The organism is Nitrosomonas eutropha (genome assembly GCF_003201195.1).
GTDB lineage: Bacteria > Pseudomonadota > Gammaproteobacteria > Burkholderiales > Nitrosomonadaceae > Nitrosomonas > Nitrosomonas eutropha.
Map to the genome: position 1 here is coordinate 1 of NZ_QICQ01000023.1, position 46,743 is coordinate 46,743.

The 46,743-nt window shown below is 49.2% G+C and carries 46 protein-coding genes, 1 tRNA gene, 2 other RNA genes and 1 other annotated feature; of the genes, 24 read left to right on the top strand and 25 right to left on the bottom strand.

Annotation, left to right across the window (positions count from 1 at the left end; translation table 11 throughout):
- A partial coding sequence (locus C8R14_RS08900) for a transposase (protein ID WP_143000361.1) occupies positions 1-206 on the bottom strand: 206 nt, incomplete at its 3' end.
- 304 nt (positions 207-510) lie between these two features.
- Here C8R14_RS08900 and C8R14_RS08905 point away from each other — a divergent pair.
- A complete protein-coding gene (locus tag C8R14_RS08905; protein WP_011633152.1) occupies positions 511-2,133 on the top strand; it encodes a multicopper oxidase family protein in 1,623 nt (540 codons plus the stop codon).
- A gap of 661 nt (positions 2,134-2,794) precedes the next feature.
- Here the strand turns inward: C8R14_RS08905 and C8R14_RS08910 are convergent.
- A protein-coding gene (locus C8R14_RS08910) for an IS3 family transposase (RefSeq protein WP_373605811.1) occupies positions 2,795-4,023 on the bottom strand; the annotation gives its coding sequence in 2 pieces (ribosomal slippage) (positions 2,795-3,732 and positions 3,732-4,023; 1,230 coding nt in all).
- Positions 3,629-3,745, bottom strand: a sequence feature (AL1L pseudoknot). (Overlaps the previous gene by 117 nt.)
- Before the next feature lie 137 nt (positions 4,024-4,160).
- Between C8R14_RS08910 and C8R14_RS08915 the strand changes: the two genes are divergently transcribed.
- Together C8R14_RS08915 and C8R14_RS08920 are read left to right on the top strand one after the other, a co-directional pair.
- On the top strand, positions 4,161-5,069 hold the full coding sequence (locus C8R14_RS08915; RefSeq protein WP_011633149.1) for a LysR family transcriptional regulator: 909 nt from the start codon (positions 4,161-4,163) through the stop codon (positions 5,067-5,069).
- Between the two features lie 287 nt (positions 5,070-5,356).
- A complete protein-coding gene (locus C8R14_RS08920) occupies positions 5,357-6,190 on the top strand; it encodes a TlpA disulfide reductase family protein (protein ID WP_011633148.1) in 834 nt (277 codons plus the stop codon).
- Between the two features lie 566 nt (positions 6,191-6,756).
- Here the strand turns inward: C8R14_RS08920 and C8R14_RS08925 are convergent.
- Positions 6,757-7,059: a helix-turn-helix domain-containing protein gene (locus tag C8R14_RS08925; RefSeq protein WP_011633147.1), complete on the bottom strand. Its 303-nt coding sequence runs from the start codon at positions 7,057-7,059 to the stop codon at positions 6,757-6,759.
- Positions 7,060-7,427: 368 nt separating this feature from the next.
- Between C8R14_RS08925 and C8R14_RS08930 the strand changes: the two genes are divergently transcribed.
- On the top strand, positions 7,428-8,087 hold the full coding sequence (locus C8R14_RS08930; protein ID WP_011633146.1) for a LysR family substrate-binding domain-containing protein: 660 nt from the start codon (positions 7,428-7,430) through the stop codon (positions 8,085-8,087).
- Positions 8,088-8,580: 493 nt separating this feature from the next.
- Here C8R14_RS08930 and C8R14_RS08935 read toward each other — a convergent pair whose 3' ends face one another.
- The 8 genes from C8R14_RS08935 to dnaA form a co-directional block, all read right to left on the bottom strand.
- Entirely contained in the window at positions 8,581-8,955 is a 375-nt protein-coding gene (locus C8R14_RS08935) for a LysR substrate-binding domain-containing protein (RefSeq protein ID WP_011633145.1), read from the bottom strand.
- Positions 8,956-9,041: 86 nt separating this feature from the next.
- Positions 9,042-10,895, bottom strand: coding sequence for a tyrosine-type recombinase/integrase (locus C8R14_RS08940; protein ID WP_011633144.1), 1,854 nt, complete (start codon positions 10,893-10,895; stop codon positions 9,042-9,044).
- A gap of 225 nt (positions 10,896-11,120) precedes the next feature.
- Positions 11,121-11,196: transfer RNA gene (locus C8R14_RS08945), tRNA-Gly, on the bottom strand.
- A 134-nt stretch (positions 11,197-11,330) separates the two neighbouring features.
- The gene (locus tag C8R14_RS08950; protein ID WP_011633143.1) at positions 11,331-12,062 is read right to left on the bottom strand and encodes a pseudouridine synthase; all 732 of its coding nucleotides are present in this window, start codon (positions 12,060-12,062) and stop codon (positions 11,331-11,333) included.
- A gap of 55 nt (positions 12,063-12,117) precedes the next feature.
- The gene (locus C8R14_RS08955) at positions 12,118-12,561 is read right to left on the bottom strand and encodes a YbaN family protein (protein ID WP_011633142.1); all 444 of its coding nucleotides are present in this window, start codon (positions 12,559-12,561) and stop codon (positions 12,118-12,120) included.
- A gap of 20 nt (positions 12,562-12,581) precedes the next feature.
- Positions 12,582-15,011 carry a DNA topoisomerase (ATP-hydrolyzing) subunit B gene (gene gyrB, locus C8R14_RS08960; protein ID WP_011633141.1) on the bottom strand — a complete coding sequence of 810 codons (2,430 nt, stop codon included), beginning with the start codon at positions 15,009-15,011 and terminating at the stop codon, positions 12,582-12,584.
- A gap of 57 nt (positions 15,012-15,068) precedes the next feature.
- The gene (dnaN, locus tag C8R14_RS08965; protein WP_011633140.1) at positions 15,069-16,190 is read right to left on the bottom strand and encodes a DNA polymerase III subunit beta; all 1,122 of its coding nucleotides are present in this window, start codon (positions 16,188-16,190) and stop codon (positions 15,069-15,071) included.
- Positions 16,191-16,394: 204 nt separating this feature from the next.
- On the bottom strand, positions 16,395-17,774 hold the full coding sequence (dnaA, locus tag C8R14_RS08970) for a chromosomal replication initiator protein DnaA (RefSeq protein ID WP_011633139.1): 1,380 nt from the start codon (positions 17,772-17,774) through the stop codon (positions 16,395-16,397).
- Positions 17,775-17,959: 185 nt separating this feature from the next.
- Between dnaA and C8R14_RS14125 the strand changes: the two genes are divergently transcribed.
- From C8R14_RS14125 to mepK, 3 genes are read left to right on the top strand one after another with little or no spacing between them, the layout of a single operon-like run.
- On the top strand, positions 17,960-18,307 hold the full coding sequence (locus tag C8R14_RS14125; RefSeq protein ID WP_240142229.1) for a hypothetical protein: 348 nt from the start codon (positions 17,960-17,962) through the stop codon (positions 18,305-18,307).
- The gene (locus tag C8R14_RS08975) at positions 18,279-19,850 is read left to right on the top strand and encodes a L,D-transpeptidase family protein (protein ID WP_242500180.1); all 1,572 of its coding nucleotides are present in this window, start codon (positions 18,279-18,281) and stop codon (positions 19,848-19,850) included. The genes C8R14_RS14125 and C8R14_RS08975 overlap by 29 nt, the downstream gene beginning before the upstream one ends.
- A 58-nt stretch (positions 19,851-19,908) precedes the next feature.
- Entirely contained in the window at positions 19,909-20,493 is a 585-nt protein-coding gene (gene mepK / locus C8R14_RS08980) for a peptidoglycan L,D-endopeptidase MepK (protein ID WP_011635491.1), read from the top strand.
- A gap of 84 nt (positions 20,494-20,577) precedes the next feature.
- On the opposite strand, the gene C8R14_RS08985 is transcribed toward mepK, so the two are convergent.
- Complete coding sequence (locus tag C8R14_RS08985) at positions 20,578-21,441, bottom strand: MBL fold metallo-hydrolase (RefSeq protein WP_011635490.1); 864 nt, start codon at positions 21,439-21,441, stop codon at positions 20,578-20,580.
- A gap of 108 nt (positions 21,442-21,549) precedes the next feature.
- Here C8R14_RS08985 and C8R14_RS08990 point away from each other — a divergent pair, with 108 nt between their 5' ends.
- From C8R14_RS08990 to C8R14_RS09025, 8 genes are all read left to right on the top strand, one after another.
- On the top strand, positions 21,550-21,978 hold the full coding sequence (locus C8R14_RS08990; protein WP_011635489.1) for a YeeE/YedE family protein: 429 nt from the start codon (positions 21,550-21,552) through the stop codon (positions 21,976-21,978).
- Positions 21,979-22,007: 29 nt separating this feature from the next.
- On the top strand, positions 22,008-22,475 hold the full coding sequence (locus C8R14_RS08995) for a YeeE/YedE family protein (RefSeq protein WP_011635488.1): 468 nt from the start codon (positions 22,008-22,010) through the stop codon (positions 22,473-22,475).
- Positions 22,472-22,897, top strand: coding sequence for an ArsR/SmtB family transcription factor (locus tag C8R14_RS09000; RefSeq protein ID WP_011635487.1), 426 nt, complete (start codon positions 22,472-22,474; stop codon positions 22,895-22,897). Before C8R14_RS08995 ends, C8R14_RS09000 begins: the two co-directional genes overlap by 4 nt.
- A 110-nt stretch (positions 22,898-23,007) precedes the next feature.
- Positions 23,008-24,690 (top strand): bifunctional protein tyrosine phosphatase family protein/NAD(P)/FAD-dependent oxidoreductase, encoded by a 1,683-nt coding sequence (locus C8R14_RS09005; protein WP_011635486.1) that lies wholly within the window; start codon positions 23,008-23,010, stop codon positions 24,688-24,690.
- Between the two features lie 7 nt (positions 24,691-24,697).
- Positions 24,698-25,531 (top strand): sulfite exporter TauE/SafE family protein, encoded by an 834-nt coding sequence (locus C8R14_RS09010; RefSeq protein WP_011635485.1) that lies wholly within the window; start codon positions 24,698-24,700, stop codon positions 25,529-25,531.
- Positions 25,528-25,938, top strand: a complete 411-nt coding sequence (locus C8R14_RS09015) for an RNA-binding S4 domain-containing protein (protein ID WP_011635484.1) — start codon at positions 25,528-25,530, stop codon at positions 25,936-25,938. The genes C8R14_RS09010 and C8R14_RS09015 overlap by 4 nt, the downstream gene beginning before the upstream one ends.
- Positions 25,935-27,554 carry a DNA helicase RecQ gene (gene recQ / locus C8R14_RS09020; RefSeq protein ID WP_011635483.1) on the top strand — a complete coding sequence of 540 codons (1,620 nt, stop codon included), beginning with the start codon at positions 25,935-25,937 and terminating at the stop codon, positions 27,552-27,554. Before C8R14_RS09015 ends, recQ begins: the two co-directional genes overlap by 4 nt.
- Positions 27,555-27,877: 323 nt before the next feature.
- Positions 27,878-29,119, top strand: coding sequence for a porin (locus tag C8R14_RS09025; protein WP_011635482.1), 1,242 nt, complete (start codon positions 27,878-27,880; stop codon positions 29,117-29,119).
- A 96-nt stretch (positions 29,120-29,215) separates the two neighbouring features.
- Here the strand turns inward: C8R14_RS09025 and rnpB are convergent.
- From rnpB to C8R14_RS09065, 8 genes are all read right to left on the bottom strand, one after another.
- Positions 29,216-29,504, bottom strand: an RNA gene (rnpB, locus tag C8R14_RS09030) — RNase P RNA component class A.
- 87 nt (positions 29,505-29,591) lie between these two features.
- Positions 29,592-30,134 (bottom strand): CinA family protein, encoded by a 543-nt coding sequence (locus C8R14_RS09035; protein ID WP_011635481.1) that lies wholly within the window; start codon positions 30,132-30,134, stop codon positions 29,592-29,594.
- Positions 30,131-30,673 (bottom strand): phosphatidylglycerophosphatase A family protein, encoded by a 543-nt coding sequence (locus C8R14_RS09040; protein WP_011635480.1) that lies wholly within the window; start codon positions 30,671-30,673, stop codon positions 30,131-30,133. Before C8R14_RS09040 ends, C8R14_RS09035 begins: the two co-directional genes overlap by 4 nt.
- Positions 30,651-31,637, bottom strand: coding sequence for a thiamine-phosphate kinase (thiL, locus tag C8R14_RS09045; protein ID WP_011635479.1), 987 nt, complete (start codon positions 31,635-31,637; stop codon positions 30,651-30,653). The genes C8R14_RS09040 and thiL overlap by 23 nt, the downstream gene beginning before the upstream one ends.
- Before the next feature lie 274 nt (positions 31,638-31,911).
- On the bottom strand, positions 31,912-32,415 hold the full coding sequence (nusB, locus tag C8R14_RS09050) for a transcription antitermination factor NusB (protein ID WP_011635478.1): 504 nt from the start codon (positions 32,413-32,415) through the stop codon (positions 31,912-31,914).
- Complete coding sequence (gene ribH, locus C8R14_RS09055; RefSeq protein WP_011635477.1) at positions 32,412-32,909, bottom strand: 6,7-dimethyl-8-ribityllumazine synthase; 498 nt, start codon at positions 32,907-32,909, stop codon at positions 32,412-32,414. Before ribH ends, nusB begins: the two co-directional genes overlap by 4 nt.
- A 221-nt stretch (positions 32,910-33,130) precedes the next feature.
- On the bottom strand, positions 33,131-34,240 hold the full coding sequence (ribBA, locus tag C8R14_RS09060; RefSeq protein ID WP_011635476.1) for a bifunctional 3,4-dihydroxy-2-butanone-4-phosphate synthase/GTP cyclohydrolase II: 1,110 nt from the start codon (positions 34,238-34,240) through the stop codon (positions 33,131-33,133).
- Complete coding sequence (locus C8R14_RS09065; RefSeq protein ID WP_011635475.1) at positions 34,237-34,842, bottom strand: riboflavin synthase; 606 nt, start codon at positions 34,840-34,842, stop codon at positions 34,237-34,239. Before C8R14_RS09065 ends, ribBA begins: the two co-directional genes overlap by 4 nt.
- Positions 34,843-34,974: 132 nt before the next feature.
- On the opposite strand from C8R14_RS09065, the gene typA reads away from it, so the two are divergent.
- Positions 34,975-36,789, top strand: a complete 1,815-nt coding sequence (gene typA / locus C8R14_RS09070) for a translational GTPase TypA (protein ID WP_011635474.1) — start codon at positions 34,975-34,977, stop codon at positions 36,787-36,789.
- 53 nt (positions 36,790-36,842) lie between these two features.
- Positions 36,843-37,439, top strand: coding sequence for a DsbA family protein (locus C8R14_RS09075; RefSeq protein WP_110332603.1), 597 nt, complete (start codon positions 36,843-36,845; stop codon positions 37,437-37,439).
- Between the two features lie 34 nt (positions 37,440-37,473).
- On the opposite strand, the gene mutM is transcribed toward C8R14_RS09075, so the two are convergent.
- The 4 genes from mutM to C8R14_RS09095 are packed head-to-tail and all read right to left on the bottom strand — an operon-like array spanning position 37,474 to position 41,212.
- Positions 37,474-38,289 carry a bifunctional DNA-formamidopyrimidine glycosylase/DNA-(apurinic or apyrimidinic site) lyase gene (mutM, locus tag C8R14_RS09080; protein WP_011635472.1) on the bottom strand — a complete coding sequence of 272 codons (816 nt, stop codon included), beginning with the start codon at positions 38,287-38,289 and terminating at the stop codon, positions 37,474-37,476.
- A gap of 45 nt (positions 38,290-38,334) precedes the next feature.
- Positions 38,335-39,687, bottom strand: coding sequence for a GldG family protein (locus tag C8R14_RS09085; RefSeq protein ID WP_011635471.1), 1,353 nt, complete (start codon positions 39,685-39,687; stop codon positions 38,335-38,337).
- A gap of 23 nt (positions 39,688-39,710) precedes the next feature.
- Positions 39,711-40,457, bottom strand: coding sequence for an ABC transporter permease (locus tag C8R14_RS09090; protein ID WP_011635470.1), 747 nt, complete (start codon positions 40,455-40,457; stop codon positions 39,711-39,713).
- Complete coding sequence (locus tag C8R14_RS09095) at positions 40,454-41,212, bottom strand: ABC transporter ATP-binding protein (protein ID WP_011635469.1); 759 nt, start codon at positions 41,210-41,212, stop codon at positions 40,454-40,456. Before C8R14_RS09095 ends, C8R14_RS09090 begins: the two co-directional genes overlap by 4 nt.
- A 358-nt stretch (positions 41,213-41,570) precedes the next feature.
- Between C8R14_RS09095 and C8R14_RS09105 the strand changes: the two genes are divergently transcribed.
- The 7 genes from C8R14_RS09105 (at position 41,571) to C8R14_RS14415 (ending at position 46,573) form a co-directional block, all read left to right on the top strand.
- Positions 41,571-42,266: an OmpA family protein gene (locus tag C8R14_RS09105; protein WP_011635468.1), complete on the top strand. Its 696-nt coding sequence runs from the start codon at positions 41,571-41,573 to the stop codon at positions 42,264-42,266.
- 228 nt (positions 42,267-42,494) lie between these two features.
- Complete coding sequence (gene ubiG, locus C8R14_RS09110) at positions 42,495-43,199, top strand: bifunctional 2-polyprenyl-6-hydroxyphenol methylase/3-demethylubiquinol 3-O-methyltransferase UbiG (RefSeq protein ID WP_041353606.1); 705 nt, start codon at positions 42,495-42,497, stop codon at positions 43,197-43,199.
- 28 nt (positions 43,200-43,227) lie between these two features.
- Positions 43,228-43,878, top strand: coding sequence for an HAD family hydrolase (locus tag C8R14_RS09115; RefSeq protein ID WP_011635466.1), 651 nt, complete (start codon positions 43,228-43,230; stop codon positions 43,876-43,878).
- Positions 43,879-43,945: 67 nt separating this feature from the next.
- Positions 43,946-44,306, top strand: a transfer-messenger RNA (tmRNA) gene (gene ssrA / locus C8R14_RS09120).
- Positions 44,307-44,492: 186 nt separating this feature from the next.
- Positions 44,493-45,758, top strand: coding sequence for a tyrosine-type recombinase/integrase (locus tag C8R14_RS09125; protein WP_011635465.1), 1,266 nt, complete (start codon positions 44,493-44,495; stop codon positions 45,756-45,758).
- Complete coding sequence (locus C8R14_RS09130; protein WP_011635464.1) at positions 45,758-46,270, top strand: hypothetical protein; 513 nt, start codon at positions 45,758-45,760, stop codon at positions 46,268-46,270. The genes C8R14_RS09125 and C8R14_RS09130 overlap by 1 nt, the downstream gene beginning before the upstream one ends.
- An 84-nt stretch (positions 46,271-46,354) precedes the next feature.
- A complete protein-coding gene (locus tag C8R14_RS14415; RefSeq protein ID WP_373605812.1) occupies positions 46,355-46,573 on the top strand; it encodes a helix-turn-helix transcriptional regulator in 219 nt (72 codons plus the stop codon).
- Here the strand turns inward: C8R14_RS14415 and C8R14_RS14130 are convergent.
- On the bottom strand, positions 46,470-46,743 hold a 274-nt coding region (locus C8R14_RS14130; RefSeq protein WP_258333070.1), incomplete at its 5' end, for a hypothetical protein. The two genes, C8R14_RS14415 and C8R14_RS14130, sit on opposite strands and share 104 nt — an antisense overlap.

Below are 46,743 nucleotides of genomic sequence, written 5' to 3' on the forward strand. Positions count from 1 at the left end.
CAGTATGAGTGGACAGTGCGCCACTTGGGAAAGTCATTAGGCAGGGCTCGCCACTGGCAGCCGCTCTTGAGCAAATACAGCACCGCACAAAAAACATCGTACAGATCTATTCGTCGAGGGCTGGTCTTCCTGCGCGCGCTCTCCAGCAAAGGCTTGATAAGCTCGAATTGTTCACGACTGATGTCGCTCGGGTAACTTCTTCTCATCTTCCGAGTTTCTCATACTCCCCTAGACTTTGAACAGGTTCTAAGGCTGGTTTTTCGGGCTGGCTCAGTCTGCTGATGCTAATTCCAATGCTCAATTTGATTGTTCTTTATGTGATTGCGTTTTCAGACTGGTCTTCCCTTGGGCACGGGCATCAAAAGAGATACAGCGACCGGAGGGAGTAGGGTAGAGATGCTTTATAGCTCCTACCTCGCCGGTACCTCTTATTGTTTGCACTGAGCCCGACCGGCGAGCTCTTGAGGGTTACTTTCACATTGCGACAAAAAATGACGTCAGGAGATTACAGTGACAACCAATCATTTAATTAACCGACGCAGCTTTCTGCGTTATGCAGGTTTGGGATCGACTGCATTGCTGCTTGGACTTCCAGAGCCAAGTACTGCCACCCAGATACACAACAGCTTCGAACCGGATCTTTGGATCGAATTGACGGCCGCACCGAATAGCGCTGCGCTACGCCCTGGGTTGGCCACTAATGTGTGGTCCTATCGAGCCCGCGTACTCAAGGGAGATCCCGCAAGTGTCCAGGTGTTGCATGGCAGTTACCTTGGGCCGACCTTACACGTCCAACGCGGACAGAAACTGCGCATCGATTTCTTAAATCAACTCGACCAAGCCAGCAACGTACACTGGCACGGTTTGCATGTGCCAGACACCATGGACGGGCATCCACGCTTCGCGATTGGACCGGGCGAACGTTATCGCTACGAATTTGAAGTGCGCAATCGTGCCGGCACTTATTGGTATCACCCACATCCCCATGGTCAAACGGGTGAGCAGGTGTACTTTGGGCTCGCTGGCTTACTTCTGGTGAGTGACGATGAGGAACAGGTGCTACAGCTGCCACGCGGCGAATATGATGTTCCGATCATCATTCAGGATCGGAGCTTCGATGACAATAACCAATTCCGTTATCTGAGCGGCACCGGCCCTGCTGCCGCAGCGAGTAGCGCCTTCGGCGCGCGGCAGGCGTTGGGTGGCATGATGGGTGGTGGAGGAATGATGTCGGGCGGTATGATGACGTCAATGATGGGGTTCTTTGGTGACACCATTCTGGTGAATGGTCGCTCTGATGCATCACTGGAAGTTGCTAGGCACCCTTATCGATTGCGTATTCTTAATGGCTCTAATTCGCGGATCTATAAGCTAGCATGGCAGGACGGACGGCCGCTCATTGTAATTGGAACGGATGGTGGATTGCTTGAGCGTCCTGTGCATAAGAACTACGTGATGTTGGCTCCCGCTGAACGTATTGAGTTGTGGGCCGATTTCAGCAACGATGATGTTGGCACAAAAATCACACTCATGAGTCTTGCGTTCGAAGGGGCGATGAGAGGCATGATGGGGGGCGGCATGGGGCGGATGATGGGCACATCATCGATGGCTGCTGGAGCGCAGTTTCCGATGTTTATGATCGAAGTGACGCGCGAGTCGAATGGATCGCTTGAGCTACCCGAGCAGTTGTCCAAAATCACCTGGCTACCAGTTGAGGATGCCGTCAATCGTACAGCGCCGAGAACATTCCGAATTACGATGGGGCATATGCAATGGGGATTTAACGGACGCACCTTTGAAATGACGGCCGTGGCGCCCGATGAGCTTGTCAAGCTGAATACCACAGAAGTTTGGGAGTTCGTTAACGATAGCGGCATGATGGCGATGGCACATCCGATACATGTCCACGATCAGCAGTTTCAAGTGTTGGAGCGGCGTAATGGAAAAGGTAGCGATGATGTGCGTGATGGTTATGTCGATCAGGGCTGGAAGGACACGGTACTGGTGATGCCAGGTGAGCGCGTGAAACTTCTGATGCGTTTTAGTGACTATACGGGACTTTATCTCTATCACTGTCACATGCTGGAGCATGAGGACTTTGGGTTAATGCGTAACTACCGGATAGTGGCGTAGTGACTACATCGAAGAGGGCATCTTCAATCTAGTGTCTGCATGGTCAAAGATTCTGACCGAAGATGCATGTACGAGAAATAATGCCGAAAAATGATGTGGCCTGAGTTAGCTTCTTTAGATGTTTTATGTCTCTTTATTGATGGTATAAAAAACTCATGAAAAGCTCGTCTCAGCAGTTTAGGGATACTTCGAATGAGCTCATTACATTTTTGTAATTGATGCGTCATCAAACTGTCATCATCGTGTGGGTAGAGTCTTGAAGTTAACATTGCCCGTCTTTAATCAGGGCATTGTAACTTTGAAGAGCCGAGTAAATAGTATATGGGCGAATGCACAGTTGATGAGGTTTTGTGGATATCTCCCTCCTTCCCTTATAAGCAGATACACATTATTTGGTCTGTCTTAGTGTCAGGACCTGTTGCTTACGCTATTTCACTGCATTGACTGAGAACCTACTCCTTTCAGCAAGTGGCAAATTATTTTGATATCGAATATCACTCAGATAGTGGGTTTGTTGTTATTTCTCGAAGCTATTCAGCATAAGCGTGCTGTTATAGCCTTTGCTAGGAATTCATGGTTTTGAATCGTTTGTTTTATCCTCTATTTGTTTACTATAAAGATGGTTGGGTGAATCGCCCCGGGAATCGAGGAGGCTGTTTGGTTAAAGTACAGCGTTCATCGGCACAGTTTCAGAGTGGGTACGGTGATAGAGTTCTTCAGCCTGCGCAGGAGGAATATACCCGATGGACCCGAGCAGACGCTGATGGTTGTACCAGGCGACCCATTCCAACGTTGCCAATTCCACAGCAGCCCTGGTTTTCCAGGGCGCTCGGCGATGAATCAGTTCGGCCTTGTACAGCCCGTTAATGGTTTCAGCCAGGGCATTGTCGTAACTGTCGCCACGGCTGCCCACCGACGGTTCGATGCCTGCCTCGGCCAGGCGTTCGGTGTAGCGGATGGACACGTATTGCGATCCTCGATCGGAATGGTGAATCAGAGACTCGGCGGGACGCCGGTCATACAGAGCCTGCTCCAGAGCATCGAGCACGAAGTCTGTACTCATGGTGGTGCTCACGCGCCAGCCGACGATGCGCCGGGCAAACACGTCGATGACGAAGGCCACATACAGCCAGCCTTGCCAGGTCGACACGTAGGTGAAGTCCGAGACCCATAACTGATTGGGCCTGTCGGCATGGAAGTGGCGATTGACGCGATCCAGTGAGCATGCCTGCGAACCGTCGGCAATGGTGGTGCGCACCCGCTTGCCCCGGCGCACGCCCTGCAAACCCAGGCGACGCATCAGGCGTTCAACCGTGCAGCGAGCCACGGCAATGCCTTCGCGTTGCAACTGGTACCATACCTTGCGTACGCCGTAGACCTGCATGTTGGCTTGCCAGACACGCCGAATCTCGGCCATCAAACCCTCGTCGCGCTGGCTGCGCGCACTGCGCAGTTTCGGGCATCGTTGGCGGGCGGCATGACGCCGATACGCCGATGGGGCAACCTGCAACACCTTGCAGATCGGCTCGACCCCGTAGACGTCCCGGTGCCGGTCGATATAGGCGTTTACTTCTTCAGTTCGCGGTCGAGCGCCGCCTGGGCGAAAAAAGCACTGGCCGACTTCAGTATCTCGTTGGCCCGGCGCAGTTCTTTGTTCTCTCGTTCCAGCGCCTTCATGCGTTCGCGTTCGCTGGTAGTCATGCCGTCACGCTTGCCGCTGTCGATCTCGCTGCGCTTGACCCAGTCCAGCAGCGTGGCCGGCACGCAGCCGATCTTCGGCGCAATGGACTCGACGGCCGCCCACAGCGACGGATACTCGCCACGATGCTCCTGCACCAGGCGCACGGCGCGTTCACGGACTTCCGGCGAAAACTTGTTCTGCTTGCTCATAGTGGCTCCATTTTCTCAAAGAGTGGAGCCTCCGCAAAACCCGGGGCGATTCAGGGTGCGTGATTGGTATCGGCGTAGTGCTAGTGCGGCGTTAGATCAACGTATCATGCGGGATCAGCAGCTGGAGGCGGTCTAGAATGGAATTACGCCATTTACGTCGCTTTATCGTACTGGCTGAGGAGTTACACTTCACTCGCGCAGCTGAGCGGCTGCACATTGAGCAGTCGCCGCTGTCGCGTTCCATCAAGGAGCTGGAGGACGAGTTGGGTGTCGCGTTGTTTAAACGTGATCGAAGTGGCACGTCCTTGACTCCTGCAGGTGAGGTTTATTTGCTGAATCTGCGTCGGGTATTTGATAGTCTTGACCAAGCTGCGGTGAGTGCTAAGGCCGCAGCAGCAGGTTATCGCGGTATGCTGCGTATTGCAGTCTCTGATGGAGCAGCCGAACCCCGATTAGCAACATTGCTGGCGCACTGCCGTGAGGAAGATCCTGAAGTAGAGATCCACTTGTTTGACGTACCACTAGCCGAGCAGTTGAGGGGGCTGCGAGAAGGCGTGTTTGACGCTGGCTTTGCTCACTCGTGCGATACGGGAAACGATATCGTTGCTGGTTTTGTCTGGAGTGATCCGCTGGTAGTGGTTATGGCCGCACGTCATCCCTTGTTGGTGCGCGCACAAATCCCGCTGGATAAATTGCTGCGTTACCCGCTGGTGATGGGTCATCCTTACGAGTGTGAAGGTTACCTACAGCAGATTGTCAAATTGTTGAGTGAGGTTAATGCCGAACCTATTGTGGTCGGACAGGCTAGCTCCTTGGGGATGGCCTTGACACTGGTGGCAGCAGGCTATGGCCTGTGCTTTGTCACCGCCTCCCAGATCGGCATGTACGGACACCCGGATGTGGTTGCCCGAGAATTGCAAATGCCTCAGGGAGAAGCGAAATTGATGACTTACCTTCTATATCCTCGGACTGGCGTTTCTGAACCGTTAAGTCGATTTATTAAACGAATTCAACCTAGAGGGTCTGACAACACGCAGTTTCTGTAGCCGGTTTCGAGCGCTGCAGCATTGTCTATTGGCGGTGTCTTGGTGAAAAAACAGCCTGGGGCGTCTCAACTCAAATTGGCTTAAGAGAATGAGTGTTATTTGGCTAGTAGATCTTTGGGTGTCAGTGTATACGGATATATAGCGCTACTTAAAATATATTGAAGCATCATGGAGTTGCTTATGCTTATACAGGTGGAATCGGATGGCACGAAACGCCAAAGTCTGCACGTGGTGGGTGAGATTGGTGCGTACGGATTACTGGAGCGCTTGGACGGGAAGAGTGTGTCATGATCGGTGTAGGTCCATTTCCCATACAAGTTTTCACCATTATCGGTGCTGTGCTGCTGGGCTGGATGACAGCTCGCTTCGTGGCTCGGCGAATGCCTGAAGTGTCTTATAAGACTGCAGGATCAATGATTCTCGATGCCGTAGTTTGGGGTTTGTTGGCGGCTCGTTTGATATACATTGCTCAATGGTGGGATGAGTACTCGGCAAAGCCCATGTCCATGCTTGCAATTGGCGATCGTGGGTTCTCTTGGTGGGCTGGCATTGTAGTAGCGGTTGCTTACATTTGGTGGCGAACCCGTTTGACCCAGGCGTTGCGTGGTCCTGTGTTGGCGGGCGTCATGGTCGGGGTTGTAGCCTGGGCTGTCGCGGGTGGTGTGTTGAACCTGATGCAAAGCTCCGCACCACCTTTGCCAGACTTGCAGTTGGCCACACTGGATGAGCGTTCCATTTCACTGAGTGCGTATGCGGGGCGCCCGATTGTGCTAAATCTTTGGGCGAGCTGGTGTCCACCATGTCGCCGTGAGATGCCAGTATTCGAACAGGCTCAGACGGAGTTTCCTGGCGTTGCTTTTGTTTTGGTCAATCAGGGGGAAAACCCGAAGCAGGCGCAGGCGTTTCTTGAGAGTGAGGGTCTGAAGTTAACGGACATCTTACTTGACCCCGCTTCTGAGCTCATGCGACTAATGGGGTCGCGCGGCTTGCCAACCACATTGTTTTTTGATGCACAAGGGCGCATGGTTGACTCGCATTTAGGTGAAATTACAATGCCCAGCCTAAAGGATAAGATACTACGTCGTTTTGATCGATCATCCGTATCTGGTACAGGTAAGTGATAACCGTATTTGCACAGTCCTTACGTTTTTCCCCAATTGTTGCCGTCAGTCATCTTGCTGATGATTGGCGGCAATCAAGTGGGCAGCTTAGAGGGTCTATCAGTAGTCTACGCACCGTAAATTGACAAGATGATGCAGCGTCCCAAATTTTGACCACCGACACGCTTTTCGAATTGGAGAGTTTGCTAAAGTGGCGGGAGGTTGTGAGGTTGGCCCTGGGTACAAGTGGCTACGGATGAAGGTTTGATGGCTGTACAAGTTGTCTGACTCAGCTTGAGTGGAGAGCAGTGACAGGTCGTATTTTGCCAATGTTTCTTTATGTTTCTACTAGAATGAACGTTACTGTTCGCCAATGTGCACGGTTACGTGCCACTGCAATACTGGTGCTCGCAGGCGGCATGCATGCCTGATATTCGCTATCGTCTCGTGGAAAAGAAGCTGATTGATGACTGGATTAATCATCACACTGGAAATGAACTATATATTTAGTTGTGGAAGCGGTTCAGCCAACTGATCGGCTTTAGCTCCCAAAGGCTCTTCAGACATTGTCGCAAATTGTTCACGAACTATCCTTTGGATGTGATCGCTGCAGCCTGGAGGTTTTGCTCGGTGACCGCTATCAGTTCACTCGCGCTTTTGTTCAGTGCCCTGGCGATACGCAGAATAATCGCGAGGTTCGGCATATGCTCTCCACGTTCGATCTTCCCCATATGCGAACGTTCGATGCCTGCTAGGTGGGCGAGTGTCTCTTGCGCGATGCCCAGCTCTGTTCTTGCTGCCCGAACGGCCATGCCAAACGCAATGGCTGGTCCTGCTTCATAGGTGGTGGTGCCGGTTGGCCGGCCTCGTTGGATAGTACGTTTCTGCATTAGCAAAAGCTTCGTACGACACCACAAATCAAACCACGTTAAATTTAACTCATGATAAGATTTAAGGCTTGTTTTGGAAGTTGCGCTGCCGTTTTCAGCTAATTCTTGGGCCGTTGCCGTTAAGTGTGGGGTCGTCCGTTAAATCCCAAACTCGGGAATTGAGCGGAGAGGATACGAGCGAAGTGTTGAACCAGATTCTTGTTTTGAAGAGAAGGTATTAAGCAGTAGTTGAAGGCGTGAGCTTTGATGCAATACACGCAGTTCTATCAGCCAGGTAGCCGTTCGGCTAGTTTAGCCATAGCGAAAACTTTGGCATGATTCCGGCTTTTAGCGAAGAGCGATAGTCCTTTGCAAATAAGGAGAACAACATGCCCTCCAACGCTGATCGGCGACCTTTGCGAATCGCCGTATCATTCGGCGCGATCCACGCACAGCTGGCAACACTGCTGGCCCGCCAGCGCATAGAGGAACCTGAAACGCCCGTCGCACTGTATGAGGTTGACCCTGTAGAGCAAATCGCGGGTCTCAAAGGCAGACGCTACGAACTTGGATTTACTCTTGATGCGAGGGCCGAGCACGGCCTGAAGATGCAGCCGCTCTGGTATGACGAACTGGCGGTCATGCTGCCAGTGCGCTCGCCATTGTTGGCCTATCCAGTCATCCCTCTGTCTGCACTTGTAGACTATCCAGTGGTGATGTGGCATTCCGAGGTCTGCGCGGCCATGCATTATTACGTGCAAGCTTTGTTCGTGGAGGCTGAAATAACACCATACGTTACGGCCCAGGCGCGCAGTTTTGAGTTCATGGCAGCTGTGGTGGCGGCCGGGTATGGTGTCGGCCTGGCCGCACGCTCCCGGATTGATGAGGCGCAAGAAGCCGGGATTGTCGCGAGACCTCTTCACGCAGACGGTCACACGATTACAACGTTTCTGATTTATTGCGACGAGGTTTCGGAGAGGGTCAAGCGATTTATTGAGCGGGCGCGGCGCTGTGCTGGCACGGTCTCGCATCGTGGGGTGGTAGGTTAAAGCGGCAGTTCTCCCCGTTTGCTCCGAGATAGACTACGAGCTTATTCTCGCGCAATAAGGCTCAATAAGACTGTGCGTCGTTGTGGCATTAGTCTGCATGTTTTCGTAAGCGTTGTGTAGAGCTCGACGGCTCTCTATGGCCTTCGCCAGACATCGCGTATTATAGACGTCACGGATGGGTACATTATTGGGTACATCCGTACTACACGAATTGAATAAAGCTTTTATTAATCAAGGGAGTAGGCGGGCTTTACTGTTTCCATCGCCCGCTCCACTGTTACAGTCTACCGGATTCCACGGACGTCCAAAAAGGTCTGTAAGTCATTGAGTGTTGGGAAGTATTTCGGATTCGATGTTCCACCGACGCCCACTGAAATCCACCCGTATCCAGCCCCATTATGTACACTTTTATGTACATCACAATGAGGGTGACGCCGGTTCCGGGTTGTTGGTGGGCGAAATCCGGTGACGAGATCAGCAACTAGCACTGAGCCTAACGTTCAGGAGTTAGAGCTATGGCGCTTTCTGATGTCGCCGTACGCAAGGCCAACGCAACGGCTAACATCAGCATGTCTTGCCAGATTGCCTGGGCCGCGATGTCCTCGCTGACCGCATCAGCACATGCGAACCCTGCATCGAAGTGGCCCTTGCGTAGTCCTCGTAGTTGCTCGGCCAGAGATACGTCGAACAGGCGGATTTCTATTTCAGGTCCTTCCTCGCAGCAGCGTGCCAGCCACGACGATAGGCGCGGCTTGACGGTACCATCGGAGGCGACGATGCGCAGTGTGCCGCGATAGCCAGAAGCGGCCGCTTTGGCGCTCGTCGTAGCCTCCTCGAGGTTAGTAAATACCCGTCGTACATCCTGCAAAAAGATTTGCCCTGCATTGGCCCGTTCGTGTTTGGCGCTCGGTGCAGCACGATTGAATGCTTGGTTAACTCAAGCGGTTCAGACCGTTAATTCAATGGCTCACTTGACCGCTTCTGAACGGACGTAATGGCCTGCAGCACCGTGCCCAGATTGCTCGGTGTGACGGTGTCAATGGCCGTGCGATCACTCAGTTCCGCATGCGGTTTCGTCAACAGATGGTACAGCGCCCATGGGTCGGTATCTGGACACTGCTTCAGAAGCACCTGAACCAGTTTCTGTTTTAGCGGCACCAGTTGCCAATCGGGAACGCGCTGCCCCCGATTGCCCAGACTGATCGATAGCAGCTTGCCGGCCTTTAGTTCCCGGTTGATCTGATCCTTGGATTTGCCAGCCAGCTTGGCGAACAGCGGAACCGGAAGATTGTCCGGTGCTTCATAGATGGCCAGCATTTCCTCGCGCTCGCGCTGGATTGTGGATGTCTCTGGCTCCGGTGCCAGGACGTGAGCTGTTGCCGGTGGTAGGGGTGAGAGTCGCTGAAACGCGGCGCCGTGGTCGATTGCGCTGACGATAATGGGTGTTTCTATTGTGGTCTGTGCACTGTCCGTGGCGGATGCGACGGCAGGGCCGCTAGCGTGCTTATTGTTGACCATTGCTGGCACCCCTTCGATGCGGATCGTGAGATGTGTGCTGGCAGCCGCCACGTGGCCTTGTTCGAGAAGGTCGAGGCGGTCGGCCCAGTCCTGCATCATTCGGCGGCGTGGCTCGACGTACTCGGCATGGTTATAGGCCGTGCTGACCTTATCCGGATCGGAGTGGGAAAGCTGGGCGTCAACCCACTTCTTGAGGTAGCCGAACTCATTCAGGGCGGTCGAGATCGTACCGCGTATGCCGTGACCGGTAAGCAGGTCCTGGTAACCCATGCGTTTCAGAGCGCCGTTGAGCGTATTTTCGCTGATACGCTTTGTCAGATCGCTGCGGTGTGCGAGCAGATAACGCTGCGCGGGTTTGATCCGCTCCAGCAGGGACTGGACAATTTCGATTGCCTGTAGCGACAAGGGCACGATATAGGGCGGTATATCTTGCGTGCGCTTCCCCTTTTTGCGCATGTCGAGTTGCAATTGCTTGACCACCTCTGGAGGAATAATCCACAGTCCTCGCTCCAGATCGAATTGGTCAGGGGCTGCCAGGCGCAGTTCTCCGGTACGCACGCCCGTCAGCATTAATAAGCGGATACCGAGTTTCGTCGTGACAGCGCCACGGTAGCTGCGAAGCTTTTGCAGGAGTTCTGGTATCTCGGGTAAGCGAAGAAATGGGTTATGGGCGGCTGGCGGCTTGGGGATAGCCACGACGTCCAGATCTGACGCTGGATTGGTTTCCAGTCTCTCGATCTTGACCAGGGCGAAGCGGAACAACTGGTTGAACCAGGTGCGCACCTTCTCTGCGGTCGTTAGTGCGCCGCGCTGCTCGATCTTGGCCAGTACCTCTAGCAAGTAGGAACGGCGAATGTCGTAGATGGAGGTCCTGCCCAAGCTTGGCAGCACATCGTTCTTAAAGATTCGCTGGATTTGCGAAAGGGTGCTTTGCCGTCCTTCCTTGAGTTCCAGCTTGCGATGTTCGATCCACTGTAGGTACACCGCCTTGAAGTTGTGTTCGTCGGCCAGACGAACCGCCTGGCGCTTGTGCTTACGATCAACCTTAGGGTTGATGCCTTTGGCGAGCAGGGCGCGGGCTTGGTCACGCAGGGCTCGCGCCTCGCGCAAGCCGATTTCTGGATAGGTGCCCAGCGACATGCGTTTTTGTTTGTCAGCCCAGCAATAGCGAAAGTGCCAGGATCGGCCGCCTTGGGCCGTTACGGCCAGAGAAAGGCCATCTATATCGCCGAGGGTGTAGTTTTTGCCAGTTGCCCTAGCTTGGCGAACCGCCATGTCTGAGAGTGCCATCGTTCCAGCTCCTAATACGAGTTAGGACTAGATCGTGGTCTTATCTACCGCTTTGGCCCAGCAAGAATACGGACTCACACTCACCCGGATTTATGGACTAATTTATGGACTAAAAAATCCTGGATGTGGGTGGATTTCAGTAGACGTCACTGGAATGAAAAAGGGGCCAAAGGCCCCTGTTTTCAATGACTTACAGACTTCAGTGGAACTCTGTAGATCTTAAATTGGAGCGGGAAACGAGACTCGAACTCGCGACCCCGACCTTGGCAAGGTCGTGCTCTACCAACTGAGCTATTCCCGCAAACTACAACGGACTAATAAACTTGGATTTGCCTCTCGACAGACGGGTGATTATAGAGACCCCTTCAAATTTGTCAAGAATTATGGCTTTGATAATAATTGTTTTGATTGAAACTAACTCGGGATCCAGGACATTCAAAACAATTCGTTCTTGCCAAGATAGCGCCATTTTCCTTCTGGCAGGTCAGCCAATCTGATCTGGCCAATCCGGACACGTTTTAATCCGGACACGTTTAAACCAACCAACTCACACATCCGCCGGATTTGCCGCTTTTTACCTTCCTGCAGGATAAAACGAAGCTGATCTTGATTTAAGAGACTCACCTTGGCGGGTTTTAATACTTGGCCGTCGAGCTGCAAACCATGATTGAGTAATGCCAGCCCTTTGCGCGTCAGATTGCCGATTACCCGTACCAGATATTCCTTTTCAATTCGCGAATATTCTCCGATCAACTGTTTGGCAACACGGCCATCCTGAGTGAATACCAGCAATCCCTGTGAATCAATATCAAGCCGACCAGCCGGGGCAAGATTTTTAAGGTGTTGCGAAGTAAATTTCAGAGAAGAACGATCTCGATGAAAACGAGAATCGTGACAAATCAGACTGGCCGCTGGTTTATAGCCAAGCTCAGGCTGACCGGATACATAACCAACCGGTTTGTTCAACAAAATCGTTACTTGCTGATTCTGTTTGATCTGGGCTGTTCGATCAAGTGTGATTTCCTGCCAGGGATAAATCTTTGTCCCCAGTTCACGAGCCGGCTGTCCATCCACATAGACCCAACCTTGTTCGATATAAACATCTGCTTCCCTGCGCGAGCACATTCCCTGCGCGGACATCAGCTTGGACAAGCGAACTTTTTCCATCAATAAACAAACTGCTTATAGAACTACACATCATCAAAAACGTGAAATAGGTGTATTACTTGTTCTCATCCCGTACAGGCAAGCGCCAGATAAACGTAAACAGGATTACAGCCAGTAAAACCAACATACTTTTTAATCCCCAGGAAGAAACGATCAAAATCGAGCTGCCAAAGGATAACGACATCACCAGATATGCCCAACGCTTGACCTGGCGCGTCACACTGCGATATTCGCACCATTCGTAAATAATCGGTCCGGCGATACGATGACTGAGCAGATAGCCATGAAAACGCTCGGAGCTGCGCGCAAAACAGCCTGCCGCCAGTAAAACAAATGGTGTTGTTGGCAGTATGGGTAAAAATATGCCTAATATACCTATAAACAGGGCAGTTACACCGATACTCAAGTATAGCCAGCGCACGACAGGTGAATCATGCAGTTGAAGCAGGTTAATATTCGTTTGTGCCTGATTCATTGATTTATTAAATTCTGTCGACATAAAAAATCCTCAAAATTCACCTAAATGTCAATATTCCTTGCGCGAAGAGCATTACTTTCAATGAATGCCCGGCGAGGCTCGACCACATCGCCCATCAAGGTAGTGAAGATTTCATCGGTCAGGATACTATCCTCAATCTGTACACGTAACAGGAGGCGATTACTCGGATCCATCGTCGTTTCCCATAACTGCTCCGGATTCATTTCTCCCAGTCCCTTGTAACGCTGGATAGTAACACCCTTCTTGGCCTCCGCCAGCAACCATTCCAGAGCTTCCTTAAATTCCAGAATGGGTACTTCCTGTTCACCCCGCTTAACCTTCGCACCTTCACCGATCAGACCATGCAATATTTGTGCAGTTTGCCTGATCTTGGCGAAATCACCACTTTTCAGAAAATCAGTATCCAGATAACTAGTTCGAAGATTGCCGTGCTGTTTACGATTAATCCTGAGCTGGTAATTCTCAGAATCTTCATCGTATTCCGCAGTAATTTCAACATCATCCAGCAACGATGCCAATCTGACGGCGCTGTCTTGTGCACTGGCTTCTGAACTTAGATCGATATTAGGTTGCTTAAGTAGCGCATACATCACAGCCCGATCAATCAACTGGCTCATTCGTTCAATCACTGCCTCAGCTACCAGGTATTCATCTGCAATCTTTGCTAATGTTTCTCCGACAATCGGTGGATTATCCATCCCGGGATGCAGTTCTGCACCCACGAGCGCTAAACCAAGTATGTGGCGCTTGAGTTCATAATCATCCTTGAGATAACGTTCCTGCTTGCCATGTTTGATTTTGTACAAAGGTGGTTGCGCAATGTAAATGTGACCACGCTCAATCAATTCAGGCATTTGCCGGTAGAAAAAGGTCAGCAGCAGAGTCCGGATGTGCGATCCATCCACGTCCGCGTCAGTCATGATGATAATGCGATGGTAACGCAGTTTATCCGGGTTGTATTCATCCTTGCCGATGCCTGTTCCCAAAGCAGTTATAAGTGACACGATTTCCTGGGAGGAAATTAGCTTGTCAAAGCGGGATTTCTCGACGTTCAGGATTTTGCCTTTGAGCGGCATAATTGCCTGGAATTTACGATCACGTCCCTGTTTAGCAGAACCGCCGGCAGAATCTCCCTCCACCAGATAAAGCTCGCATAGTTTCGGGTCTTTTTCCTGACAGTCTGCCAGTTTTCCAGGCAAACCCATACTATCCAGGACGCCTTTTCTGCGTGTCAGTTCGCGGGCTTTTCTGGCAGCTTCCCGTGCTCTGGCAGCTTCAATAATCTTGTTGCAGATAATCTTTGCTTCATTGGGATTTTCCAGCATAAACTCTGAAAGTTTATGTGAAACAACTTCCTCAACCACCGGACGTACTTCGGATGAAACCAGTTTTTCCTTGGTTTGGGATGAAAACTTAGGTTCGAACAGCTTGATCGACAACACACAGGTCATCCCTTCTCGCATGTCATCACCCGTGGTATCAACCTTTGCTTTCTTGGCCAGCTCGTTTTTTTCTATATAGCTGTTGAGTGTGCGCGTCATCGCTGCACGCAATCCGGTCAGATGGGTGCCACCATCCTTCTGTGGGATGTTATTAGTGAAACACAGTACTTGTTCAGCATAACTGTCATTCCACTGCATTGCAATTTCGACAGTAATATCATCTTTCATTCCTTTCGCATAAAAGATGCTCGGGTGCAACACAGTTTTGGTACGGTTGATGTATTCGACGAAATTACGGATGCCACCGGAAAACGCAAAAGTCTCTTCCCGATTATCACGCCGGTCGACCAGCCTGATCCTGATTCCGTAATTAAGAAAGGAGAGTTCGCGCAATCGTCTGGCGAAGATATCGTAATGATAAGTTACATTACCAAATATCGCTTGACTGGCGAGGAAGTGCACCTCTGTTCCGTGTTTATCGGTTTGGCCAGTAACTGCCAATGGAGCAACCGCTACGCCGTCCCGAAACTCTATCTGATGAACATTTCCCTTGCGGTAAATCGTCAGTCGTAACCATTCTGACAGCGCATTCACCACGGACACACCAACACCATGCAACCCGCCAGATACCTTGTAGGAATTGTCATCAAACTTGCCGCCCGCATGCAGCTCCGTCATGACAATTTCAGCAGCAGAACGTTTCTGCTCATCATCCTGCTTGATATCAGTAGGAATCCCGCGACCATTGTCCTGAACACTGATGGAGTTATCAGCATGGATAATTACGGAAATTTCATCACAGTAGCCTGCCAAGGCCTCGTCGATGGCATTATCGACAACCTCGAACACCATATGATGCAGCCCGGTGCCATCACTGGTATCACCAATATACATTCCGGGGCGCTTGCGAACAGCATCCAGTCCCTTCAGAATTTTAATGCTGTTCGAGTCGTAATCGCGTTGACTGCTCTCGGTATTTTTGGTGGACTCTGGCTGACTTGTATTCATATTTAAAGTTATCTCTTTTGTAATTCCGGTAAATCTGATAAGGCGAGCAGGTTTGTACTACTCGCGCATTGGCATTAGGACATGATTGAACTGATCATCATCCGGCAACGTAATTAATATAGCGCTTTGCATGTTCTCAAAAGAGCACCTGATATGCTCGCTATCCAGGTTGTTCAATACTTCCATCAGGTAAACGATATTAAAACTGGTATCAATTGTTTCATTTGAATAAACGATTTCAATTTCTTCCTGTGCTTCTTCCTGTTCCTTGTTTTTGGCGGATATATTCAGCTTTCCGTTCGTGATATTCAGATGAACGTTGCGAAATAAATCATTACTACTGGAAATAATCGCGGTGCGCTGCAGTGCGTGGAGGAAATCAAGACGATTTATATCGAACTGAAAAACACTGGTTTGCGGAATTGCACGTCTGAAATCGATAAATTTTCCTGAAATGACTTTCGACACTAACACAGCATCTGAAAAGTGGAAGCAGATCTTTTTTGAGTAAATTTCGACAATTACCGGTTTGTCACTATCTTCCAGCTGTCTGATCAGTTCCAACACCGTCTTGCGCGGGATAATTGTTTCCGATTTTTCAAACTGTCCATCCAGATCGAAAGAAGTTATCGCCAGTCTGTGCGTGTCAGTGGCTACCAGCATCAGCTTGTTGTCTTCGATCAGCAATAATGTCCCGTTCAGGTAATAACGCAGATCCTGCTGCGCCATGGCGTGTGATACCCGCTGCAGATGCTTTTTCAGTATTTGTTGTGTCAGTGTGAACGAGGCATCGCAACGCTCATTGTCCTTGGCCATTCTCGGAAAATCTTCAGCCGGAAGTAGTTGCAGACTAAAACGGCTTTTTCCAGAAACAATTTGTAACCGGTTTTCTGACCGGATCAGTTCGACTGGGGAACCAGATGGCAAAGCGCGCAATATGTCCTGTAATTTTCTGACAGAAACAGTCATTTGCAGTGAACCCTGATTTTCCAGTTCCGGAATATTGGAAGTTGCCTCGACTTCTATTTCCAGATCTGTTGTCACCAGTGCCAGTTTGCCATCCCTGATTGAAATCAGGACGTTTAAAAGTATGGGAAGCGTGTGTCTTCGTTCTACGATACCACTCACTGTTTGTAGTGGTTTGAACAGCAAATCCCGGTCGGATATTGTTAGTTTCATTTAATTTAAAAACTAAATAATAATAATTAAGCAGTGAAAAAAATAAGGATAAGTAACAAAATTACTTACATATTATATATTTACACGTTAAATTAATCCTGTATGATTTGAGTATAGCCTGTGGATGAATTGTGAACAAAATTTTCCAATCAGGATTTTATGCGAGTTATCCACAAAACATGCAGGGGTTATTGGCGTATTACGTCATCCACGCAGGATATGTATCAATGTACTGTAATCCCGGTTTATTCCGGGATCAGAAGCACGTAGTTCTACGATTTTACGATGGGCATGCAGTACAGTTGTATGGTCTCTTCCACCGAAAGCTTCGCCTATATCAGGCAGACTTAACTGAGTTAGTTCCTTGGCGATAGCCATTGCAACTTGTCTGGGTCGGGCGATAGCCCTGACACGTTTCTTTGAGTACATGTCGGCTACTTTTATTTTGTAGTAATCCGCTACGGTTTTCTGAATGTTTTCGATTGAAATCTGCCGATTTTGTATGGCTAGCAGATCCTTTAACGCTTCCTTGGCCAGATCAAGGGAAATCGGATGACCGGTAAAGCGTGAATACGCCAGAACCCGTTTTAGTGCGCCTTCCAGTTCCCGGACATTGGAACGGATATATTTAGCGATGAAAAAGGCGGTACTTTCGTCCAGTTCGATCTTCTCGATGAAAGCTTTTTTGAGCAGAATGGCTACGCGCATTTCGAGTTCGGGGGGTTCGATCGCCACGGTCAATCCCCAACCGAACCTTGATACCAAACGTTCCTCCAGCCCGGAAATCTCCTTCGGATAACAATCGGAAGTTATGATTACTTGCTTGTGTGCTTCGATTAATGCGTTGAAGGCGTAGAAAAATTCTTCCTGTGTCCGGTTTTTACCGCTGAAAAACTGAACATCATCCACCAGCAACAGATCAAGCGAATGATAGTAAAGCTTGAATTTATCGAATGACTTGTGCTGATAAGCACTGACGACATCCGATACATATTTTTCAGCATGGACATAGCGGATTTTGGCCCCGGCATCCAGTTCCATAACGTAATTGCCGACCGCATGCATCAGATGCGTTTTGCCTAATCCTACCCCCCCGTAAATAAACAAAGGGTTATAGGCAATACCTGGTCGTTCTGCTACCTGAATGGCCCCGGCACGTGCCAGCTGATTGGCCTTCCCGGTAACAAAGGCGTCAAAGGTAAAAGCAGGATTGAGCCGGCTGGGATTGGTTTTTCTGGCGGTGGTGCCATGCGCTTTATCTGTAGGTGGTTTCTTGTCTTCCTTGCTTTTCGGTTCAGGTGCCTTGATTGTTGCTGTTTTGATCTCGGCTGGATCTTTCAGCTCCAGTTTGAAATGGATTTTTTCATTGAAATGACCTTGTGCCATTTCGTCGATGCGGTTGACAAAATTATCCTTGATCCATTGCAATACAAAACGATTGGGAGCAATTAAGACCAGGGTATTTTCCACATCCGGACAGATTTCCAGCTTGAGCGGCTTGATCCAGGTATTAAACTGCTGTCCATTCAATTCCTGTTTGAAATGCTTAAGACAGAAATACCAGAAAGTCTCTATTTTCTGCATGACAAGTAGAAGAAATTAACCCGGATTTAGAAAAGTATTCCGGTGAAACTTGAAAAAAACTAGAGAGGAAAAACAAACAGTTAAGTGCGGTGTAAAAGCAAAAGGGTTTTTTATAAGTTTACGTGAACCCCGTTTATCTGCTGAGGAGGTTAGTATAATGAAGTTTTTCCGGAAAGGTTGTCTTATTGCGTACAGCTTCGCCAGGCCTGGATTACAGCTCTGTTGATTTTGTTTGGCCTGTGTTTGCGGCAGTCAGAAAACCGGCCAATAGCTTTCAGATTTATCCTTTTGATTTTCATTTTATCAACCCGGGTAGGTATGATAAAAAACATATCTTTACAAAATATCTTTTAAAAACTGCTCTGGGTACAGAGGGAAAACTGTCTGATAATGGCCCTTTTAAACCGGGAATACAGGAATATTTTTTTGTTATTTATTCAAAATTCCAAAAAGTTCTGGATCAATCCTTCAGCGGCAGCGCGGTATTTAACCTTTCTTGCGCTGATGTTTACGATTTTGCCCGTCATTGCTGAAAATTGGATTGCCAGCGCAGAATCGATACGCGAACAACTGGCAAAAAATATTCAGAACAATCAGGATAGTGCGGTACAGATAAACCTGCAGCGATTTTATGCGCAACGTGATTATCAACCAGTCTGGACTTTGGCTGGTCATTCTGCTGTCTTGCTGGACACTGCGTTAGTGCTTATTAGGCAGGCTGATGAAGAAGGGCTTTCCAGCAATGATTACCATATTGAATCCTTACGAAAACTTCGTAACGAAACTTCTGATCCAATTTCCCTACTACTCGAACTGGATACAACCCGATCATTGCTGGCGCTTGCCCATGATTTGCACAGTGGCCGGCTGACGGCTTCTCTGGCTGATCCGGACTGGCACATTCCACAACAGCAATTTGATCCGGTAACGTTTCTGCAGCAAGCACTCACTTCAGGAAAACTGGAACAGGCCTTTGCAGATTTGCCACCTGATATTCCACAATACCGTTCGCTCAAACAACTGTTGAACAAATTTCGTACACTGGTTGCTGCCGATACCATATGGACCAGGATACCGGAGGAAACTTCATTGATTCGCCCGCATACCAGGCATACTTCTATTCCACAGGTACGTCAACGTATTCAGGAGGCATATCATATTTTTGAAAAACCGGAATATGGTATTGTTGTCAGTGATAGCGAGTTTTATGATGATCAGCTGGAAATAGCGGTCAAGGCCTTTCAGCGTCAACACGGATTAAATGCAGATGGCATTATTGGTAAAAATACCCGGCGAGCCATGAACATAACGCCAGGAGAGCATGTTCAGCAGTTGCGTATCACGCTTGAACGATTGCGCTGGCTGCCCAGGAAACTCGGTGATCGCTATATCCTGGTCAATATTGCCGGATTTAATCTGGTGGCAGTCCAGGAGAATGTGCGCGTGCTGGATATGAAAATAGTTGTCGGGCGCGATTATCGTTCAACACCAAGTTTCAACAGCAAAATTACTCACCTGGTTCTTAACCCGTACTGGAATGTGCCTGCCAGCATTGCACGCAAGGATTTACTGCCAAAACAGAGATATAACCCGGATTATTTTGCTTCCGAGGGAATCAGGGTATTTTCCGATTACAAATATGAATCCGAGCTGAATCCTGATTTTATCGACTGGCATTCGACCAGCAGATCTCTTCCTTATATCTTGCGCCAGGATCCTGGTAGAAGAAATGCACTGGGCACTATCAAATTCATGTTTCCCAATCCTTTCAGCATCTATTTACACGATACGCCTTCCAAATATCTGTTTCAGAAGGATATTCGTACTTTCAGCTCGGGTTGTATCCGTCTGGAGAAGCCATTGCAACTGGCAGAGTTTGTCTTAGGGCAATCATTTGAACAAGCCGATATTGCTGAAAAAATCAGCAGTGGCAAGACACAAACCGTGCATTTACCTGAAAAAATACCTGTTTATTTATTGTATCTGACCGCTTGGAGCGATGAGCAGGGCGAAGTTTACTTTTCATCCGATGTCTACGGGCGTGACAAACGGGCGCTGGCATACGCCCACTGGTAACAGCCGGAAAAGTGTCTATGACAGTCTTTTTAATTTGGCACGATCATGGAGGATAACAATGTCCAAACTTATCATTGCAGACAATCTGGAAACACTTACCGCACATGGCAACAGTCGGCGGCGACTGTTGCAAGCCAGTTTAGGCGCATGTGCACTATTTGCCATGCCGGCAGCCAATGCTGCCAATTCCCCCCGTATTTATGAAAAACGCCTGTCCTTGTTAAATCTGCATACCGGAGAAAGAATCAGGACAGCTTACTGGGAGCAGGGAAAATATATTCCGGAAGCATTGCAGGCGATAGCTAAAGTATTGCGCGACCATCGTTCCGGTGAACGTCACCCGATTGATCCAGGATTGCTTGATCTGATCCAGCATCTGCACCATAAAACAGGCAGCTCAAAAGAATTTCAGGTAATTTCTGGGTATCGATCGCCGGCTACCAATGCTACCCTCGCAGCGAAAAGCCACGGTGTAGCTAAAAAAAGCCTGCATATGCAAGGTAAGGCAATAGATATTCGTTTGCCCGGTGTTCCACTTAATGCGTTGCGACGTGCGGCCATGTCGATGCGTGTTGGAGGCGTTGGCTACTACCCGGAATCAAATTTTATCCATGTTGATACCGGTAACGTTCGCTATTGGTAACTAGAAAACTTCTGATTGATCAAAAACTCCTGTAGGTACATTCTTCCCGGCCAGTTTCCTGACCAGGTGTTCACATAAACCTGCTTACAATACATTAATCGGTATTTTCAAATACACAGTGCCATTATCTTCAGCGGGTGGCATCTGGCCGGCACGCACATTGACCTGAACGGATGGCAGAATCAGTACCGGCACATCTAATGTGGCATCACGTGTGGTACGTATCGCGACAAATTCGTCTTCACTGATACCGTCGTGTACATGAATATTGTTGGCACACTGGTCAGCGACTGTGCTTTCCCACTGTACCGGGCGGTCACCGGGTGGATAGTCATGGCACATGAACAATCTTGTTTCCGGTGGATAATTATTCAGCAACCTGCGGATAGATCGATAAAGCTGCCGGGCATCGCCTCCGGGGAAATCGGCACGTGCCGTCCCTATATCTGGCATAAACATCGTATCACTGATAAAAATTGCATCGTCGAACTGATAAGCAAGGTCAGCCGGTGTGTGGCCAGGTACGAAAATCACCTTACCCTTGAGTTCGCCCACCTCAAAGCTGTCACCGTCATCAAACAGATGATCAAATTGCGAGCCATCCGGCTGAAAATCTGCCCCCATGTTGAACAGCTTTTTAAATACCTGCTGCACGTCGGGAATCCGGCTGCCTATGGCTGTTTTCCCCCCTAGTTCCTGCTTGAGGTAGTGCGCTGAAGAAAGATGATCAGCGTGCGCATGGGTTTCAAGTATCCAATCCGTCGTCAACTTCTTTGAGTGCACAAATTTGATCAGTACATCAGCGGAGTGGTGTTTTGTTCTCCCGGATTTGGGATCGTAATCAAGCACCGGGTCGATAATGGCGCAACGCCCTCCCGACCTGTCAAACACAACATAGCTGACTGTCCCGGTAACAGGATCAAAGAAAGCTTGGATATTGGGTTGCATCATCATCTCCTTGGGTTGTTTGTATTCAAATATTTTTAATATATAAAACATTAAATCATAAAAATATATAATGTGTTAGGATAATTTATCTGTCAAGGAGGAAAACTTATGATTGACTGGCAATCATTTACCCCGGTTAGCGCATTCACAGGCGGCATGATTATTGGCCTGGCAACTGCGCTGCTGCTGCTCGTTGCAGGCCGGATTGCGGGCATATCCGGTATCGTTGGCGGGTTGATCGAATTACGTAAAGGAGATCTTGCCTGGCGAGCGGCGTTTGTTATTGGATTATTGCTCGCTCCGTGGTTGTGGCGTTGGCTGGGCGAACTGCCTCCAGTTCATGTCGAAACCAGTTATGCAATGCTGGCGTTGGCCGGGTTGGCGGTCGGAGTTGGGACTCGTTATGGCTCTGGTTGTACCAGCGGTCATGGCGTTTGTGGTCTATCGCGTCTTTCACCACGTTCAGTGGTGGCAACAATTTCGTTTATGGCCATGGGAATGTGCGTGGTTTACATTATTCGCCATAGCTTGAGCTAGCGTTGCATTCAATTTTGAGAGGAAAATATATGCTTATCTTAATTGCTGCATTGCTTTCCGGTCTGATTTTTGGTCTGGGGTTGATCCTGTCTGGCATGACAGATCCTGCAAAGGTATTAGCGTTTCTGGATGTTGCCGGATCCTGGGATCCTTCACTGGCTCTTGTCATGCTGGGCGCGATCAGCATCGGATTTCTTGCTTTCAGGGCAGCAAAACAACGTGGCCAAACGCTATTGTCTGCACCGCTTCATTTGCCTGTTTCCCATACGATTGACCGCCGTCTAATCCTGGGCAGTCTGTTGTTTGGTGCAGGATGGGGACTGGCAGGTCTTTGTCCGGGGCCAAGTCTGGTTCTGGCTGCATCGGGTCATTCCGGAGCCATCATATTTATGATGGCTATGTTGCTGGGTATGATCATTTTTGATCGACTGGAAAAATACCGTCAGGCTGTTTCAAAACCAAATGATCGACAACAAAAAAATATTGGCAGAGAATGATAGATTCATACCTGCAACAGGCTCTGTCGGCCATGGTGGAAAAAAAGGCTGCTGCAATCAAAGCCTGTTCCATGCTGAAAATTCTAGCTAATGAAGACCGGCTGATGATCCTGTGTCAGTTGATACAGGGAAAGAAGAATGTCGGCGAACTGGAGCAATTATTGGGTATCCGGCAACCTACCTTGTCGCAGCAACTTACTGTGCTGCGAGAGGAAAGGCTTGTCTCCACGGAACGCCAGGGAAAATATATTTATTACAGTCTTGCCAGCCGGGAAGCAGTGCAAATCATTAGCACACTGTTTGATTTATACTGCGGAAATGAAAATTACCCAATTTCAGATGACACAAATGGTTGCGACGAATCATGTCGTTCCACCAGCAATGTTCACGCTGACAAACGGCATCCGCAAGAGCAGGATTAAGCTCTTGGAATTCAACTCTGGAGCAGTCTCTGGAGCAGTTACACTACATACCGATACGAAGCCGCTATCAAATCGACAGTAATAAAAAACAAAAGTAAGGAGAAATCATTATGAGTGTCACCCCTGAAACAAAATGGAAAGAACTGGATAAAAAAATAGCAGTCACTGGCCAGATTAGCGTGGATGATATCGCTGGCATTGCGGCTGCGGGCTACAAGTCGATTATTTGTAATCGCCCCGATGGAGAAGGCGGAGAAAGTCAGCCAGCTCGCACTGCACTGGAGAACGCAGCGAAGGCGGCTGGGTTGCAGTTTGCTTATATGCCGGTTGAAGTTGGCCAGGTTTCAGATGAAAAATGTTCTGCTTTTCACCAACTGATGCAAACACTGCCTGGCCCGGTACTGGCTTTTTGCGGCTCGGGTAATCGTGCCCAGGCATTGTACACTCGCAATACCGGCGCTTCTACAGCATCTGCCAGTACTGGCACACAAGAAAAAGTGGAGGATGTAGCCGAAACTTATTGTGAACCGGCAGATAAACGTCAGACCGAAACAGTCGCAGCTTGCAACTGGGATGATGTTTTTGACATTGTGGTGGTAGGCGGCGGATCAGCTGGTCTAGGAGTAACTGCAAGCCTGCTGCGTCGGCGTTCATCTCTACGTATTGCCGTTATTGAACCAAGCGAGAAACATTATTATCAACCTGCCTGGACGTTGGTCGGTGGCGGCGCGTATGCTATTGATCAGACCGCTCGCAATACAGCTGATGTCATGCCGCATGGCGCAGAGTGGATCAAGGTAGCAGCATCCAAATTTGCGCCTGAAAAAAATCTGGTTCATCTGGCAGATGGTCGTTCCGTCGGCTACCGTCAATTGATCGTATGTCCAGGTATTCGTCTGGCCTGGGAAAAAATAGAAGGTGCCCAGGAAACACTTGGCAAAAACGGCGTCACCTCTAACTACCTGTTCGATCTCGCACCATATACCTGGTCACTGGTACAACAGCTTAAAGGTGGTAAGGCGCTGTTTACACAACCGCCAATGCCGATCAAATGTGCTGGAGCTCCACAGAAAGCGATGTATTTATCTTGTGATTATTGGCAGCGCCATGGCGTTCTGGACAAAATCGATGTCGAATTTGATCTGGCAGGAGCAGTTTTGTTTGGGGTTCCCGAGTTTGTGCCGCCTTTGATGGAGTATGTTCATAAATATCATGCCGGGCTGGTGTTCAATTCCAATCTGGTCAAGGTCAATGGCCCGGAAAAAATTGCTACCTTTGAAATCAAGAATGAGGCAGGCGAAGTTACCCGTGTCGATAAGCCGTTCGATATGCTGCACATCACGCCACCCCAGGTCGCGCCGGATTTCTTGAGCAACAGTCCACTGGCAAATGCTGCCGGATTCTGTGAGGTTGATCCCAAAACACTGCGAAGCACTTGCTTCTCCAATGTTTTCTCACTGGGTGATGCCTGTTCTGCTCCTAACTCTAAAACAGCAGCCGCGGTTAGAAAACAGGTGGTCATCGTTGCTGAAAATCTGCTGGCAGCAAAAGAAGGACGTGAACTTCGCGCGGTTTACGATGGTTACGGCGCTTGCCCGTTGACCGTCGAAAATGGCAAAGTGGTTCTGGCAGAATTTGGTTATGGCGGAAAATTGCTGCCAACTTTTCCGCTTAACCCGGTTATTGCCAGAAAGTTATACTGGTGGATGAAAGTTAATCTTTTCCCATGGGTATACTGGGATTGTCTGCTGAAAGGACGTGAGTGGCTGGCTGGATCCACTGAATCCAAATAGATTCTGTATGGAAGTTCACTGGCTGGGTATTTTGCCGGGTATTTTTACGGGGTTTGTACTTGGGCTAACCGGCTCCGGTGGCACCATTATTGCCGTTCCCTTACTGATTTTTGGCCTGAACGTAACCGTAGCGGAAGCCGCGCCGGTTGCGTTGCTGTCAGTGGGCGTATCAGCAGCAGTCGCCACTTATTCATCCCTCAGACAAAGAATTATTCGCTACCGGGCAGCTGGTCTCATTGCGGGTACTGGTATGCTGATTACGCCTGCCGGAGTATGGGTGGCGCAGCAGTTTTCTGATGCATTGCTGACGGTATTGTTTTCTGCTGTGCTGGCATATGCGGCTTTGTACATGTATCGCAAGAGTAATCTTGCTGCACAGCCGGAAGAAGCTGTTTTTCCACCTTGTCAGCTCAATCTGGAAAGCGGCCGTTTGATATGGACCATTCCCTGTGCCAAAGGATTGCTGGTTTCAGGTGCTGCAACCGGGTTTCTATCCGGTTTGCTCGGTGTGGGAGGGGGATTCATCATCATTCCTGCGCTAAGGAAAGTCTCAGATTTATCCATGAAAACCCTGATTGCCACCGCGCTTTCCATTACAGCGCTAATCTCCTTGACGGGCGTTATTTCGGCAACCTCCATGGGCTTTATGAACTGGCCGCTTGCTTTACCTTTTACCGCAGGTACAGTTGCCGGTACGCTGATCGGCAAACACTATGCTCACAGTTTTGACGAAGCCAAGCTGGAACGTGGTTTCGCTATTCTGACTTGGTGCATTGCGCTCAGTATGCTTATCAAGGGGCTTATGCTTTTTATTGACCTATTCACCCCGGATATGCCATGACTGAAAAGAGTGCACAGGCCACAGATGAGAAACTCCGCATCGATAAATGGTTGTTTGCTGCCCGTTTTTACAAGACGCGCTCGCAAGCCGCTGATGCGGTTGAGCGTGGCCAGGTGCAAATTAACGGCATGCGGGTGAAGCCATCCAGAATCCTGAACGTAGACGATATGCTCGATATTCGCATCGGGCCGTATCATCATCGGGTGAAAGTGCTGGCATTGTCCAATCAGCGTCGATCTGCTACGGAAGCTCGCCTACTTTATCAAGAAACAGAAGAAAGCCGACAAGCGCGCGAGATGCTGGCAGGAGAGCTCAAATCGCAGCCAACGCCACCGCGTTACGCTGGTAAAGGTCGGCCGACCAAGCGTGTGCGGCGCGACCTGGAGCGCTTTGTGGACGGGAAATGACTTCCCTGGCTGTCCGTGCACAAACTCTGCTCAGAGAAATCTTTGGTTACACCGAATTTCGCGGGCAGCAGGCTGAAATCATTACCCATATCGCAAACGGAAACAGTTGCCTGGTCTTAATGCCGACTGGTGGCGGTAAATCGTTATGCTACCAGCTGCCAGCATTATTGCGGGATGGCGTGGCCATTGTCATCTCACCACTGATTGCACTGATGGAAAATCAGGTCTCTGTATTGCATGAACGCGGTGTGCGGGCAACATATCTTAATTCTACGCAAACTTCCAAAGCTGCAGCAGTAATCGAACAAGACATGCTGGCGGGCAACTACGATCTGGTCTATGTTGCACCGGAAAGATTACTGACCAACCGCTTTCACGCGCTGCTGCAGCGTATTCCCATTGCCCTGTTTGCTATTGATGAAGCGCATTGCGTTTCCCAGTGGGGGCACGATTTCCGGCCAGAATACGGCAGGCTTTCAATGCTGCCGGAGAAATTTCCGGGCGTACCGCGTATCGCCCTGACTGCCAGCGCTGATGCCAGAACCCGCACCGATATTCTGCGTTGTCTTGAGTTAGGCCAGGCACGTGCTTTCATCAGTAGTTTTGATCGTCCCAATCTTTGCTACCGCATTACCGCCCGATCCAACAGCCGGCGACAGCTGTTAAACTTTATCCGCAATCAGCATCCCGGCGAGGCAGGTATCGTTTATTGCCAATCCCGCAAAAAAACTGAAGAAACAGCCGCCTGGCTGAATGCTAATCACATTCCGGCGCTTGCCTACCATGCCGGTATGGAAACACCTGTACGCACACAACACCAGAAAAAATTTCTGCGGGAGAACGGCATTGTCATGATCGCTACCTCGGCATTCGGGCTGGGGATTGATAAACCGGATATCCGTTTTGTTGCGCACCTGGATTTGCCCAGAAGTATTGAAAGCTATTATCAGGAAACCGGCCGGGCCGGGCGGGATGGCCTGCCGGCTGATGCATGGATGGTGTATGGGCCAAGCGATATTATCCGGTTGCGTTATCAGGCTGAATCCAACGCAGGACAAATATCCATTCCAGTCCAGCAAGCCGCTACTGCCCGGCTGGATGCGTTGCTGGCGCTGTGTGAAACAACCGCCTGTCGCAGAACACGATTGCTTGACTATTTTGGCGAACCATCTGATTCAAGCAGTGAACTGGCATGTGGCAATTGTGATGCCTGCCTGACCACCACTCCCGTTCAGGATGTCACGCTTGCTGCCCAGAAAGCACTGTCCTGCGTTTACCGGACAGGTCAGAATTTTGGCATGGAATATCTGATTGATGTCCTGACCGGAAAACAGACCAACCGGATCAGGCAATGGGGACATGATCGCGTCAGCACCTTCGGCATTGGTCATGAACTCAGCATCGAAGGCTGGCGCATCGTATTCAGACACCTGCTGGCACTGGGTTATTTCACTGCTGGCGGGGAACGGTTTACCCTGCAGCTCGCACCGGCGGCCAGAGGTATTTTGCGTGGAGAAACCCGCATAAAGCTGCGTTTGTCACCTTATCATCATTCTGCTTCACACCAGCAAGCTCCCATTGGTTTATCTGCGCCTGATGTATGTGAAATCCGGTAAATACTTCTTCTTGGGTCCGTTGGACTGTGACGATCCAGCTTTTCCCCCGATTTATACACAGTAAAAAACAGATTTTTTTATGAATAGAGCCAGAGTGTTGCAATAACACAACATAATTTAGTGAAAAAAGTATAAAAATCGGGTTTGGTGTTGCACAACAGATTCTGCTTGGGCACAATCCGTTCAACCCTTCTGTTCGGAAAAGTATGCGATATGCAACACCTCTGATCAGGCAGGAACGGAAGTAGTAAAGAATGTAGATGTATAGAGAATCAAGGTCCATCTTTATTGATCCAGATATTTTTCTTTAAGGAGAGTTTCAAATGAATAAAAAACTGATGGCACTGGCAATCGCTGGCGTGATGGCAGTTCCGCTCACTGCCGCTGCCGATGGTACACATGTCACCATTTTCGGCCGCTTGCAGGCTGAGTATGCAACTATTGATGTTGACGGATTCAATGCACAGACCGCTGTAGCGGATGATGCACTGCAATCCCGTTGGGGTCTGCAGATTGCTGAAGATCTGGGTATGGGGCTGCGTGCGCTGGGTCGTATCGAATATGCACTCAATCCGGGAGGAGATCTTCATAACACCGCACGTGAGCAATGGGTGGGATTAGGTGGTGATCAATGGGGTGAACTCAAATTTGGTCGCGTTCAATCCGTGTTGCGTGATTTCGCCGGTGGCCTTACGGTTGATGCCTTTGCTGAAACCAGTCTGCACGCCAATGGTAGCGGTGGTTTGATGGTTTCTTCCGCCAATGGTTATGGTTCTGGTGAGCACGGTTTCGTCAAAAGTGCAGTACGTTTTGATTCACCAGTAGTGGAAGGTTTCTCCGTAGCCGGTTTGTTGATGCCCGGTGATGCCGACAAAATTGACCCAACGGGTGCTAGTAATTTTATGGGACTTCCTGGCTCTGCCACTGCTATTGGCAGTGAGAATGCCGGTGGTGAAAACGGCGAATGGGATTTCCAGGCTGCCGCTAAATACAGCGGCCAGTTTGATATCGTGGGTGTCGATGTGTTTGGTGCCTATTCCCGGGATAATGTCAGTAAATTCCAGAAATCATATGGTGTAAAAGATGAGCAAATCTGGCGTGGTGGTGCAATTTTCAGCGTGGCTGATTTCCGGTTGCGTGGCCAGTATGAGCATGTAATTGATGCTAACCCATTTGGTGGGGCAGCTACTTGTACCCAGGCTGCAGCATTTGGAGATATTAACGCTCTAGGTAACAACGGTCGTGGCCAATGTAACTCCGCTATGAACCCGAATGGTAACGGTAGTCTGTGGATCGTTGGTGCAGATTACACTATTGGTAACACCATGCTGGTTGCACAAGGGGGTATGGCTGTCGCCAAGAAAACTGGTGAGGCTACTGAGCCATTTGGAACCTATGCCAAGCGTAACGTTGAAAACATTACCGTCGGTGTGATTCATAACCTGAGCCGTCGCTCCAGCCTGTTTGGTGGTTATCAGCGCGTTTGGGTAAAAGATAGAAATCTTGCTCCTGGCGTAGATGCTGACCGTAACGTTTACACAGTCGGTGTTCGCCACGATTTCTAATTATTAACAATTAGTTAATCACACTGTAGGAAAGGGCAGATTACTCTGCCCTTTTTCTTTTTGAAGTTGCTTAAATCTGTTATTGAAGTTGTTTATGGGGGAAGCCGGTCGATAAGCCGGGTTCTGTCATGGACAGTCATTCCTCTAGGCATACCGTTACCCGTATGCTCAAGCGATCTACCCACAGACTCGGCGAGCAGCGTCATCATCTGCCTATTTGATCTTGCTCCGGATGGAGGTTACCGCGTTTCACCGTAACTTAATACGCTCGTCTCTGTGGCCCTGTTCCTCACCTCACGGCGGCCGGCCGTTAACCGGCATCCTGCTCTGTGGAGCCCGGACTTTCCTCTCCCTGTTACCAGGCAGCGACTGTCTGACCGACTTCCCGCACTGATTCTAACAGAGGCACAAATTAAACACACAGATGATTGAATCTGTGTTCCAGGTTCAATGGCCAGGGATACCCTGCTGCTTAGGCAAGGGATAGAGACGTAGCGTTTTTCAGTAGTTCAAGGATACCTTGCAGTGCCGTGGCGACAGATTGTCGCCGGATGGCTTCGCGATCACCGCGGAACCGGCAGGTTTTGCTGTTTGCAGCGGTTGTAGATGAATTCTCCAGTATCCAGGCGAAACAAACGGTGCCGACCGGTTTTTCTGTGGAACCGCCGGTAGGGCCGGCGATGCCGGTTACGGACACTGCAACCTGAGCCTGGCTCATCGTGAGCGCACCTTGCGCCATTTCCCGTGCGATTTGTTCGGAAACCGCACCAAACTGTGTCAGCGTTTGTGGTTGTACACGCAACAGCTGCTGCTTGGATAAATTGCTGTAGCTAATGAAACCGCAATCATACCAGGCGGAGCTGCCGGAAATGGCGGTGACGATCTGCCCGATCCAGCCGCCGGTGCAGGATTCTGCTGAAACCAGCTTCAACCCGTTATTTTTGAGAGTTTGTCCGGTTTGGCGGGCGAATTCCAGCAGCGTTACGTCATCCGGAATGGTTGGGTAAGCGCTCAAAAGTAGCTTTCGAACAGCACCATCGATTTCCAGCCTGCGAGGCAAAGCAGGGTATAAAACGCTGCCAGCAGGTCATCCAGCATGACGCCGAATCCACCTTTGAGTTTGCTGTCCAGATAGCCAATGGGGGCAGGTTTGACAATATCGAAGAACCGGAATAACAGGAAAGCGGCCAGCTGCCAGACCCAGTGGGTTGGTGTGAAAAACAGCACCAGCATGAAGGCGACGATTTCATCCCACACCATGCCGGAATGATCGGGTGAATTGAGTGCTCGTCCGGTGACTGCGCATGCCCAGATCCCCAGGATAAAAAAAACATCAAGGATCAGCAGCACTGAAACGGGTTCGAGGATCGAATCCAAAAGCTGGAAAAGAGGGATGGCGGCAAGTGTGCCAAAAGTGCCCGGAGCGAAGCGGATGAGACCGACACCAGCGCCCATTGCAATGAAATGCGCTAGCCGGACATGCACAAAGGTAATATCTGGTTTTAGTGGCGTTTGACGTCGTGGTGAATAGTCATCGGGTAAGGAAGTGATCATAGCCTTTATTATTAAAAATTAGCGGGTTATCATTGGCATTTAGTACGGCCAATCCTTTTCCCGGCACGATTTTGCCGATGCGGGAGAGTTTCACGCCCGTTTGCTGCGCAAGTTGTGCAATGACATCATGCCTGTTTTCTGGTGCGGTGAAACACAGTTCATAATCATCACCGCCTGATAATAAACAGTCAATGGCCAATTGCCGAGTGGCATTTTCCTGTTGCAGTTTGTTTTTTAATGCCGGAGAGCAGGGAATGCGGTCGAAATCAACTGTGGCGGCAACATCGGATCGTTCCAGAATATGGCCGAGATCAGCCAGCAGACCATCGGAAATATCAATTGCACTATGCGCTACATTTACCAGCGCTTTTCCAAGAACAACACGCGGTGTGGGGGTATACAATGCGATTAGACAAGGAGTTGCCTCTTGCTCCGTCAGTGTTATACGCTGTTGCAGGAATTGCAGCGCCAGGGCAGCGTCTCCCAAAAAACCGGATACCCAGATATCATCTCCCGGCTTGGCGTCACTTCGCCGGAGGGCTTTGCCCTGCTCGACTTCGCCAATGATCTGTACACCAATATTGAGTGGGCCGCTGGTGGTATCTCCGCCGATTAACTCGATCTGATACTGATCTGCCAGCGCGAAAAACCCACTGGAAAAAGCCTTGAGCCAGGCATCATCCTGTGCGAGTGTTTCAGTTAATGTCAGAGAAAGCGTTATCCAGCGCGGTGTAGCACCCATGGCAGCCATATCGGAAAGATTGACAGCAAGCACTTTGTGACCCAGTGTAGAAGGCTCAATATCGAGGAAAAAATGTCGTCCCGAGACCAGCGTATCAACCGATACGGCCCAATCCATTCCTGGTGTGCAGGTAATTAATGCGGCATCATCTCCCGGCCCCAGCAGCGCGTTGCGTACGGGACGGGAAAAATAGCGATTAATGATGTCAAACTCGGAGTTCATAGCTACACCATTTATGAAAAGTTAGATAAATCGATAGCTATTATTGCGGACTGCAACCGTGAGTGTGATGTTGACGGATGGCGGGAAGCAACCCCCCAGCAGCAATGGTGCTAGAGAAACTAGATTACCACGCCACACTGGGTTGCGGCTCGCGAAGATAAGGAAAAGAAAACAGCGTTTGCAATGGCAAAATAAATCACCCCCTCTTTTCCTGTTGACTGTTTTGGTTAAACAATTTTTTAGAGAGGTGTTGCTATCGACGTAATGACCGGATCTAGTGTGGATCCTTATTCCGGACGGGGCTGGATTGAAGTTCAACAGCCCGCAACTGGGCGGCCAGTTTGTCCAGTACACCGTTGACGTATTTGTGCCCGTCTGTCCCGCCATAACTCTTGGCCAGTTCTATCGCTTCATTGATGATAGCCCGACAGGGTATTTCAGGATGATGCACCATTTCATAGGTACCAATTAGGAGAATCGAACATTCCACCGGACTTAGTTCTGCCAGCTGCCGATCAAGATAAGCTTGGATTTGTGCTTCCAGATCACGGGAATGTTCCAATACACCCTGCAGCAAATCGGAAAAGTAGGAACCATCCGCTTTGCTGTAAAAATTGACCTGTTGCAGTTGCAGGTCAATTTCCTGAGCATTTCCCCCGGCAAGACGCCATTGGTAAATTCCCTGCAAGGCCAGTTCACGTGACAGACGCCGGCGATTTTTATAGCCTTTGTGTCCTTGTGCTGGTTTGGATGGTGGAGCAGTGTCTGTTGGTATCATGAAGAGGTGGTGGATTGATCCATTTCGCCAAGCGTTAATGCCAGATTGGCCATTTCTACCGCGACACGCGCGGTTTCAGCCCCTTTTTCGGTCATACGGGCAGTGGCTTGATCTTCGTTATCCGTTGTAAGAATGCCATTTGCAATGGGGATGTCGTATTCCAGTCCGACTGCTATCAGCCCGCGTGCCGATTCATTGGCCACTACGTCAAAATGATAGGTTTCACCATGAATAACTGCACCTAAAGCAATCAGGGCATCGTACCGGTCAGATATGGCGAGTTTTTGTAGCGCAAGCGGAATCTCCAGCGCACCGGGTACAGTTACCAGAACGATATCTGCTTCCTGCACGCCCAGTTTGGCAAGTTCCGTTGTGCAGGCGCCAAGCAACCCTTCACTCGTATCAATATTGAAACGGCTCATGACAATACCGATGCACAGCCCGTTTCCATTGAGGTCTGAATCTATTTCGAGAATATTGTCATAGTAGGACATAAAAGACGTACCTCTCTGCTCTTTGTTTTAAAGTTGGTTGATTGGCCTTGTGGCCGGAAATTGATAGCAAAAGTGTCTTAGAACCTGTTCAATAGCTCACGGAAGGGCGCATTACGGCGTTGAAATTGAACTCAAAATGCTCACATATTTCAAGTATGCTCCGCTTTCTCGTTCAATTTTGCCTTGCCTTGCATCCCTTGATCGAGACTTTGAACAGATTTTTACACGCGATCGCGATCTTCCGGTTCCAGATACCCGGTAACTTCCAGACCAAAGCCGGTCATACTAGGCATTCTGCGAGGGGTTGCCAGCAGGCGCATTTTACTGACTCCTAGATCTTTAAGAATCTGCGCACCGATACCATGATGGCGCAGATCCGATACGGGTTTATCCGCTGGATGCGGTGTGGTTTGCAGAATCCGCTCAGTTAACACGCTGGCATCATTTTTGCGCTGTAGCAGCACGACTACGCCCTTTCCGGCATGTGTGATGGCTGCCATTGCATCATGAATACTCCAGGAGTGAGTGTAATCATCAATTTCCAGCAGATCAATCACCGTCAGCGGTTCGTGCACTCGTACCAGTATTTCCTCACCGGTATTCCATGTCCCTTTTACCAGCGCGAGATGAGTGACGCCGGCAATCTTATCATGGTAGGCAATCAGTCTGAATTCTCCGTGAGCAGTTTGTAAGGGACGTTCAGTCGTTCGTGTGACCAGGCTTTCTGTGAGACGGCGATAATGAATGAGATCAGCAATTGTCCCGATCTTGAGATGGTGCTCATCGGAGAATTCGATTAGATCTGGCAGCCTTGCCATTTCACCGTTTTCTTTCAGAATCTCGCAAATCACTGCGGCCTCGGTTAAACCCGCCAGCCGCGCCAGATCACAGCCAGCTTCGGTATGGCCGGCGCGTGCCAGCACCCCACCCTTCTGCGCTTTGAGCGGAAAAATATGGCCGGGTTGAACCAGATCTTCCGGTTTAGCATCCGCTTGGACGGCTGTTTGAACAGTACGGGCGCGATCGGCAGCGGAAATTCCGGTTGTTACACCGCTGGCTGCTTCAATGGAGGCAGTGAAATTGGTGCCCAATGGCGAATGATTGTCGGCAACCATCATGGGCAGCTTAAGCTGACGGCAACGCTCTTCTGTCAATGTCAGGCAGATCAATCCCCTGCCGTATCTGGCCATGAAATTGATTGCTTCGGGCGTAATAAAATCAGCCGCCAGTACCAGATCGCCCTCATTCTCACGATTTTCCTCGTCAATGAGGATAACCATCTTTCCATTTTTGAAGTCTGCCAGAACTTCTTCAATCGATGAGATTGTCATGATTGCTTGCCTTGTGCCTGATCGAGTAAACGTGCCACGTATTTCGCTATCATATCTGTTTCGAGATTCACTTTTTTGCCGGGCTCAAACTGTTTGAAAGTTGTATTGGCTAATGTATGGGGAATAAGGTTGATTTCAACCCGTTCAGATGCCACCTGATTCACCGTAAGACTGACGCCATCGATCGTAATTGACCCCTTGGGGATAATATATTTAAACAATTGTGGCGGCGGCTGGATTGCCAGCAGGCAGCGATCACCTGCTTGTGTGAATTGTACAACTTCACCGACTCCTTCCACATGCCCGCTGACCAGGTGACCATCGAGCCGATCAGAAAATCGTAACGCTTTTTCCAGGTTGACCGGATTGCCGGGAATATCCAGACCATGTGTACAACTCAATGTTTCACCGGATACATCGACGGTGAAGCACCCTTCCTCAAATGCAGTGAGTGTCAGACAGGCACCATTGACGGCAATACTATCCCCAATGGCGACATCTGTGAGATCCAGCTTGCCGGGATCAATATGGATACGAACAGCGTCTTCTTTGGGATAGACGTGCCTGATACGGCCAACTGCTTTGATGATTCCAGTAAACATGCCTTTTCCCGAGTTTTGAAACAAATTCCATTGTAAATAGATAATACCCCGGTCAGTCTGATAGTTCGAACACTGTTATAATCAACAGTTTATCCGGGATTGCCCGGGCCGATTTCCGAGGAACTTTCAATTATGACACGCCTGCTCCGTAATATCGCCATTATCGCCCATGTGGACCATGGCAAGACCACGATGGTGGATAAGCTGCTGCATCAGGCCGGCACCTTTGCTGCTCACCAGACCATTGCTGAACGGGTGATGGATTCTGATGATATTGAGCGCGAACGCGGAATCACGATTTTTTCCAAAAATTGTGCAATCGATTATGCCGGCGTACATATCAATATTGTGGATACCCCGGGCCACGCCGATTTTGGCGGAGAAGTCGAGCGTGTGCTGTCAATGGTGGATGGTGTGTTGTTGCTGGTGGATGCGGTTGAGGGCCCTATGCCGCAAACCCGTTTCGTCACTCGCAAGGCGCTGGCAGCCGGTTTGTGCCCGATTGTGGTGATTAACAAGATAGACCGTCCCGGTGCCCGGCCGGATTGGGTGGTGAACCAGACATTCGATTTGTTCGATAAATTGAATGCTACCGAAGAACAACTGGATTTCCCGGTGATCTACGCTTCCGGACTCAACGGTTATGCCACATCGGATCCCAAACAGCCTGGCAGCGATATGCGTCCGCTGTTTGATCTGATACTCAAGCATGTACCCGCACCGACAGGAGATCCTGATCAGCCGCTGCAACTGCAAATCAGTGCGCTTGATTATTCCAGTTTTGTTGGGCGTCTTGGTATTGGCAGAATCAGCCGGGGTCGTCTGAAATCGGGGCAGGAAGTGATGGTAATGACGGGTGGACAAACACCGAAAAAAGCGCGTGTCAACCAGATATCTGCTTTTAGCGGACTGGATCGGGTTCAGTTGAGTGAAGCAGCTGCGGGCGAAATTGTGTTGATCAGCGGGATTGATGAGCTCAGTATTGGCACGACGCTGGCGGATACTGATCGCCCGGAAGCTTTGCCGATGCCAAAGGTTGATGAACCAACGCTTTCAATGAATTTTCAGGTCAATACTTCACCTTTTGCCGGCAAGGAGGGTAAATTTATTACCAGCCGCCAGTTGCGCGAGCGCCTTGAAAAAGAATTGCTGACCAATGTTGCATTGAAGCTGGAAGAAACCGGCGAAACCGATTCATTTCTTGTTTCTGGGCGTGGTGAGCTGCATTTGACAATTCTGCTTGAAAACATGCGTCGGGAAGGTTATGAGCTGGCGGTGTCTCGCCCCAAGGTGGTTATCCGGGAAATTGATGGCGTTAAGTGCGAACCGTTCGAGATATTGACGATTGATATTGATGAAACCCACCAGGGAGCGGTGATGGAGACATTGGGAACACGCCGTGGTGATCTGCTGGATATGATAAGTGACGGGCGTGGCCGGGTCAGGCTGGATTATCGTATTCCTGCACGCGGCCTGATTGGATTCCAATCCGAATTTATGACACTGACGCGCGGCACTGGCATCATAAGCCATATCTTCGATGAATATGCACCGATGCGGCCGGATATTGCTTCACGTAAAAATGGTGTGCTGATCTCGGCAGAATATGGTGAGGTAGTGGCTTACGCGCTCTGGAAGCTACAGGAGCGTGGCCGCATGTTTGTCAGCCCCGGTGAGCCGGTTTATGAAGGGATGGTGATTGGCATACATACCCGTGAGAATGATCTCGTCGTTAACCCGATCAAAGGTAAACAACTGACTAATATCCGGGCATCCGGCCATGATGAGGCGGTTGTGCTGACACCCCCGATTCAGTTGACATTGGAATCAGCAGTTGAATTCATTACGGATGATGAGTTGGTTGAAATTACTCCAAAAAGTATCCGTATCCGTAAACGTTTCCTGCTGGAACACGAGCGTAAACGGGCGGGCCGCTCCGTTGCCTGATGTTTCCTGGCAGCAGATATAAAAAATTGGTTCTATGGTATATCGCTGACCCCATGTGCTCATGGTGCTGGGGGTTTGCGCCGGTTATCGAGCAAATTAGGCAGGAATATTCGGCATCCTTGACGATAGAGTTGATGCCCGGAGGGCTGCGGCCAGGAACGAATATGCCGCTTTTACCAGAAAAAAAAGCACAAATTCTGCAGCATTGGCATACGGTGCATACCAAGACTGGCCAACCTTTTACCTTTGAAAATGCCCTGCCGGAGGGATTCATTTACGATACTGAACCTGCCTGTCGGAGCGTTGTCAGTATGTCATTGATCGAATCGGAAAAAATATTTCCCCTTTTTGCTGCGATACAGCACGCTTTTTATGTCGAACAAAAAGACGTGACGCAATTTTCCGTCCTGGCAAAACTTGCTGCTGATCTGGATATATCGGCATTGCAGTTTGCTTCGGTGTTTCAATCGGAAGAGGCGAAACAACAAACTTTGGCTGGTTTCCATCGTGCTGCACAATGGGGTATAAGCGGGTTTCCGGCACTTGTGGCCGAAAGCGGAACAGATCGCCATTTGATCACCACAGGTTATCGTCCGATTGAATCACTGCGCCGATTGCTGGATACCTGGTTGCAGCAGCATGAGGTTTGATTAAGCTCGTGAGCTGAATCTTTGACTGGCTTTTTTATTTTTGGCACTGCGCACAGAAAAAGCTGGATCGTTGTCCCTGGCGAGTTTTACTCACAAGTGCGCCACATTTCCGGCATGGCTGCCCTGTTCGCCCGTACACCCAATATTGTTGCTGAAAGCAACCTGGGCTACCATCGCAATCAGTAAAATCGCGCAAACTGCTCCCGCCTGCTTCAATTGCACGCTGCAAGGTCATCTTGACAGCATCAACCAATCTCGCACAAAGCGCCGTACTCAGACTGCCTGCGGCAATCAGGGGAGAAATACCGGCATGAAACAAGGCTTCATTAGCATAAATGTTACCTATGCCGACCACGATATGCTGATTCATGAGTGCTTCTTTGATGCTGATACTGCGTCTTTGTATTTTTTCATGCAGAAACAATCCATTAAAAGCATCACTCAGGGGTTCAGGGCCCAACTTTTGCAATAATGGATGTTGGCGAACATCCCCATCCCACCACAATATTACGCCAAACCGCCGAGGATCACGAAAACGCAGCATTTTTTCATTATCCAGCCACAGTTCAAAATGATCATGCAGTAATGACGGCGTGGATACAGGTAGTACGCGCAAACTGCCCGACATGCCCAGATGTATGATAAGTGTGCCTTTGCTGCAAGCAAACAGAAGATATTTTGCTCGTCTGGTAATGGTGTTAATTCTTTGACCGGGGAGCAGTGTGATCAATTCAGGCGATACCGGCCAGCGTAAAGCGTAATTTCGTATTTTTACCTGTGTAATGTATCTGCCGGCCAGGTGGGCGTCTATTCCACGCCGGGTGACTTCGACTTCAGGCAGTTCCGGCATGATCTGACAAAAATTTGTAGCAAACAGCAGAAACTGGATTACACGTCATCTGCGTTTGCGGTACCAGCTGATGAAGAGTCCACTTACAAGAAATATCAGTGGCAGAGCGATGAGAAAACCAGTGGCGATCAGGGTTAATTGCAGCTCACTCAGCTCTAGTCGGCTGTCGATAGTGACACGCGGCTGAATCGAGATAAATGACTCATCTCCGGCGAGCCAGTTGATCATATTCATACCCAAATCCAGGTTGCCGCCGTTACCGAGATAACTGTTGGCCAGGAAATGTCCGCTGCCAACGACGACAACCCGTTGTTCGCGGTCTTCTACCACCCGGTTCAATGCGACGGCGATCTCCACCGGACCTGCAACATCATTTTCCTCATCAAAACTGATTTCACCTTCCAGCGGGCCAGTTTCCACCCAACCCTGCGGGGCTGCTTCTGCCAGAGTGACACTGCGCCAATCGGTATTTTCCTCGGGGATGAGCTGGCGAGTAAAAGGAAATACCGTAATGAAATCAAAATTTTCTGTTACAGCATGTGCGCCGTAAAGGGTTCCCAGCGCAAACGTTGATGGTACTCTCAGCCGATCTGCCTGGGGATCAACCACCACGCCGGGTGTCAATACAATGCCGAGTTTTTCAGCCAGCGGCAGCAATCCATGCAGGGGGCCTGTATCCACCAGCCACAGCAAATTTCCACCTTTGGCAAGGTAATCCAGTATCTTTTTCACCTCTCCTTCCAGCAGTTCAGTCTGCGGGGATGCAATAATCAGTATGCCGGTATCTGGAATCTCTGGTTGATCGGTAAAGCTGAAAGGTTTGCTTTCGAAACCGATTTCCAGCAACTTCTTGTTAAAATTCCCCATATCACGCTGGGTGACACCATCCATTTTTCGCTCACCATGGCCAGACAATACCAGCAACTGTTTTTTTTCGGTGCGCGCCAATCGAACCAATGCATTCGAAAATGCCTGTTCGTTAATGGTGGCAAGACGCTCTTTGCGTTCCTTGAAACTGATGACGATTTCGCCATTAAGCCTGACACCTGCGCTTTGCGCCTGCTGTGGCTGTTCTACCGGATCAATGAAATTCAGGATCAGATCCGGTTTAATTCGTTGATACACGCTGACGAAGTTGCTGATGATTCCGCGAATATCGCCCAGTTGCAAATCCTGTTGTGTTGCATAAACGGTAATTTGTACCGGGCCGTCAAACTTTTGCAATATATCGATGCTGGCCTGACTCAAGCTGTTGCGATTATTCTGACTGAGATCCCACTGTGTACGAAACTCCAGCGCCAGATAACCCAGTACTCCCGCTAATACCAGGAACAAGGCAATGAATAGACCGTTTTGCCAGCGGGATCGTAATCCTGATTTTTTGTTAAACGTGGTCATAAAAAACCGGTTGGATCAGAAACTTAGCCATTCAGCCGCTCTCCATCCAGATGGTATATGGTCAGCACCAGAAAGGTGATGGCAAAAAGAAGAAGAAAAGCCAGGCTGAACGTATCGATTAGACCAATATTGAAGTTTTCAAAATGTCTGAACAGGGAAAAATGGCGTACAGCACTTTCTGATTCGATGGTCACGATATCCATTACCCATAAGCACAGCAACACCCCCAGACTGCCCAGCGCGGCAATGGCCGGGTAGGACGTGAGGCTGGAAATATACAGCCCCAGTGAAGCGAAACAGCTTGCCAGCAAAATCAGCCCGATTACATTACTGCCCAGCAGCCCGAAATCCAGCATGCCCCCTGTCAATAATGAAATGGACAGCATGACTATTAACAGCGGCATCAGACAGAAAAAAATCATGAGTGCCAGAAACTTGCCCAGCACGATGGCTGGTATGGAAACCGGTGCTGAAATCAGCATGACCAGCGTATGGTTACGGCGCTCTTCTGCGAATAAACGCATGCTTAGTACGGGGGTTACCGCTAGGAGTACGATGGATGCTATGGAGAATACCGGTGCCACGATTACTTCAGTTATACCCGGTGGATTGGCGAGCTGTGCCAGTTGAGGCTGTATTTCGAGGAAGGTATTTAGTCGCCCCAGAAATACCCAGGCCAGCACCAGTTGCATCACTGCCAGAAAAACCCACACTAGCGATGATACGAATAACAACTTGAGTTCTTTGCTGGCGATAGTAAACATCGTCATTGCGCCCATTCCCAGGCAGGTGCATTCTCTGCCGTGAGTTGCGTAAATATATTTTCCAGGTTCATATTTCGCTGTTTCAGGTTGTCCAGATTGTCGTCCAGTACCAGCCTGCCCTGGTGCATGATTTGTACACGATTACATACACTTTCTACTTCCGAGAGGATGTGGGAGGAGAGAATGATGGCGTGAGTTTTACCGAGTTCGCGAATCAGTGCGCGTACTTTTTGTATCTGGTTTGGATCAAGACCGACGGTTGGCTCATCCATAATAATCAGTTGTGGCCGGTGAATAATTGCCTGGGCAATTGCAACCCGCTGTTGATAGCCTTTCGACAAAATACCAATCAGCCGCTTTCCCACATCACTCAGTTCACATTGTTGTTTTACCTCATCCAGTGCGATCTGTACCGATGTGTTAGCAAGACCGTGCAGCCGAGCAGCAAACTGTAAATACTCATCTACCGTCAATTCTTTATAGAGAGGAGGTATTTCAGGCAGATAACCAATATAACGTTTTGCCTCAAGTGGATTTTTCAGTAAATCTACCCCGCAAATCCGGACGCTCCCACTGTCGGGTGCGAGATTCCCGGTTAACATCCGCATGGTGGTGCTTTTGCCGGCACCATTTGGACCCAGAAATCCGAGGACATCCCCGCAGCCTAATTTCAGGTTTACCTCGTGCACGACAACATGACGGCCGAAGCAGCGTTTTAAACCATCTGCCTCAATAACTGGATATGTATTATTTGGGGTCACGGCAATATTTATTATCAGATTTGCATATTATATTACCTGCTCTGCCAGATTTTTCGGCTAAAAAGACAATCTTGGTTAACTCTGTAATTGCTGCGCCGTTTATGGAGTATGTATCGTTAAAAGTGCGCGAAGGTTTGTCCACATTGGGCTATGTGGTTTGATACAGTGTTGTGCAGAAGATACACTTCGGTTTGACAAAGATAAAAGGATCAACTCATAATCGTTGCCGGTAGTATGCGAGCAACGCTGATCTGATTACGACGAGCGGGAGAGTCATAACAGTATGAATGATCGTATAAAAAAGTGATTGTGGGTGGTTGTGATACAGGTTTTTATACTTAAGAACAAGGACAATAGCATGAAAAAAATGATATTAGCCAGGAAATATCTGATGGGAGCCGTTATTTTGCCCGGATTGCTGGCATCCGGGATTGTAATGGCTAATTTACATGAAGAACAAAGACAAGGCTTCAGCGCGGCAGATAAAGCTGAAGCTTATGCTGTGGATGATAACGGGGTTGTCGCCAGAAACTCAACAGGCCTATGCTGGCGCACCGGCTACTGGACACCTGCCAAGGCTATTTATGAATGTGATCCTGATCTGGTCAAGCAACCAGAGCAAGTTGTTGAGGCCCCGCCACCGGTAGTGCCGGTCGTGACTGAACCTGAGAAAGTATCTTTCTCGGCAGATGCATTGTTTGATTTTGACAAGGCTGTTCTGAAACCAGCCGGTATGCAGGCGCTAGATGATTTTTCCAGAAACCTGGAAGGGGTGAATTACGATTTGATCATTGCTGTAGGCTATACTGACCGCATCGGCTCGGAAGCGTATAACAAGAAACTTTCTGTAAGACGCGCAGAAGCCGTCAAAAACTATCTGGTTTCCAAGGGAATCGGTGCAGATCGTATCTTTACCGACGGTAAAGGTAAAGCAAATCCGGTTACCGGTGATTCTTGCCAGGGCACTAAAGCAACCAGAACATTAATTAATTGCCTGGCACCGGATCGTCGTGTGGAAATTGAAGTGGCTGGTACGAGAGAAACCATTAACTAAAATTTACCGCGCATTCAACGTGGATCACCTAAAAGCCCTGCCAGCGTGCAGGGCTTTTGGCTATGAAAGCATGAAAAGTGACCCTGTCCTGTCCGATTAATCATTGATCGTTCAAGCGGATATTGCTGGGTAATCGAGAACTTGATACCCTGAACAAAGCTAAACTGTACAGGGATGCAGTTATTGACAAAAGTATCTTTTCAGTTAAATTTGCAGGCAAATTATTGTATGAAAAATGATGGCATCAACGCAGATCCAATGGAACTGGAGAAATTCAGTCAACTGGCGCATCACTGGTGGGATCCAAACAGTGAATTCAAACCGTTGCATGAAATCAATCCACTTCGGTTGAACTATATTGACGAAATTGCAGGGTTGGATGGAAAAACAGTTGTCGATGTCGGTTGTGGCGGCGGGATATTATCCGAATCCATGGCAGCACGTGGTGCCAGGGTGACGGGGATTGACCTGAGCGACAAGGCGCTGAAAGTAGCAAAATTACATCTTCTGGAAAGTGGTCATCAGGTTGATTATCGTAAAATAACTGTGGAAGCGCTTGCGGTGGAACTTCCTCAGCATTATGACATTGTTACCTGCATGGAGATGCTGGAACATGTACCGGATCCTGCCAGCGTCATTCAATCATGTGCCCGTCTTGTAAAAAATGGTGGATGGGTATTTTTTTCGACCTTGAACCGTAATCTGAAAGCGTATCTTTATGCCATCATTGGTGCTGAATATATTCTTCGATTGCTGCCACGAGGAACGCATGAGTACGCAAAATTTATTAAACCTTCTGAACTGGCGCGCATGGCGCGTACTGCCGGATTGATAGAGTCCGGGATTATCGGTATGACCTACAATCCAATCACAAAAATCTATGCTCTGGAAGCTGATACCAGTGTCAACTACATCATGACATTCCAAGCCTGATTTAATACAAGCACATCAAATATTCCTGATGATCAGAAAAGCTGTCCTGTTCGATTTCGACGGCACCATTGCGGACACAGCACCGGATCTTGGCCGCGCACTCAACAGGCAGCGTATTGCGCATGATCAGCCGCCTCTGTCGATCGAACTGATCCGTACCGTTGCGTCTGCTGGCGCACGTGGGTTGTTGAATCTTGGTTTTGGTTTGAAACCGGATGATCCCGGTTACCAGGTCATGCGGGAGGAGTTTCTCTCCTTTTATACCGAACAGCTTTGCCAGGATACTCGCCTGTTTCCAGGTATCCCTGAATTACTGGAACAACTGGATGATCAGGCCATCCCATGGGGAATCGTCACTAATAAGCCGGCAAGATTCACTCGGCCGCTCATACACCTGCTTGGATTACATCACCGTGCAGCCTGTATTATCAGTGGAGATGATACTACCTACACCAAGCCTCATCCGGAACCATTGCTTACTGCTTGTCGTCAGATAAACGTAGCTCCTGATCATTGTATTTATCTGGGAGATGATATTCGTGATGTGCAAGCCAGCCTTGCTGCTGGAATAAAACCGATTGTAGCGCTTTATGGTTATCTCGGTACCGGTGATCCACCGGCAACATGGGGAGCATTTGAACTAATTAACCACCCAGGTGATCTATTACGGTATATTTAATCTGTTACAATTTTCCGGTTGAACTTTCTGAGCCACACCAGCTCTTATACATTAAGAATTCATGTTCGGGGGCGATCCGGTTTCGACGTGGGTTGCAAAGCAGCGCAGGGCATACCGAGGTTCAGTACCCTCGTAAAACAGCTGAGAAAAAAATAGTCGCAAACGACGAAAACTACGCTTTAGCCGCTTAATCCGGCTAAACTCCACGCCAGTGGGCCTCAACGCTGGGTCTGGCAACAGACAGTGGAGTCACTAACGAGGATCGCGCTTTGCAGGGTTACTTTACAAAGCGTTAAAAAATAGGTAACTCGCCTATCATCAGCTTGCCGGTTGGCGGATGCCAGGTTAAATTAAACAACATGGCTAAGTATGTAGAACTGTCTGTAGAGGACTTGCGGACGCGGGTTCAATTCCCGCCGCCTCCACCAATTTAGGGTTTGGAGACATCCAAAGAAGTTAGTAAGTTTATGAAAACATAACATTATTAGATCTTTAGTGTCTTAGCAAATCCAGTAACAAGCAGTAGAATCCAGTATAATATGCAGTAACTTTTACAGTAACCGCCGGGGTTACTGCTTTTTCGTAGAAAGTTACTGCATTGTTCTGGAGGCAGCATGAAGCGCCATCTTTTGGCGGATGTAGCTATTCGCAATTCAAAACCTGATGATAAAACTCAGCGGTTATCTGACGGTGCTGGCTTATACCTGTTAATCAAACCCAACAATTCTAAATGGTGGCGGTTTGACTACAGTATAGACGGCAAGCGTAAAACTCTATCTTTGGGTGTTTACCCAACTGTTAGCCTGAAAGCAGCACGTGATAGGGCTGATGCAGCCCGCCAAGATGTTGTTAATGGCATAGACCCCAGTACCAGCCGCAAAGATCACAAAGCCAAACAAGCAACAGAAAGGGAAGCCGATAGGCGTATTGCTGAAGGACTGCCTGCAATAGACTCATTTGAAGATGTTGCCCGTGAATGGTTCAGCAAGTTTTCAACTGAGTGGGCACCGTCTCATGCAGACAAGATTATCCGTCGGCTGGAGCGTGATATTTTCCCTTGGATCGGCAAACAACATATAACAGATGTTAATGCACCTGCGTTGCTGAGCGTATTAGGCAGGATTGAATCACGTGGTGCAAAAGAGACAGCACACAGAGCCTTACAAAATTGTGGGCAAATATTCCGCTACGCAGTAGCCACAGGTCGTGTCGAACTAAACCCCGCTCCTTCATTACGCGACTTTCTCCCCTCCCCCAAACCAGCACACCACGCAGCCATCATTGAGCCGCAAGCGGTTGGTGAGTTACTGCGAGCCATAGACAGTTATCAAGGTTATTTTGTGACTAAGTGCGCGTTACGTATAGCGCCTTATGTTTTTGTTCGTCCGGGTGAGTTGCGTAACGCTGAATGGGTTGAGATTAACCTTGATCAAGCTGAATGGGATATACCTGCTGAGCGGATGAAGATGCGTGAGCCTCATCTTGTGCCTCTGGCCACCCAGGTTGTAGAGATATTACGTGAGTTATATGCACTTACCGGGAGTGGTCGTTTTGTGTTTCCGGGTGCTCGTACCACTAGCCGCCCAATGAGTAATAACGCGGTTCTGGCAGCACTGCGGCGGATGGGGTTTGGTAAGGATGAAATGACCGGCCACGGGTTCCGTGCAATGGCTCGGACTATTCTTGATCAAGAGTTACATGTTCGCCCTGACTTTATTGAACACCAGTTAGCCCATGCTGTGCGTGATGCAAACGGACGGGCTTATAACAGAACTACGCACTTACCGGAGCGTAAACAAATGATGCAGGATTGGGCGGATTATCTGGATAAGTTAAAAACTGGTGCTGAGATTATTGCACTACCCAGGAGGATGGCCTAATGCCACGTAAAAAGACTGTCCAGCCTAAACCGCTGGCCATAATCAAATGGCTGGAACCAGATCCATCGTGGGGGATGGGGTATGTGCCCCATATATATGAGCCGTTCAGTGGGTTAGCCGGCCTTGTGCCTGGGGAGGTACGTACGCTGGAGGTCAGGGACGAAACCTGTCGCTTGAGCGGTAGTGGGCTGCATAACCATTACGCTTTTGAGGCCAAAGTGCAGAAGGTATGGGGTTATGTTTTCAAAGATTATTTTGTGCGGGTGCCGGGCGGTGACCTTGAGTGCACAAAGCCTGCAAATGACTATCTGAAAAATGGCTCATCCTTTGTAAAGGAGATACAACTTCGGGGGCTGTGCGGGGTTAATGGTTCTGACGATAGCCGGTGGCGGAAGCAGGTTTACAAAGCTCTGGTAAAAAAGATGGAAACCGCCAGAGACGCGATAAAGAGGAAAGAACTCGATGGGGCGTGGTGGGCACGTTGGAGAAATATAAACGATCAGACAGGTTAAAAGGGGGTTGGGAGTGCCCAAGTACGTTTTGCGCCCAACTTTTAGCTATCGGTAGACATAGAATCACTCCATCACAGTTTAAATATGGAGTCTGATATGCAGAAAGGTACAACTAACCCTCTGACACAAGAGGGTTTTCTTCGTCTGCCGGAAGTTTTAGCAGTTTTCCCAGTTTGTAGGTCAAGCTGGTACGCAGGCGTTAAAAAGGGTATTTATCCTGCTGGTGTAAAGCTGGGTAAGCGAACAACAGCATGGCGGGTTTCTGACTTACGCAAGCTGCTAGAAAACGGGGAGGATAAATAAAAATGGCCACCACACTCGGAAATGCAGCAGCCACACAAGTCATTGATAGTATAGCAAATAATGTTGTACATGTTAAGAGTCTGTTTACAATCTGTTTCTCACCCCTGATAATAAATAGATGAAGAGACCAAAATACGCCAGTGACATCAGCCGAGAGAAGTTTGCCGAGA

What these genes read in the sequence shown, in the direction of transcription:
- C8R14_RS08915 (WP_011633149.1), top strand. Translation starts at nt 4,161, where the DNA reads ATGGAATTACGCCATTTACGTCGCTTTATCGTACTGGCTGAGGAGTTA.
- C8R14_RS08920 (WP_011633148.1), top strand. Translation starts at nt 5,357, where the DNA reads ATGATCGGTGTAGGTCCATTTCCCATACAAGTTTTCACCATTATCGGT.
- C8R14_RS08925 (WP_011633147.1), bottom strand. Translation starts at nt 7,059, where the DNA reads ATGCAGAAACGTACTATCCAACGAGGCCGGCCAACCGGCACCACCACC.
- C8R14_RS08930 (WP_011633146.1), top strand. Translation starts at nt 7,428, where the DNA reads ATGCCCTCCAACGCTGATCGGCGACCTTTGCGAATCGCCGTATCATTC.
- C8R14_RS08940 (WP_011633144.1), bottom strand. Translation starts at nt 10,895, where the DNA reads ATGGCACTCTCAGACATGGCGGTTCGCCAAGCTAGGGCAACTGGCAAA.
- C8R14_RS08950 (WP_011633143.1), bottom strand. Translation starts at nt 12,062, where the DNA reads ATGGAAAAAGTTCGCTTGTCCAAGCTGATGTCCGCGCAGGGAATGTGC.
- C8R14_RS08955 (WP_011633142.1), bottom strand. Translation starts at nt 12,561, where the DNA reads ATGTCGACAGAATTTAATAAATCAATGAATCAGGCACAAACGAATATT.
- gyrB (WP_011633141.1), bottom strand. Translation starts at nt 15,011, where the DNA reads ATGAATACAAGTCAGCCAGAGTCCACCAAAAATACCGAGAGCAGTCAA.
- dnaN (WP_011633140.1), bottom strand. Translation starts at nt 16,190, where the DNA reads ATGAAACTAACAATATCCGACCGGGATTTGCTGTTCAAACCACTACAA.
- dnaA (WP_011633139.1), bottom strand. Translation starts at nt 17,774, where the DNA reads ATGCAGAAAATAGAGACTTTCTGGTATTTCTGTCTTAAGCATTTCAAA.
- C8R14_RS08975 (WP_242500180.1), top strand. Translation starts at nt 18,279, where the DNA reads ATGTTTACGATTTTGCCCGTCATTGCTGAAAATTGGATTGCCAGCGCA.
- mepK (WP_011635491.1), top strand. Translation starts at nt 19,909, where the DNA reads ATGTCCAAACTTATCATTGCAGACAATCTGGAAACACTTACCGCACAT.
- C8R14_RS08985 (WP_011635490.1), bottom strand. Translation starts at nt 21,441, where the DNA reads ATGCAACCCAATATCCAAGCTTTCTTTGATCCTGTTACCGGGACAGTC.
- C8R14_RS08990 (WP_011635489.1), top strand. Translation starts at nt 21,550, where the DNA reads ATGATTGACTGGCAATCATTTACCCCGGTTAGCGCATTCACAGGCGGC.
- C8R14_RS08995 (WP_011635488.1), top strand. Translation starts at nt 22,008, where the DNA reads ATGCTTATCTTAATTGCTGCATTGCTTTCCGGTCTGATTTTTGGTCTG.
- C8R14_RS09000 (WP_011635487.1), top strand. Translation starts at nt 22,472, where the DNA reads ATGATAGATTCATACCTGCAACAGGCTCTGTCGGCCATGGTGGAAAAA.
- C8R14_RS09005 (WP_011635486.1), top strand. Translation starts at nt 23,008, where the DNA reads ATGAGTGTCACCCCTGAAACAAAATGGAAAGAACTGGATAAAAAAATA.
- C8R14_RS09010 (WP_011635485.1), top strand. Translation starts at nt 24,698, where the DNA reads ATGGAAGTTCACTGGCTGGGTATTTTGCCGGGTATTTTTACGGGGTTT.
- C8R14_RS09015 (WP_011635484.1), top strand. Translation starts at nt 25,528, where the DNA reads ATGACTGAAAAGAGTGCACAGGCCACAGATGAGAAACTCCGCATCGAT.
- recQ (WP_011635483.1), top strand. Translation starts at nt 25,935, where the DNA reads ATGACTTCCCTGGCTGTCCGTGCACAAACTCTGCTCAGAGAAATCTTT.
- C8R14_RS09025 (WP_011635482.1), top strand. Translation starts at nt 27,878, where the DNA reads ATGAATAAAAAACTGATGGCACTGGCAATCGCTGGCGTGATGGCAGTT.
- C8R14_RS09040 (WP_011635480.1), bottom strand. Translation starts at nt 30,673, where the DNA reads ATGATCACTTCCTTACCCGATGACTATTCACCACGACGTCAAACGCCA.
- thiL (WP_011635479.1), bottom strand. Translation starts at nt 31,637, where the DNA reads ATGAACTCCGAGTTTGACATCATTAATCGCTATTTTTCCCGTCCCGTA.
- nusB (WP_011635478.1), bottom strand. Translation starts at nt 32,415, where the DNA reads ATGATACCAACAGACACTGCTCCACCATCCAAACCAGCACAAGGACAC.
- ribH (WP_011635477.1), bottom strand. Translation starts at nt 32,909, where the DNA reads ATGTCCTACTATGACAATATTCTCGAAATAGATTCAGACCTCAATGGA.
- ribBA (WP_011635476.1), bottom strand. Translation starts at nt 34,240, where the DNA reads ATGACAATCTCATCGATTGAAGAAGTTCTGGCAGACTTCAAAAATGGA.
- C8R14_RS09065 (WP_011635475.1), bottom strand. Translation starts at nt 34,842, where the DNA reads ATGTTTACTGGAATCATCAAAGCAGTTGGCCGTATCAGGCACGTCTAT.
- typA (WP_011635474.1), top strand. Translation starts at nt 34,975, where the DNA reads ATGACACGCCTGCTCCGTAATATCGCCATTATCGCCCATGTGGACCAT.
- C8R14_RS09075 (WP_110332603.1), top strand. Translation starts at nt 36,843, where the DNA reads ATGTGCTCATGGTGCTGGGGGTTTGCGCCGGTTATCGAGCAAATTAGG.
- mutM (WP_011635472.1), bottom strand. Translation starts at nt 38,289, where the DNA reads ATGCCGGAACTGCCTGAAGTCGAAGTCACCCGGCGTGGAATAGACGCC.
- C8R14_RS09085 (WP_011635471.1), bottom strand. Translation starts at nt 39,687, where the DNA reads ATGACCACGTTTAACAAAAAATCAGGATTACGATCCCGCTGGCAAAAC.
- C8R14_RS09090 (WP_011635470.1), bottom strand. Translation starts at nt 40,457, where the DNA reads ATGACGATGTTTACTATCGCCAGCAAAGAACTCAAGTTGTTATTCGTA.
- C8R14_RS09105 (WP_011635468.1), top strand. Translation starts at nt 41,571, where the DNA reads ATGAAAAAAATGATATTAGCCAGGAAATATCTGATGGGAGCCGTTATT.
- ubiG (WP_041353606.1), top strand. Translation starts at nt 42,495, where the DNA reads ATGAAAAATGATGGCATCAACGCAGATCCAATGGAACTGGAGAAATTC.
- C8R14_RS09115 (WP_011635466.1), top strand. Translation starts at nt 43,228, where the DNA reads ATGATCAGAAAAGCTGTCCTGTTCGATTTCGACGGCACCATTGCGGAC.
- C8R14_RS09125 (WP_011635465.1), top strand. Translation starts at nt 44,493, where the DNA reads ATGAAGCGCCATCTTTTGGCGGATGTAGCTATTCGCAATTCAAAACCT.
- C8R14_RS09130 (WP_011635464.1), top strand. Translation starts at nt 45,758, where the DNA reads ATGCCACGTAAAAAGACTGTCCAGCCTAAACCGCTGGCCATAATCAAA.
- C8R14_RS14415 (WP_373605812.1), top strand. Translation starts at nt 46,355, where the DNA reads ATGGAGTCTGATATGCAGAAAGGTACAACTAACCCTCTGACACAAGAG.